This is a genomic window from Nonomuraea sp. B19D2 (assembly GCF_040137845.1).
Classification (GTDB): domain Bacteria; phylum Actinomycetota; class Actinomycetes; order Streptosporangiales; family Streptosporangiaceae; genus Nonomuraea.
Genome location: NZ_JBEFAK010000008.1, coordinates 1 through 56057 on the forward strand (window position 1 = coordinate 1; position 56057 = coordinate 56057).

Here is a 56057-nt window from a genome sequence, read left to right on the forward strand (position 1 = left end):
TCCGAACCCGGAAGTTAAGCTTCCCTGCGCCGATGGTACTGCACTCGGGAGGGTGTGGGAGAGTAGGTCATCGCCGCACAATTCTTATGGAAGAGGGCCACCCTTCGGGGTGGCCCTCTTTTTTTGTTTGTCGTGCGGCGTCGACGTACCGCATGGCGGGCATTACGGCGGCCAGAACGGTGTGAACGGCGTAGCTGGCCGGCCGGGACCGGACCGCACGCCTCACTGCACAACGCTCCGCTCACCCTCCCTCGGAGGGCGAGCGAAGCGTTGGCGCATCAGCAGATGCTGGCCCCGTCGAAGGTTCGGACGCCTCGGGCTACTTTGCTGGAGATGGTCTCTCCGGGGTTGACGGTGAAGCACTGGCCGTCGGCGCCGTGCGCCCACACGATCTTCAAGTGCAGAGTTTCGCCGCAGTCGTTGCGCGCGTATCCGGTTTTGGTGACGGTGCCGGTGGTTTGCCAGACGGTCACGCACGAAGGTGCGTTGCCCGCCGGGGCGGCGGCCTGCGCTGGGAGGCTAGAGGCGAGAGCGCTGCAGGTGATGGTGAGGACGGTGAGGGCTGCTCTGGCGGACTGGCGCACGTGGCGTTTTCCTTTCTGCGGCGAACACTCCATGGCGATTAGTAGTCGAGCAACTACCCAAAGTCAACATGAGGGCGAAGATCCGCCGTAGCGTCTGCAATTCGGGTGGCCGTCAGGGGTCGCCCGCGCCCGTGCGCCACGTCCCCGAGCCGCCGCCCCGCGCCGAGCCGCCGCGCCGTCGCCAGTGCTGTGCCTCCGCCCCGTGCCTCCGCCCCGTGCCGTCGCCCGCGCTCTGCCCCCACGTGCGCCCCGCGTCGCACCTCCGTGGCGGGTTCTTCGGGCTGCCGGGGGTGGCGCAGCTGGGCTGTCGCCGCGCGATGAAGGCCGTTGAACCGGACTTGGGGGCTGCCACGGGCGCCCGAGCCCCACAGCAGCCATGCGACGGCCGTGTGCGTCCGAGGAGTGCCTCGCCCGGGCCGAGGCGGCGGTGGGGCCGCGGTCCCGGGCGAGGCGCGTATGGGTGGTGCTACTGCGGCAGGACCAGGAGGGCGTCGCCCACGCCGCGCTCCACGCCGTCCGAGGGACGGTTGACCAGCTTGTTGCCGACCACCATCGCCGTCGAGCCGCCCCCGTCCAGGTTGACGGCCTGCTTCGCGCCCAGCCACCGCATGAACTGGGCCGCCTCGTGGAAGTTCGCCCCGACGCTCACGCCAGGGTTGCGGCCGTCGAGGGTGGCCAGGATGAGGCTGCCGTTGCTGGTGACGCCGAGGAGGGTGCGCGGGTGACGGCGGAGGATCATGTTCACGGAGTCGTGGCCGTCACGCTTGGCGGTGATCTTCACCTGGCCGTTGCGCACGAGGCCGACGTTGCCCGCGATCACGTACAGGTCCGGGGTCAGCTTGAGCGCCTTCTTGGTACGCAGGTCCACGACCTTGGTGTCGACCTTGACCGTCCAGTCCTGGAAGGCGTGCTCGTTGAGCCAGTCGCCGGCCAGGCCGTTGCCGTGCAGCACCCGCGTGCCCGCGGCCACCGCCGCGCCCGAGGCTCGCATGCCGACGACCTTGCCGTTGGCGTCGAGCACGGCGTCGGTCCCGCCGGCGGGCGTCTTGGCGCCGTACTCCTCCGTGTACAGCACCAGCTCGTCCGTCGCGGCGGCCCGGTTCACTCCGTTGACCTTGGTCTTCTGGCCGTCCTGCGAGGTCGCGGTGACGGTGGTGTCCAGCTCTGTGATCTTGGCGGTGCGGCCCTTGAGGAGCACGGCGGAGCGGCCGGGGACGGCCTCGCTGAGCAGTTTGCCGCCGACCACCGAGGCGCCGACGGGCTCGCCGCGCAGCGCCTTGTCGGTGTGGATGTTGAAGAAGCCGCCGTTGATCCCGACGAGCGCGTGCCGGGCCTTGGCCATCGACGAGACGGTCTCCCGCTTGGCCACGCTGGTGCCGAGGGTGGCCGCGTACGAGCCGCGGAACGCGTTGGCGTCGATCATCACGACCTTGGCGTCCCAGGGGCCGGTGGTCTTGAGGCCGTCGTCGCCGAGGTAGTCGACCTTGACCTTCAGCCCCGCGTCCTTGAGTTTCTTGGCCGTCTCCTCGGCCTTCTTCTTGTCCTCGAAGGACCAGAGGCCGACCCTGACCATGTACACGGTCTGGATGGGGGCGTCGGCTACGCTCGGCCGGATCACCTTCTGCACGCTGGGGGTCTCCCCGGCGGCCTCCACCTCGGCGGCCTTGGCCTCGGCGGTCGACTGCATCCCGTAGTCGCGGCCGCTCGGCATCAGCACGGTCACCGTGTAGCCGTCGGTGGACGTGCCGGCCTTCACGTCGTACAGGTCGATGCCCTGAGCGACGGAGGTCGCTGTCTTCGTCGGCACGGGCCTGTTGCCCAGCGGGAACTTGGCCGACGGGAACCTCACCGACACCTGTCCCGCGGCAGCGGGCAGGGTGGTGAGGGTGAGGGTGGCGGCTATGGCCAGGCCGCCGGCGAAGGTGCGTCGTGACATGGATTCTCCAGAGGGCGGAACAGGGACCGCACCATAGTGACGAGATCATGGTCTCCGAGGCAGCCGAACGCGCTAATCGGCCGAAGAGGTTACAAGATTGACATCGCGTGTGGCTTTGGTCAGATACAATTCGTGCATGACACGCATCAGCATGTGGTGGCGGCCGACAGACGGCCGCTGATTCCCCATGCCTGGGCCGTCCTTGAGACGGCCCCCTGAGCGTGCGGGTCCTCTCCGGGACGGCATGATCTGAAGGAGAGAGATCCGGAATGAACGACGTCGTGCTCACCGGTGACCGCCCGACCGGGCCCCTGCATCTGGGCCACTACTTCGGCTCGCTGGCCAACCGGGTCCGCCTGCAGGACGCGTACCCGATGTACGTGCTGATCGCCGACTACCAGGTGATCACGGACCGCGACCTGCCCGGCGAGATCCAGCGCAACATCACCGAACTGCTGCTCGACTACCTCGCGGTCGGGATCGACCCGGCCAAGGCCACGATCTTCCAGCACAGCGCGATCCCCGAGCTGAACCAGCTGCTGCTGCCGTTCCTGAGCCTGGTGTCGGTGGCCGAGCTGGGCCGCAACCCCACGGTGAAGGACGAGATCGCGCACAGCTCGCAGCGGGCGGTGAGCGGCCTGATGTTCACCTATCCGGTGCACCAGGCGGCCGACATCCTGTTCTGCAAGGGCACGCTGGTGCCGGTCGGCAGGGACCAGCTCCCGCACGTGGAGGTGACTCGGCTGGTGGCGCGCCGCTTCAACGAGCGCTACGGCGAGGTGTTTCCGCTGCCCGAGGCCATGATGGGCGAGGAGCCGCTGCTCAAGGGGCTCGACGGCGGCAAGATGAGCAAGAGCCGCGGCAACTCGATCGCCCTGTCGGCCACCGAGGACGAGACGGCCGCCCTCATCCGCAAGGCCCGCACGGACTCCGACCGGCTGATCATGTTCGACGAGGCGCACCGCCCCGAGGTGGCGAACCTCCTCACGCTGGCGGGCCTCTGTCTCGGCCGCCCGCCGCAGGACATCGCCGAGGAGATCGGGTACGGGGGCGCCGCCGCGCTCAAGGGACTGGTCACCGAGGCGGTCAACGAGTTCCTGCGGCCGATCAGGAAACGCCGCGCCGAGCTCACCGAGGCCGATGCGCGGAGCATCCTGGCCGCCGGCAATGAGCAGGCCCGGGAGCGGGCGGTCACGACGCTTGAGGAGGTACGGGCCGCGATGGGGTTCTGAAGGGGATTCGGGCGACGGCCAGTTCGGCGGGCACGGCGCGCAGCGGGCGGCGGTGCCGGGGCCTGCGGCAGGTCCAGCACCGTGGCGTGGAGCCGGGGGTGCCGCCGCAGCAGCCCCATGCTGAACTGGCCGTGACCGCCGCCCATGTCCAGCACCCGCCTGGCGCCGCGCGGCACCGGGATGGCGCGACCGACAGCCGGGGCGCCGCCGCCTCGAGGGCGTTGAAGAAGAGGGGCACAAAAGCGACGTTCAGTCACTCCGCCCGGCGGCCCGCGTCGCGTACTTCGGCAGGGGTCCGCACGAGTCTGCTAGCGGGTTTCGCGGCGGAAGGACTCCAGGGCCAGCAGGGCCACGTGCAGCGACATGCACGACTCGACGTCGTCGAGGTCGGTGTCCAGGATGCGTTCGAGGCGGCGCAGCCGGTCGTAGAAGGCGGGCCTGGACAGGTGGGCCTTCTGCGCGGCGACCGCCTTGTTGCGCCCCGCGTCGAGGTAGATGCGCAGGATCCGGGTGAGGTCGCCGCCCCGCTGCGCGTCGTGCGCCAGCAGCGGCCCCAGCTCCCGTTCCGCGAACGTCTGCAGCCGGGCGTCATCGCGCAGCAGGTGCAGCAGCCCGCGCAGGCGCAGGTCCGGCAGCCGGTAGAAGGCCCGGCCGTCGGGCTGGCGGACGGCCACGTCGGCCACCTGCTCCGCCTCGAGGAAGCTGCGTCGTACGTCCCTGATCGACTCCACCACGGAGCCGGCCGCCAGCACGAAGGACGAGCCCGGCCGCCACAGCACGCGCAGCCGCTCGGAGAGCGCGGTCAGCGCGGGCTCGGCCTGGCTGCGCGGCGGGAGGGGCAGCAGCACCCCCACTCGCTCCTGGTCGAGCGCGCCGACCAGGGCGGGCAGGCGGGCGTCGCGGCAGGCGGCGGCGGTGGCCTCGGCCAGCTCGCCGAGCTGCGCCTGGCCGTCGAGCGCCTGGTCGGCCGGCTCGGTGGGCCTGATGACCACGCTGATCAGCTTGCGGCCTGTGAGCGGCACGCCGACGGCGCGGGCGCGGGCGGCGGCCTCGTCGGGGTCGGCGTAGGCGTGGGTCAGGATGCCGGTGATGATCGTGCCGTGCGCCTGGCGTTCGAGCGACTCCTGGTGGCGCTCCAGCAGGCGGCCCAGGGCGAGGGTCGTGGCGGCGCGCTCGGCCAGCACCATGTCGCGCGGTGTCGGCGGCGAGTCGCAGATCAGGATCAGCCGCCCCCAGTCCTGCCCCCGCGCCCCGACCGTGGTGACCAGCCATCCGGAGGCGGCGTCGTACGCGGTGCGTTCGGCCGGGGCCACCGCACGCGACCTCGTCTCCCAGCCGGCCAGCAGCGTGCCGGCGTCACGACCGGCGGACTCGCAGGCCAGCACCTGGTGCGCGAGGTTCTCCAGCAGCACCGGCCGGTTGGACAGCCTGGACACCTGGGCCAGCACCTCGGCGGGCGACGCGCCCTCGACCGACAGCTCGGTGAAGACCTCGTGGAGCTGCTCGGAGGCCCGCAGCTCCTCCAGCTGGATGTCGATGATCCGGGCGTGCACGGACTCGGTGATCTGCACGAACGGCGTCTCACGGGTCAGCACGATGACCGGCAGACCGTGCGCCTCGGCGGACTTGACCACGGCGCTCGGCAGCTCGCGGACGAACCTGCGGCCCAGCTCCACGATCAGCCCGGAGGCGCCGACCGAGGAGAGCTCACCGACGTAGTCCGCGAGCTTCTCCGGGTCCTCGGGAAGCGCGACGCCCGTGGTGAGCACCAGCTCCCCGCCGCGCAGGAGGTGGGCGATGTCGGCGATCTCGCCGACGTGCACCCACCGCACCTTGGTGTCGAGCCGGTCGGCGCCCGCGACCACGCGCGGGCTGCCCCGGCGTACGGTCTCCAGGGCGAGGACGTCGGCGATGGTGGGCAACACGGGGCAGAGCCTAGCCGATCAGAATGTAAGAACGGCCATACGCCCATTTACGCTTTGTCACTGGTTGAGGTCCTCCTCCCGGTATTCCTTCCGAGGTTCGCGCACCCGTAGCTCGACCCGGCGAATCTTGCCGGAGATCGTCTTGGGCAACTCGCCGAACTCCAGCCGCCGCACCCGCTTGTAGGGGGCCAGCTCCCTGCGGCAGTGCTCGAAGATCGACCGTGCGGTCGCCTCGTCCGGCTCGAACCCGGGCGCGAGCGTCACATAGGCCTTCGGTACGGCCAGCCGTACCGGATCGGGGGCGGGCACCACCGCCGCCTCGGCCACGGCCGCATGCTCCAGCAGCACGCTCTCCAGCTCGAACGGCGAGATGCGGTAGTCGGATGCCTTGAAGACGTCGTCGGTCCTGCCCACGTAGGTGATGTAGCCGTCCTCGTCCCGGGTGGCGACGTCGCCCGTGTGGTAGAAGCCGGCGCGCATCGCATCACTCAATCCACCGACATATCCGGACATGAGGCCCAGGGGGCGGCGGTCGTCCAGCGGCAGGCAGATCTCGCCGTCGTTCCCGGGCTCGCCGGTGACCGGGTCGATCAGCACGACGTCGTAGCCGGGCAGCGGGCGCCCCATCGAGCCGGGCCTGACCGGCTCGTCCGGCGCGTTGCCGATCTGCGCGGTGGTCTCGGTCTGGCCGTAGCCGTCCCTGATCGTGATGCCCCACGCCTTGGCCACCTGGTCGATGATCTCGGGGTTGAGCGGCTCGCCGGCGGCGACCGCCGTACGCAGGGGCAGCTGCCAGGCCGCCAGGTCCTCCTGGATGAGCATCCGCCAGACGGTCGGCGGCGCGCAGAACGTGGTGACCTGCTCGTCCCGCAGCACCTCGAGCAGCGCCGGGGCGGAGAAGCGCTGGTAGTCGTGGATCAGCACGGTGGCGCCCGCGTTCCAGGGGGCGAAGACGTTGCTCCACGCGTGCTTGGCCCACCCCGGCGAGGACACGTTGAGATGCACGTCGCCGGGCTTGAGCCCGATCCAGAACATCGTCGACAGGTGCCCGGCAGGGTAGGAGGCGTGGGTGTGCTCGACCAGCTTGGGCTGCGAGGTCGTGCCCGAGGTGAAGTAGAGCAGCAACGTGTCGCCGGCCCACGTCGGCGCGTCGGGGGAGAAGTGCTCGCCCGCCTCGTACGCCTCGTGGTACGGCAGCCAGTTGTAGGCGTCACCCACGGCGATCTTCGTGTATTCGCCGGCACTGAACTTCCCGGCGTCGGCGGCGTTGGCGATCACATGGGAGACGCCGCCCCGATCGATGCGTTCCGCGATGTCCTTGGCCGTCAGCAGCGTCGTGGCCGGGATGATGACCGCGCCCAGCTTCATCGCGGCCAGCAGCGTCTCCCACAGCTCGGCCTGGTTGCCCAGCATGAGCAGGATCCGGTCGCCCCGGCGCACGCCCTGCTGGTGCAGCCAGTTCGCGACCTGGTTGGAGCGGGCCGACAGCTCGGCGAACGTGTAGCGGGCGCTGCTCGCCCCCACGATCTTGAGCGCGACGGCGCCGGGCGTCTCGGCGGCCAGCACCCCGTCGAACCAGTCGAGCGCCCAGTTGAACTCCGCGAGCTCCGGCCAGCGGAAGTCGCGGCGGGCGGTGGCGGCGTCGGCGCGGAGGAGGAAATCGCGTGCGGCACGGAAATCACTCATGCCCGGATCCTGCTACGTCGCCAGCCGCCGCTCAAGGCCGTCGAGCACCGACACCAGCCCGAAGTCGAAGCAGAGCTCGCGAACGGTCTGCGGATCCTCGTAAGTGCTCATGTCGATGCGCTCCAGCAGGTCGGGGAAGTCGGCGGCGGCCCTGGCCACCGAGGCGCGCATCTCGTCGGGGTCGTAGGCGTGGCCGGACATCGCCGTGTTCCAGGCGATCTCCGGGATCGTCATGCCGTACACGAAGGCGGTGAGCGTGGCGCCGGCGTAGTCGACGTCCAGCCCGCCGAACCCCGCGTGCTTGAACGTCACCCGCATCCGGTCGGCCACGTGGAGGGCGTTGGGGCCGAGCGCGGGCACCCGGCCGAGGAGATCGGCCGACCACGGATGGCGCAGCATGACCTGGCGCATGCTGTAGGCCAGGGCCGAGGCGGCGTCGCGCCAGCCGACCTCCTCGGCGTCGGGCACGCTCATCTCGCCCCACATTTCGTCATAGGCCAGCTCGAGCAGCTCGTCCTTGTTGGCGACGTACCAGTAGAGGCTGGTGGCGCCCGCGCTGAGCTTCGCGCCCAGCTTGCGCATGCTGAGCCCGCCGAGGCCCTCGGCGTCGAGCAGCTCGATGGAGGCCTTGACGATCTCCTCGCGGCTGCGCCCCGGGCTGGTGGCTTTACGCGGCTCGCGGAGCCAGACGGAGGAGAACTGCTTGCCGCTCATTCTCCAAGGATAAATCCACTCGCACAGTGTACGAGGATTATCGTACGCTGTGCGAGTGAACTCGAACACTGTGCGAGATCCGCGCCGCTGGTGGATCCTCGTCGTACTCTGCTTGGCACTTCTGGTGCTTGTCGTGGACAACACCATCCTCAACCTCGCCATCCCCTCGCTGAACGAGGAGATGGGCGCGAGCCCGTCGGACATCCAGTGGATCATCGACGCGTACGTGCTGGCCTACGCCGGACTGCTGCTCACCTCGGGCAGCCTGTCCGACAAGTACGGCCGCAGGCTGTTCCTGATCACCGGCCTGGTGTTCTTCGGCGGCGCGTCCCTGGTGGCCGTGCTCGTCACCGAGCCCTGGCAGCTCATCGCCGCCCGTGCGCTGATGGGCATCGGCGGCTCGCTCGTCATGCCCTCGACGCTGTCGATCCTGATGACCGTCTTCGACGAGGAGGAGCGGCGCAAGGCGATGGCCGCCTGGAGCGCGGTGGCACTGGTCGGCATGGTGTCGGGCCCGACGCTGGGCGGCCTCATGCTGCAGCACTACTGGTGGGGCTCGGTCTTCCTGCTGAACATCCCGATCGCGGCCGTCGCCATCGTGGCCGCCGTCGTGCTCATGCCCGAGAGCCGCAGCAGCGGGCGGAAGATCGACCCGGTGGGCGTGGTGCTGTCGAGTGTGGGGCTGACGGCGGCCGTGTACGTCATCATCGAGCGCGAATGGAACGTGATCGGCATCGCGATCGCGGTCATCGCCCTGGGTGCGTTCGTGATCTGGGAGCGCAGGCAGGAGCAGCCGATGCTGCCGCTGCACCTGTTCGCCAACCGCAACTTCAGCGGCTCGTCGTTCTCGATCCTGCTGATGGCGTTCGGCGCGGGCGCCGTGATGCTGATGCTGACCCAGTACCTGCAGTTCGTGCTGGGCTACGGGGAGATGCAGGCGGGCCTCGCCATGCTGCCCTACGGCGTGGCCGCCGCGATCTTCAACGGCGTGGGCGCCGGCCTGGGCAAGAAGGCCAGCAACCGGGCGCTGGTCGGGGCGGGCCTGCTGGTGATGGCCTGCGGGTTCGTCGTCATGGCCTCGACCACCGGATACCTCCCGCTGCTCACGGCGCTGGTGATCATGGGTGTGGGCGGCGGGCTGGCCGGGCCGTCCGCGTACTCCTCGCTCATGAATGCCATCCCCGTGGAGCACGCCGGCGTCGGCTCGGCGCTCAACGACACCGTCCAGCAGGTCGGCATGGCGCTGAGCATCGCGATCCTGGGCAGCGTGCTGGCCGGGCAGTACACCTCGCAGATGCCGGCCGACCTGCCCGCCGCCGCCAGGGAGTCGATCGGCGGCGCGCATCTGGCGGGCTTCGCCGAGGCCGGCAACCAGGCGTTCACCTCGGCCATGCACCTGGGCTCGTGGGTCGGGGCCGCGTTCTGCGTGGCCGCCGCGCTGCTCGCGGTGGCCGTGCTGCGCCCGGCCGCGGCGACTCCAGTGCCGGTGCCAGAAAACAGCGGGGTTTAGCAGACACGGGGCTCCCGCATGCTCTCCAGGCTGTCGAGCTTGTGGGTGCGCTCGTCGTGGCCGATCTGCCGGAGCAGGTCGGCCACCGAGCGGTAGCGGCCGTACTCGGCGGCGTACGTGCCGGGGTCGGGCACGAAGTCCAGCTCCGGGTTCTCGGCCACGAAGGTCATGTACTCGTGCTCGGCGTGGTCCTCGAACTCCGCGTTCAGCCGGTAGCTCCACTCCGGCCTGACCAGGAACAGCATCCAGGAGACGTGGTAGTAGAAGAACGCGATCAGCCACGGGGCGGCCCGGTGCAGCAGCCAGCTCTGCTTCTGCCCGGTGCGCTGCACGAGGTCCTGCAGGATCAGCAGGTGCCACTGCTCGTTGTCCTGGTCGGCCCGGGCCTCCACGATGCGCTCGAAGACCCTCCTCGCCAGCGCCGATCGTCCCCGGTAGCGGTGCACGGCCCAGTAGCCCATCCGCTCCCACGCCTGGTACGGCACCCGGGCGATGATCTCCAGCATGGCGAACTTCGTGTACGAGCCCTTCTTGCCGTACATGATGTCCACCGGCTTGAACATCATTTTGGCGAGCAGGCTGTACTGCATGCGCGGGGTGTCCAGCGTGTCCTGCTGGGCCCGGCGGAGCTGGTCGCGGTCGAGCTTGGGCGGGCCGGACAGCGCTTCGGGGCGGCGGTCGATGGTGACGGTCATCGCAATCTCTCCTTCGCGTTTCGGGATGATCCGATGGTGGCCGACCGGCATGGCCCCGGTCGTCGGCCGCCAGTGGTCATTCGCGGTGCCTCCCGCGGCGTACCGGCCCGGCGCGACGTACGCCTCCAGGCGGACGGGAAATCCCCTAGGGGGCGGGTCAGGGGTCCCGCTTACCTGGCCTTTTGGGTAGTCCATGTAGTTTGCAGGATGTAAGGGATTTTTCCCCTACGCCGACAGGTTGCGGGTGGGAGTGCACGGATGGAAAAAGGGATACTCGGTAACATGTCGGAGCTTCTCGCGCGCCACCGGGCAGTGATGCCCAACTGGTTGGCACTCAACTACAACGACCCCATCGAGATCGTCAGCGGCAAGGGCAACCGCGTCATCGACGCCGACGGCAAGAGCTATCTGGACTTCTTCGCCGGCATCCTGACCAACATGATCGGGTATGACGTGCCCGAGGTGCGTGAGGCCGTCGAGCGCCAGATCGCCACCGGGGTGGTCCACACCAGCACCGTCTACCTGCTGCGCGGCCAGATCGAGCTGGCCGAGAAGATCGCGCGGGTCTCCGGCATCCCCGACGCCAAGGTCTTCTTCACCAACTCCGGCACCGAGGCCAACGAGACCGCCCTGCTGCTGGCCACGTACGCGCGAAAGACCGACCAGGTGCTCGCCATGCGGCAGAGCTACCACGGGCGCAGCTTCGGCACGATCGGCGTCACCTCCAACCGCTCCTGGAAGAACAACTCGCTCTCCCCGTTCAACGTGCACTTCCTGCACGGCGCCGACCGGCATCTCACCCAGTTCACCGGCATGTCGGACGCCGAGTACATCCAGGCGTGCGTGGACGACCTGCGCCACGTGCTGGCCACGGCCGTCTCCAACGACGTGGCCGCACTGATCGCCGAGCCGATCCAGGGCGTGGGCGGGTTCACGATGGCCCCCGACGGGCTGTTCGCCGCGTACAAGGAGGTCCTGGACGAGCAGGGCATCCTGTTCATCTCCGACGAGGTGCAGACCGGGTGGGGCCGCACCGGCAGCGCGTTCTTCGGCATCCAGAACCACGGCGTGACCCCCGACATGATGACGTTCGCCAAGGGGCTGGGCAACGGCTTCGCGGTCGGCGGCGTCGTGGCGCGCGGCGACCTCATGGACGCACCGCACGCCGTGGGCCTGGCCACGTTCGGCGGCAACCCCATTTCCATGGCCGCCGCCAACGCCACCCTCGACTACGTGCTCGACCACGACCTGCAGGCCAACGCCGCGCGTACCGGTGAGATCATCATCAACGGCCTCAAGGACGCCGCCACGCGGCTGCCCGTGGTCAAGGACGTGCGCGGCAAGGGCCTGATGTTCGCCGTCCAGCTGGAGAGCCCCGCCCAGGCCGCCCGCTTCATGGAGGAGACCAAGAAGGCCGGGCTGCTGGCGGGCAAGGGCGGCCTGTACGGCACCGCCATCCGCATGGCCCCGCCTCTCACCCTTACGGTGGACGAGGCCGTCGAAGGCCTCGGCATCATCGTGACCGCACTCGAAACCATCAACGCAGAGGCAGCAGCCCAGTGAAGTCCGTCAAGCATTGGATCAACGGAGCTCTCGCGGACGGCGACCCCCGCGCCGCCGAGCTCTACAACCCCGCGACCGGCGAGGTCAGCGGCCACGTGGCCCTCGCCTCCGTGGCCGACGTGGACGCGGCCGTGGCCGCCGCCGTCGCGGCGTTCCCCGCCTGGCGGGACGCGTCGCTGGTCAAGCGGTCGCAGGTGCTGTTCCGCTTCCGCGAGCTCATGTACGCGCACCGCGACGAGCTGGCCGCGCTGATCTCCGCCGAGCACGGCAAGGTCCACTCCGACGCGCTCGGCGAGGTGGCCCGCGGCCTCGAGGTCGTGGAGTTCGCCTGCGGGATCCCCCACCTGCTCAAGGGCGGCTTCTCCGAGGGCGTCTCGACCAGGGTCGACTCCTACTCCATCCGCCAGCCGCTGGGCGTCGTGGCCGGGATCACGCCGTTCAACTTCCCGGCCATGGTGCCGATGTGGATGTTCCCGATCGCGATCGCCTGCGGGAACGCGTTCGTGCTCAAGCCGTCCGAGAAGGACCCGTCGGCATCGTTGCTCATGGCGCGGCTCTGGAAGGAGGCCGGGCTGCCCGACGGCGTGTTCAACGTCGTGCAGGGCGACAAGGTCGCCGTGGACCGGCTGCTCGAGCACCCCGACGTGCGCGGCGTGTCCTTCGTCGGCTCCACCCCGATCGCCAGGTACGTCTACGAGACCGGCACCGCGCACGGCAAGCGCGTGCAGGCCCTCGGCGGCGCCAAGAACCACATGCTCGTCCTCCCCGACGCAGACCTCGACCTGGTGGCCGACTCGGCCGTGTCGGCGGGCTTCGGCTCGGCGGGCGAGCGGTGCATGGCGATCTCCGTCGTGCTGGCCGTGGACCCGATCGGCGACGAGCTCGTACAGAAGATCGTCAAGCGGGTGGACGAGCTGGTGATCGGCCCAGGCGACGACCCGAAGTCCCAGATGGGGCCGCTCGTCACCGAGGTGCACCGCGACAAGGTCGCCTCCTACCTCGACCTCGGCGTCGAGGAGGGCGCCAAGCTGGTCGTGGACGGCCGCGAGACGGCCGTGCTCGGCGGCGGCAAGGCCGCGGAGACGCCCGGCTTCTGGCTCGGCCCGACCGTGCTCGACCATGTGCCGGCGGGCTCGCAGACGCACACGGACGAGATCTTCGGGCCGGTCCTGTCGATCGTGCGGGTGTCCTCCTACGAGGAGGGGCTGGAGATCATCAACGGCGGCCTGTACGGCAACGGCACCGCGATCTTCACCAACGACGGCGGCGCGGCCAGGCGCTTCCAGAACGAGGTCGAGGTCGGCATGGTCGGCATCAACGTGCCCATCCCGGTGCCGATGGCCTTCTACAGCTTCGGCGGCTGGAAGTCCTCGCTCTTCGGTGACACGCACGTGCACGGCACCGAGGGCGTGCACTTCTACACCCGCGGCAAGGTCGTCACCTCCCGCTGGCTCGACCCCTCGCACGGCGGCGTGAACCTGGGCTTCCCCACCAACAAGTGATGTTCATCGGCGGGTCGCCTGGAGTGCGAGCCACAGCTCGGCTCGCACTCCCGGGTCGTCGAGGTCGCGGCCCAGCAGCTCGGTGACGCGCTTCATGCGGTAGCGCAGGGTGTGGCGGTGCACGCCGAGCCGCTGCGCCGCCGCGTCCCAGTGGCCGTTGCTGTCCAGGTACGCGCGTAGCGACCCGACCAGGTCGGGCTTGGCGCCGTACGCGGTGAGCGGGGCCAGCAGCGCGGCGGCGAACGCCTGGACCGCGGCCGGGTCGAGCAGCCCGAGCAGCCCCTGCCCGGCCAGCTCCCCGAACCTCACGACCCGCCCTCGGCCGTTCGCCCTTGCGCTGTTCCGGCCGGTGGCCGCGCCGAGGGGGATCGCGGGCGCCCAGCCGCTCCTGGCCGCCTCCAGCGCGCGCCTGGCCTGGCCCAGCGCGCCGTGCAGGGACTCGGGGGCGTAACCGCACGGCAGGCTGACACCCACCGGCCCGTCCGCCTCCAGCGCGGCCTTCTCCGCCACCAAGGCGGCCACCAGCGTCACGGCCAGGGAGCCCGCCCCCTGGTGGGCGCCGTCGTCGCCGAGCAACGCCGCGAACGCGTGCGGCTCCAGGGTCTCGATCGCGTCGGCGTCCGCCGCCAGCACCGCCAGCGGTTCCTCAGGGAGCCGCCCGCCGAGCGGCCTCAGCACCGCGCGGGCCTGCTCCTTCGCACCGCCCAGCAGCAGCTCCAGTACGGCGGAGCGGGTCCGCCGCACGGCCTCCAGCTGGGTCCTGCCCTGCTCCATGGCCAGGGTGAGCAGGGACCCCGCGGCGTTGATCACCGTGTGGGTGACCGGCGAGAAGGGCTCCTCGGCCCCGACGGCGAAGAACCCGCGCGGTCGCGCCCCGCCGGCCAGCGGCTGCACCACGATGTGCTCCCCGGGGCCCGACAACGCCAGGCTGGCAGGCAACGGCCCCGCACGCCCGGCACCCCACCCCGCGGGCGTCGTGTCTCCGGTCGCGTGCGCGGTGCCTTCGCCTTCGCGCGTCGCGCCTTCGGGCGCGCGCAGGCGGGTGAGCTCGGCCACGACGGCGTCCGTGTTGGCGCCGCGGGTGGCGTGGCGGACCTCGCCCGACTCCTCCAACAGCGCCGCCCAGCCGCCGACCTCCTTGGCGAGCCGGTCGATGACCGCATGCATGCCCTCCGGCCGGAGCGCCGCCCGCGTCAGGCGGCCCTGGGCGGCGAAGGCGCGGGTGATCTCCTCGTACTGCTCGGCCGCCAGCAGCTCGCTGACGGCCTTGCCGATCGCGATGAACGGGGTCTCGCGCGGCACCTCCAGCAGCGGCAGCCCGGCCTCGTCGGCGGCGGAGACCAGGGCGGCCGGCACCTCCTCGTGCGAGACGCCGACGCCGAACCCGAGTCCCGCGACGCCCCGGGCCACGAGCCGGGCGACATACTGGGTCTGGTCGCCTTCCATCCGCATGCCCGTGGTGAGGAGGAGCTCCCCGCCCTCCAGGTATGGTGTCGGGTCCGCGAGCTCGCTGACCGCCACCCAGCGCACCACCGCGTCCAGCACACCGCCACGGCCGGGCGTCGCGGAGCCCGGGATGCCGGCCACCGGCCGCAGGGCCATGCGGCGTATGACGGTGTGGAGCGAAGGCGGCATGCAGATTTTGTCCATTCTGGCAAAGACGACCAATTCAGTGTTACATATCGACGTATCGGCGCAGGTGGGAGCCCGCCGTAGCGTCGAGCCATGAGCATTCCCCAGGAGCGGCGCGTCGTGACCGCGATTCCAGGCCCCAAGTCGCAGGAGTTGCTGGCCCGCAAGCAGGCCGCCGTCCCTCCCGGCATCGGAACCACGCTGCCGGTCTTCGTCACCCGCGCCGGCGGCGGCGTGGTGCAGGACGCCGACGGGAACTCGCTGATCGACTTCGGCTCCGGCATCGCCGTGACGAACGTCGGCAACGCCGCCCCCAAGGTCGTCGAACGTGTGCAGAAGCAGGTCGCCGACTTCACCCACACGTGTTTCATGGTCACCCCGTACGAGTCGTACGTCCGGGTGTGCGAGAAGCTGAACGAGCTGACCCCGGGCGACCACGAGAAGCGCACATTCCTGGTGAACTCGGGCGCCGAGGCCGTGGAGAACGCCGTCAAGATCGCCAGGCACGCCACCGGCAGGCAGGGCGTCGTCGTGTTCGACCACGGCTACCACGGCCGCACGCTGCTCACGATGACGCTGACGGCCAAGAACATGCCGTACAAGCATGGTTTCGGCCCCTTCGCGCCAGAGGTGTACCGGGTGCCGCTGGCGTACCCGTACCGCTGGCCGACCGGGCCGGAGAACTGCGCCGAGGAGGCCGCGGAGCAGGCCATCGACCTGATCAACAAGCAGATCGGCGCGGGCAACGTGGCCGCCGTGGTGATCGAGCCGATCGCGGGCGAGGGCGGGTTCATCGTGCCGGCCAGGGGCTTCCTGCCGCAGATCGCGGAGTTCTGCAAGGCCAACGGCATCGTGTTCGTGGCCGACGAGGTGCAGACCGGCTTCGCCAGGACGGGCGACCTGTTCGCCTGCGAGGACGAGGGCGTCGTGCCCGACATCATCACCACCGCCAAGGGCATCGCGGGCGGCCTGCCGCTGGCCGCCGTGACCGGGCGCGCGGAGATCATGGACAAGGTGCACGTCGGCGGCCTGGGCGGCACGTACGGCGGCAACCCCCTGGCCTGCGAGGCCGCGCTCGGCGTGCTCGAGACCATCGAGGAGGAGGACCTGGTCTCGAAGGCCCGCCGCATCGGCGAGATCATGCTGCCCCGGCTCAAGGCGCTCCAGGAGCGCTTCGACGTGATCGGCGACGTCCGCGGGCGGGGCGCGATGATCGCGATCGAGCTGGTCGAGCCGGGCACCAAGGAGCTGAACCCCACCGCCGTGCAGGAGGTCGTCAAGCGCTGCCACGCCGAGGGCCTGCTGGTGCTGACGGCGGGCACGTACGGCAACGTGCTGCGCTTCCTGCCCCCGCTGGTCATGCCCGAGCACCTGCTCGAGGAGGGCCTCGGCATCCTGGAGAAGGCGATCGCCGAACTCTAGAGGAAACCCCCACCAATCGGGCATCCGGCTTGCGGCTGGATGCCCGATTTTGTGGTGTAAGTGGCGTCAGTCGGGTAGAGAATTCACCCTGACTTGACGCTCAGCTGGACGCTCACGGCCTCGGTCAGGGTTATAACGGTTCCGACATGCGGATGGGCGACGGCCGCAGGGAGCGTGATGAACTGGAGTCCGACCAGAACGGCGCGGAGTATGTTGACGTTCGACCCTGAAGGCCTCACCTGGGCCCAGCGCGACGGCGACGCCTGCGTCGTCTGCCACAAGAGATGGCCGCGCCCGCGCGTGCGCGTGGGCGTGCTGCCCGACAACTCGGCGGTTCTGGCCTGCGGCGACTGCGCCGAGGCGCTCGTTCCAGCTCCTACGGCCACCGTCGTGGCGTTCCCGTCCCGCTGACCACGGCGAAGCGAGACGCCCCGGGACGAGGGGGAAGGCCCGGGGCGTCCCTACAGGCCGCGCCCTGCGGGGGGAAGCGGGCGCGCCCGCGTCACCGTCATTTGGCGAGCTTCTGCCACCTGTCGGTCCAGGTCGTGTATTCAGTGCATTCCCCGTCATCCGCCCGGCAACCCCCGGGTGGCCGTACGGCGAAGGCCACGCGGTCCAGGTCCTTGCCCCGCCCGTACGTCTCGCACATCAGCTTGGCCCGCCCCTTGCACGCCTTGGCGTTGGCCGGCGCCAGCCCCACCCAGGCGGCGGCGTCGCGTTGCGCGTCCGGCTCGGTCACCCAGTTGAGCCACCGGTAGGCGCACGTGCTGTCGGAGACGCTCGCGCCGAGCATCCAGGAATCCACCCATCCGGTGGTCTTGTCCGTCTTGAGGGTCTTGACCGGCATTCCGGCCTTCTGCAGGAGCAGGCGGTAGTACGGGGTGGCCTGGGCGTAGTCGAGTGCGCCGGTGGCGAACCCCTGGACCAGGTCGAGCGGGTTCTTCCAATAGGTGCGGCCCTTGCTCCCCTCGAGCAGGGCCGTCGCCCGATCGAGCTGGTCCTTGGTCAGCTCGAACGGCTCCTTCACCGATCCGTCGGCCAGAGCGGCATCGGCGATCGTGAGCGGGGTGTCCCTGAGCGCGACCCGGTCAGACGCGAACGCCTGCTCGAGGTCGCCCTTGACCTTGGCCGAGTCGTAGATGAACTCGTGATAGCCCCACAGGTACGGCACCCCGTACACCTTGCCCGACACGGTGGACATGTCGCGGAAGCGCTCGTCGATGTCGTCGTACCCGGTCACCTTGGCCGGGTCGATGGGCTGCACCTGCTTGCGCTCGATCAGGCCGGCGGCGAGCACGGGGCCGGCGGAGATCACGTCGTAGGGCCGCGCGGCGGCCGTCTCCATGTCCTGCGCGGTCTGCACGGTGTCGAGCTTGGCGATCCGGCAGCCGGTCTCCTTCTCGAACGTGCCCACCCAGTTGGCCTTGGGGCTGATGCCGCCGTACTCGGCGTAGCCGCGGTAGGTGAGGATCTGCAGCGTGCCGTCGCTCTGCGTCGCGCTTGGGGTGGGCGTGGGCGTGGGCGTGGGAGTCGGGGTCGGCGTCGGCCGTGCCGAGCCCATGCCGGCGACCAGCGCCGATGCGGCGAGCGCCAGGGCGTAAGCACGACGACGATTCACGATGTCCCCCCTTGTCCGTGTGCTGGAGCTTACCGGGGACAGGGGTGTCACTCCTGCTTCTCCACCAGGTAGCAGCAGATGATCGCCGTCGTGACCGCCTCGTACGTGCTCCCGTCGCGCAGGTGACCGGCGCGTTCCAAACTGATCGCTCCCTGGGCTGCCGCCCACAGCGCGTCCGCGATCTTGCGGGGCTGGGTCGGGATCAGGTACCCGGCCGAGATGCAGTCGGCGATCACGCGGTCGAGGATGTTCAGGGCCGCGCGGGCCAGGGTCCTGGCGCGTTCGCTCGGCTCGAAGCCGGGGATCGCCCGTTCGAACATCAGGCTGTAGTAGCCGGGCTCGGCCAGGCACGCCTCCCGGTACGCGGGCCCGAGCGCGGTCAGGTGCTCGAACGGGTTGCGCCGCGCCGGCACCGCCTCGAGGAAGCGGCGGAAGCGCTCGAACCCCTCCAGATAGAGCGCCTCCGCCAGCCCCTCCCTGTTGCCGAACATCGTGTAGATGACGGTCGTCGTGCAGCCCGCCTCCGCGGCGATCCTGCGCATGGTCAGGCTGTCGGGGCCGTCCGTCTCAAGGAGGTTCACCGCCACGTCGAGGAGGCGGGAGCGGAGTTCGTCGTGGCTGGCGCGCTCACCCAGGAGGTAGGCGCCTTGCAGGCCCAGTGGCGCCGAGGTCATGAGACCTCCCTTGTGCCCAAGGAACAAAGCGTCCTTGTGACCTCACGTTGTTCGGTCACGGGGCCCACGCCTTTCTGGTCGGGGGCCCGCCGCGCTGGAGACCCGCACACGATGACTTAGCCATGGCGGAGATCGCTCAAACCACTCCGCATGGTAAACATCCTGAATTGGGTCTACTTCTGTTACATCATGGGTATACCACGGGGCTTGTACTTAACGGTGAGCCCTCATGGGAGTCTTGTGCACCGTGGTGTAAATCCCCCATCGCCGGCTTGGCATAACGTCAGGTGTATGGACGTGCGTACCTTCTGGCTGGCCGGCCGCGCCGCGACCGGGGACTCCGAGCTCACTGTGACCAACCCCCACGACGGCCGCGCGGTCGGGCGGCACTCGGTGCCGACCGACGCCCAGGTCGAGGAGGCCATCGCGGCCGCCCACGCGGTGGCCCGCGAGGCCGCCGCGCTGCCCGTGCACGTGCGGGCCGAGGCGCTGGCCCACGTGTCGCGCCGCCTCGCGGAGCGGGCCGACGAGATCGCCCACCTCATCACGGCCGAGAACGGCAAGCCGATCCTGTGGGCGCGCGGCGAGGTCGGCCGCGCCGTCGCCACGTTCCGCTTCGCCGCGGAGGAGGCCCGGCGCTGGTCGGGCGGGGTGCAGCGGCTCGACACCGAGCCTGCCGCGGCCGGGCGGCTGGCGTACGTCTCCCGCGTCCCGCACGGGCCCGTGCTGGCGATCACCCCGTTCAACTTCCCCCTGAACCTGGTCGCCCACAAGGTCGCCCCCGCCATCGCCGTCGGCGCCCCCGTCATCGTCAAGCCCGCCCCCGCCACGCCGCTCTCCTCGCTCCTGCTCGGCGAGATCCTGGCGGAGACCGACCTGCCCGAGGGGATGTTCTCGGTCCTGCCGATCGAGAACGAGCGTGCTTCGGCACTGGTCCAGGACCCTCGTCTTCCCGTGGTGTCGTTCACGGGCTCCGCGCCCGTCGGCTACGCCATCGCCGACCAGGTGCCGCGCAAGCACGTGACGCTGGAGCTGGGCGGCAACGCGGCGGCCGTCGTGCTGGCCGACGCCGACCTCGACTGGGCGGCCCAGCGCATCGCCCTCTACTCCAACTACCAGGCCGGCCAGAGCTGCATCGCCGTGCAGCGGGTGATCGTCGAGCAGCCCGTCTACGACGCCTTCGTCGAACGCCTCCTCCCGGCCGTCTCCGGTCTCGTCACCGGCGACCCGGCGGACGAGAAGACGCAGGTGGGCCCGCTGGTCTCGGAAGCCGCGGCGGAGCGGGTGGAGCAGTGGGTCGAGGAGGCGGTCGCCGCGGGCGCCCGCGTGCTGGCGGGCGGCACCCGCGAGGGGGCGGCGATCGCCCCGACCGTGCTGGCCGACGTCCCGCACGACGCCAAGGTGGCCTGCGAGGAGGTCTTCGGGCCCGTCATGATCCTCCAGCCCGCCGCCTCGATCGACGAGGCGTACGCGATGGTCAACGACTCGAAGTACGGGCTACAGGCCGGGGTGTTCACCCGCTCCCTGGACGCCGCCTTCCGCGCGAACCGGGAGCTGGAGGTGGGCGGCGTCATCATCGGCGACGTGCCTTCGTACCGGGCGGACCAGATGCCTTACGGCGGGGTCAAGGACTCGGGGATCGGACGTGAGGGACTGCACTCGGCGATGGAGGACCTCACCTACGAGAAGGTCATGGTTTTGACCGGTCTCACGCTCTGACCGAGATCACGCGTGTTCCACCGTGTCGAAGAGGGTCTTGACGGTGTCGCCGAAGTACGGGCCGTACATGGTGCGGTGGTCGTCGCTGTACTTGAAGCTGCTCAGCGACGTGATCGTGCCCCTGCCCGAGGCCGGGTCGAACGTGGTCATCCACGGTCCGCCGCTCGAGCCCGCCGTCATGTCGCAGGCCAGGCCCTGGTCGCGGCTCTCCCCGTACGGGTCCGCCTTCATCCGCCCCGCGCAGTAGACCAGGTGGCTCCCGTCGTACGGCGGGTCGGCGGGGTAGCCGAAGCCGAACGCCTGGCCCCCGCGCGCGGTGTTGAAGGCGATCTCCTGCGTGCCCACCACGTCGGCCACGTGCCGGCCGCCCGACGTGGCCAGCGCGACCATGCCCACGTCGTAGTTGTCGTCGCCGCTGCGTGACCACGGCCCGGCGACGAACATGCGGCGCGCCGCGTACTGCCCGTACGGCCGCAGGCCGCCCGTGCCGTACCCGGGGACGAACGTCCAGTTTGCCGCCCACTCGCCCGCGCCGTCCTTGACGCAGTGGCCGGCGGTGATCACGACGTCCCTGTTGGCGCTCCTGACCGTGCTCGCCGAGCAGACGAAGTCGGCCCCGGACACCGTCAGGAAGACGCGGCCCGTGGTCCTGGCCACGGCGCCGCCGGTCATCCAGCGCGAGCCGGCCGTGTTGGTCTGCGGTCGCGCGGCCGCCTGGTGGCGCCGCGGGCCGGAAGGGCCCAGGTTCAAGGCCTCACGTGACGCATGGGGGGACACGCGGCCGCCCGACAGGTCCGGGGCGGCGCGTACGCCCGTGCGGCCCGTCAGGTCGCTCAGCAGGCCCGCGCCGTCCGTCACGATGTCCAGCAGGCTGATCGGGAGTGCCTTGGCCATGCGCTCCGGCGTCCAGTAGTCGAGCACGCGCCGCTGCTCGTCGGCGGTGCGGGCGGCCACGTGCTCGACTATCTCGGTACGCACTGCCCTGGGGGCGGGTTGGTCGGCCTGCTGCCGGCCGGGGGCCCCGCCGAGGAGGGCGGGGCCGATCAGTCCCGCCAGGAGCGGGGCGGCCGCAAGCAGGGGGGTGCTCAAGGTCATGCCCCCGGAGTCTGCACCACGTGATGTGTTCTTGTGACTACTTTCGGTAAATCACTCAGAGTGTGTTGGTGTTTTGTGCTGATTGGTAGACGGCCTGAGCCTCGTTCCCGAAATATGGGCCGAACATCCAGTTGGGGGCGAAGTTGTATTTGAAGCTGTTGACCGAATTCTGGGTGCCGAGCCCGGTCGACTCGTTGAAATTCAGCATCCAGGGGCCACCGCTCGAACCGCCGGTCATGTTGCAGGTCAGGCCATGGTCGTTGCTCATGAGGAAGTCGTCGAAGGTCCGGCCGCTGCAGTAGATCAGCTTCGAGCCGTCGTACGGCGCCGCCGCCGGGTAGCCGAACGCGTACATCTGCTGCCGTCTCTGCTGGTTGAACGCGACGCCCTGGCCGCCCACGACGTCCACCAGCGTCTTGCTCTCCAGCGGCGCGACCACCGCGGCGGCGACGTCGAAGTTGATGTCCTCATTGGCGTTCCACTGCGGCGTGGTCAGCAGCTTCGTGGCCGCCCAGGTGCCGAACGGCCGCTGACCGTTGTTGTAGGCGGGCACGAAGACCCAGTTCGTGTGGAACGTGCCATTCAGCTTCACGCAGTGGCCGGCGGTCAGCACGACGCTCTTGTTCGCGCTGGTAACCGCCGAGCCCGAGCACGACGCGTTCCGGCCCTGCGTGGTGAAGAAGACCCGGCCGGTGGTTTTCACGGCCGTGCCGCCGCCGGTCCACGGCTCGCCGGACGATCTGGCCGCCTGCAACTCCACGCCGCCGCGGGTCGCGCCGGTGGGCGGTGCCGTCCACGGGGTGCCCTCGGAGGGCTCGTCCATGGTCAGCTTCGCCCCCTTCTTGGGGCTCGGCGCGTCCAGCGGCTGGGCCGCCTCCATCCGCTGCTCGGTCCAGTACGTCAGGACCTGCCGCTGTTCGGGGGCCGAGTCCGCCGCGGCGTGCTGGGCGGGCTTCGGCCGCAGCTGGACGCCGGCCTGTGCCGTGCTCGCCGGGAGCAGGGCGGCGCTGCCCGCGGTGAGGGTGAGGATGGAGAGTAGAACGACTCTGCGGTGCATTACGTACCTCCCGAAAACCGGACCTGGGGTTCGGAAGGTAGTCGTAGCAATATCCAGATTTCTCGAGATTTGCGCATACCGATATAGCGGCATTCCGGCATTAATTAACTGCGTTATCTCGGGTCACATAAGTGACGGAATTTTGGTACGGTCGGTGCCGCGTGCCTGAGTACGTCCCGCAGCGGGGACAATGGACAGGTGCACGAAGAGACCCTCCGCACCGTCGTCGTCCTCGGCTCCACCGGCTCCATAGGCACTCAGGCCCTCGATGTCGTGGCCGCCAACCCGGGCGGCTTCCGGGTCGCCGGGCTCGCGGCGGGGGGTGGCAAGGTCGAGTTGCTGGCCAGGCAGGCGGCCGAGTTCGGCGTCGAGGTGGTGGCGGTGGCCGATGCGGCGGCCGTGCCCGCGCTGAAGGACGCGCTGGCCGCGCACGGCGTGCGGCCCACGGTGCTCGGCGGGCCAGAAGGGGTCGCGGAGGTGGCGGCGTGGCCGTGCGACACGGTGCTCAACGGCATCACCGGCGCGCTCGGGCTGACCTCCACGCTGGTCGCGCTGGAGGCGGGCAGGACCCTCGCGCTGGCCAACAAGGAGTCCCTGATCATCGGCGGGCCGCTGGTCAAGCGGCTGGCCAAGCCCGGCCAGATCCTGCCGGTCGACTCCGAGCACTCGGCGTTGCAGCAGTGCCTGTGGGCCTCGGGGCCCGGCGGCTACGACCCCGACAGCGTCAAGCAGCTCGTGGTCACCGCGAGCGGCGGGCCGTTCAGGGGGATGAAGCGCGAGGAGATGGCCGACGTCACGCCCGAGATGGCGCTGGCCCACCCCACCTGGTCGATGGGCCCCATGATCACGATCAACTCCGCCACCCTGGTCAACAAGGGGCTCGAGGTGATCGAGGCGCACCTGCTGTTCGACCTCGGTTTCGACCGTATTGAGGTCGTGGTCCACCCGCAGTCGATCATCCACTCCATGGTGGAATACGTCGACGGCTCGACCATGGCCCAGGCCAGCCCGCCCGACATGCGGCTGCCGATCGCCCTGGCGCTCGGCCACCCCCACCGCATCCCCGGCGCGGCGCGGGCCATCGACTGGACCAAGGCGCACACGTGGACGTTCGAGCCGCTCGACGACGTCGCGTTCCCCTCGGTCGCGCTGGCCAGGCACGTCGGCAGCGAGGGCGGCACCGCGCCCGCCGTCTACAACGCGGCCAACGAGGCGTGCCTCGACGCGTTCATCCGCGGCGAGCTGCCGTTCCTCGCGATCGTCGACACCGTGGCCAAGGTCGTCGAAGAGCATCAGGTGACCCCGGCCGACTCCGTCGAAGAGGTGCTCGCCGCCGACGCCTGGGCCCGGGCCCGCGCGGTCGAGCTCACTACCTAAACTGAAAACGTCGTCACAGTAAGGGTTGAAATGTCATCTGTAGCTCTCGGCATACCGTCGGTCCGTCCCAAGCCGCTCGCCGAACGCCGGCACTCTCGCCAGATCATGGTCGGCAGCGTGCCCGTGGGCGGCGACGCGCCCGTCTCCGTGCAGTCGATGACGACCACGGTGACCGCCGACGTCAATGCCACGTTGCAGCAGATCGCGGAGCTGACGGCGTCGGGCTGCCAGATCGTACGCGTGGCCGTGCCGTCCCAGGACGATGCCGACGCGCTGCCGATCATCGCCAGGAAGTCGCAGATCCCGGTCATCGCCGACATCCACTTCCAGCCCAAGTACGTGTTCGCGGCCATCGAGGCCGGGTGCGCGGCGGTCCGGGTCAACCCCGGAAACATCAAGAAATTTGACGACAAGGTGGGCGAAATCGCCCGGGCGGCCTCCGACCACGGGGTGCCGATCCGGATCGGCGTCAACGCCGGCTCGCTCGACCCGCGCCTGCTGCAGAAGTACGGCAAGGCCACGCCCGAGGCGCTCGTGGAGTCGGCGCTGTGGGAGTGCTCGCTGTTCGAGGAGCACGGCTTCCGCGACATCAAGATCTCGGTCAAGCACAACGACCCGGTCGTGATGATCAACGCGTACCGGCTGCTCGCCGCGAAGTGCGACTACCCCCTGCACCTGGGCGTCACCGAGGCCGGCCCGGCCTTCCAGGGCACCATCAAGTCGGCGGTCGCCTTCGGCGCCCTGCTGGCGGAGGGCATCGGCGACACCATCCGGGTCTCGCTCTCCGCGCCTCCGGTTGAGGAGGTCAAGGTCGGAGCCCAGATCCTGGAGTCGCTCGGGCTGCGGGAGCGAGGGCTGGAGATCGTCTCCTGCCCCTCGTGCGGGCGGGCCCAGGTGGACGTGTACACGCTCGCGGACCAGGTGCAGGCTGGGCTCGAAGGGCTCAAGGTGCCGCTGCGGGTGGCCGTCATGGGGTGCGTGGTGAACGGGCCGGGCGAGGCTCGGGAGGCCGACCTGGGTGTGGCGTCCGGCAACGGCAAGGGGCAGATCTTTGTCAAGGGCGAGGTCATCAAGACGGTGCCGGAGTCGCAGATCGTGGAGACGCTGATCGAGGAGGCGCTCCGGCTGGCCGAGGAGATGGGCGTCGAGGTCGACCTCGACGACGACTCCGGCCCGCAGGTCGTCGTCGGCTGACCTCTGCCCCGGGCCGCGGGGGTTGCGCCGGCGTTCGGGTCCTTGGGCGTGCGGGCCGTGCAGGTTGTGGTGGCGCTCGGGCGTGCGGGCCGCACGGGCGCCGGGTGACCTACCGGTAGTACCCCTCGACCGGGACGCGCGCCTCGTCATAGAGGGCGGGGCCCTCGTGCGGCACCTGCGGCCAGCCGCCGCCCGGTTTGAGGCCGGTGAGCTGCTCCTCGGAGAGGGCGAACACGACGCGGCCGAGCCCGGACCGCTGGATCGCCCCCGTGCACATGGTGCAGGGCTGGCAGCTCGTGTACATGGTCGTGGTGGCCGCGGTGGCGGGATCGAGTTCGCGGGCCGCCCAGCGGGCCAGTTTCAGCTCGGGGTGCGCGCTGATGTCGGCGTCGGTGAGCGTGGTGTTCTGCTCCTCGGCGAGCACGCGGCCGTCCGGATCCGCCAGCAGCGACCCGAACGGCGGGTTGCCGCCCGCCCGTGCCTTGGCGGCGAGTTCGATCGCGCGGCGCAGAAGTCGTTCTTCGTCCTGTGTCACGGTTGCTCCATTCGCGGGTGAAGGTTCCAATGGGCGGCGACGGCTGCGAGCATCTGCCATTTCGCCTCGGGGTGGAGGGTCTCGTCCGGGTCGCCGTCGAACGGGTCGAGCACGACCGTCTCGGCACCGAGCAGCCGTAGCTGTTCGAGGTCCTCGACGACCTGGTCGATGGTGCCCTCGCCGACGAGGCGGTCGGGACCGGTGACCTCCGAGCCGGTGATCCGCAGGATGACGCGCGGGACGAAAGCAGGCACCGGCCGGTCGCCGGCGATGGCCTTCATCCGGTCAACCGCGTCGCGCAGCCAGGGGAGGGTGTTCCGGAGCGGGTGCCAGGCGTCGCCGAGGCGGACCGCCCGGCGGATGCCGACGTCGCTGTTGCCGCCGATCCAGAGCGGTATCGGTCCGGCGCGGTAGTCCTCGGTGTCGTCCTGGGCGGCCCGTAGCGCCAGCAGGGTGTCGTCGGTGAGCTGCCCGCGCCGGTCGAACGGCACGCCGAGCGCCGCGAACTCCTGCCGGGCCCAGCCGGAGGCCACGCCGAGGACCAGCCGGCCGCCGCTGAGCTGGTTGAGGTTGGCGGCCATGCGAGCGGTCAGGAGCGGATGCCGGTACGGCGCTATGAGCACCGTGGTCCCGAGCCGGACCCGGCTGGTGATGCCGGCGAGCCAGGCGAGGGTGGTGAACGGCTCATAGAACGGCGCGGGATACTGCTCGGCGACATCGGGCGTCACCACGACATGGTCGGAGACCATCAGCAAGTCGAAGCCCAGCCCCTCCACCGTCTGCGCCCAGCTGCGCAGGACGCCGGGGTCGGTGCCGGGCCCGAAGTTCGGAATGTTCACACCTATTCGCACCGGTTCAGGCTATCCAGGCGATCACCCCAGGACTAAGAGAATCCTTCCGGCATAAACGGCATTTGCCCGCGATTCTGCCGGTATGTTTGCCGGATGGCCGAGAACCTTGACGCCACCGACTGGGCGATCCTCGTGGAGGTCCAGCGGGACGGCCGCGTCCCGTTCACCGAGCTGGGACGTCGGGTGAACCTCAGCTCCTCGGCGACGACCGAGCGGGTGAGACGCCTCGAGTCGATGGGCGTCATCACCGGCTACCGCGCCGACGTCGACCTGGAGAAGGCCGGGTTCGCGGTGCTCGCCGTCGTACGCCTCAAGTATCCGGGGAACCGGCACGAGCCGCTGCACCGGCTGCTCTCCGAGCGGACGGAGATCCTGGAGTGCCTCCGGACCACAGGCGACGACTGCTACACGCTGAAGGTCGCCGCGGCGTCCATGCGCCATCTGGAACGGCTGGTCGGCGAGCTCGCCGAGTTCGGAAGCACGACGACCAGCATCGTTTACCGCCAGACCTTGCCGTACCGCGGTCCACAGCGAGCCCCGGAGGCCTGACGGCCATCCGCGTGGGGCGATTACGTGATGCAATCAGGCCATTACAAAATGGCAAGCATTTCCCCATACCCAGCGTCATGACACCGTCGCGCACGGAAGCATCGCAGGCCTATGAACGCGGGGGAAGGGGGCCGGGTGAAGCGGGTCGTGGGGGTTGTCGCCGGGGTTGCGGTGCTCGTCGGCGGGATCGTGAGCGCGGATGGGATGGCGCTGGCGAGCGGCGCGAAGGGGGAGCCGGGCACCGTGGTCTGGGGACCGTGCCCGAGCGAGGCCGGGAAGGCCGTGTCGGCCGAGCTGGAGTGCGCCACCGTACGCGTACCGCTCGACCACCGCGAGCCGTGGGGGCAGACGATCGCGCTGGCCATCAACCGGATCAAGGCCAAGGTGTCCAGGGACGCCAACCATCTCGGCACGCTCCTGGTGAACCCCGGCGGGCCGGGGGCGTCCGGGCGGGCGCTGACCGAGTTCGTGGCCGCGTCGCTGCCACGGGACGTGAGCGAGCGGTACGACATCGTCGGGTTCGACCCGCGCGGCGTCGGCGGGAGCGAGCCGGCCGTGCACTGCGTGAACCCGGAGACGTACTTCAAGGCGCCCAGGCCGGACGCGGTGCCGCACGGGGAGGCCGAGGAGCGGGTGCTGCTCTCGAGGGCCGCCGACTTCGCGAACCGGTGCGGCAATTTCTGGGCCTGGCTGCTGCCGTATCTCACCACCGAGAGCTCCGCCAGAGACATCGACTCCATCCGGGCCGCGCTCGGCGAGGAGAGGATCAGCTACCTCGGCTACTCGTACGGCACCTACCTGGGCGCCGTCTACGCCACACTCTTCCCGACCAGGGTCAAGCGGCTCGTCATGGACAGCACGGTCGACCCCACGGAGGTCTGGTACGAGTCGAACCTCAAGCAGAACAGCGCCTTCGAGCACCGCCACCGCCAGCTCCTCGACTGGATCGCCAGGCACAACTCGGTCTACAAGCTGGGCGCCACCAGCAAGCAGACGTCGTTCGCCTACTACGCGATGCGCGAACGGCTGCGCGTCCGCCCCGCGGGCGGGGTCGTGGGGCCGAGCGAACTGGACGACATCTTCACGATCGCCGGGTACAGCGACCGGGTGTGGCCCCAGTTCGCTCAGGCCTGGTCCTCGTACGTACGGCAGGGCGACGTCAACGGCCTGCTCGCCCTCTACGAGAAGCACGGCAAGGACGACGCCGAAGACGAGAACGGCTACGCCATCTACCTGGGCGTCCAGTGCACCGACGCCAAGTGGCCGCGCGAGTGGGCGACGTGGCGGACCGACATGACCCGGATGCATCGCCAGGCGCCCTTCCTGACCTGGCCGAACGCCTGGTTCAACGCTCCCTGCGCCTTCTGGCCGGTTCCGGGCGGCACGCCGGTCCAGGTGAAGGGGTCGGCGAAGCTGCCGCCGATCCTCATGATCCAGTCCCGCAACGACGCCGCGACGCCGTACAAGGGGGCCCTGGAGATGCGCAGGCACTTCGCCCACGCGACCATGGTGATCGAGGGCGGCGGCAACCACGGCGTCTCGCTGTCCGGCAACAAGTGCGTGGACGACCGCCTCGCGGCGTACCTGAGGGACGGCACGCTGCCGTCGCGCGACGTGGAGTGCGCCGCGCTGCCCGGGCCGAAAGCGTCCGAGCGCATGGCCGCCGGGCGCCACGCGGACGGCCTGATCGGGGTCCTCGGGCTGCTACGGGAGAAATGACGTCAAGAAAGGATTACCGTCGGCATCGCCCGATGAGCCAATCGGTAACCCTTCGCGTAGTCTGACCGTGTGATGCTGCGTACATCGGCGTCGCGCGTGCTCGACGACAGCGACCGGGACGAGGTCCTTGCCCTGCTGGACACCGACCCGGTCGCGAACGTCTTCGTCTCCTCCCGGGTGCGGGCCGTCGGACTCAATCCGGCGAGGCTGGGCGGGCAGATGTGGGGATTCGGGCCGCGCGGTGGACTTGTGGCACTCTGTTACGCCGGTGCCAACATGGTGCCGGTCAGCGCCGGTCCGGAGGCCGTGCACGCGTTCGCCGACCGCGCCCGCAAGCAGGGGCGCCGCTGCTCCTCCATAGTGGGCCCGGCCGACGCCGTCTCCCTGCTGTGGGAGCGCCTCGAGCCGCACTGGGGCCGGGCCCGGGCGATCCGGTGGGCGCAGCCGGTCATGGCCACCTCGCGCAAGCCGCCGGTGCCCGCCGATCCTCTGGTACGCCGGGTGCGGCCGGAGGAGTTCGACATCCTGCTGCCCGCCTGCGTGGCCATGTTCACCGAGGAAGTCGGCGTCTCGCCCAACCTCGGCGACGGCGGCGCGCTCTACCGCACCCGCGTGGCCGAGCTGATCAGGATCGGCCGCTCTTACGCTCGCATCGACGACGGCCGGGTGGTGTTCAAGGCGGAGATCGGGGCCGTCACGCCGCAGGCCTGCCAGATCCAGGGGGTCTGGGTCGCGCCGGAGCTGCGGGGGAGAGGCCACGCCGTCGCGGGCATGGCCGCCGTCGTGGAGGCCGCGCTGAGCCTCTTCGCCCCCGTGGTCACGCTGTACGTCAACGACTTCAACCATTCGGCCAGGGCCGTCTACCGCAAGGTGGGCTTCCAGGAGGTCGACACGTTCATGTCGGTCCTCTTCTAAACCCGTACGAGCTTGTCGAACAGCCTGGCCAGCTCGGTGTCCGGGTCGGTGGTGAGGCCGGCGTGCACGGGGCCGGTCTGGACGATCGTGCTGCGGGGGGCGGTCAGCCAGCGGAACCTGCCGCCGAGCGACTCCTCGGCCAGCGGTCCCGGCTGCTTGCCGCAGGCCAGCTCGTACGCGCTGAGCGCGCGGCGTACCGCGTCGATGTCGGCGGTCGGATCGAGGGCGCGCAGGCGGGCGGGGTCGAGCTCGACCCGGGCGCACAGATAGCCGCGCGGCTGGCAGTAGAGCAGCACGCCGGCGTTGATCAGCTCGCCGCGCTCCACCTTGGGCATCACGCGGATCACCGCGTACTCGTAGACGTCCCTGGTCACCGGCCGCCTCCCCGCCAGAACTCGCCCACGGATCCCGGCCCGGTCCTCGCAGCCTTCGCTTCGGAACGCACGAGCCACTCGTGCGGGCCGTGCGCCCGCCGCAGCAGATGGTCGACGTACGCCGCGCGCACCGCCTCCGGCCCGTCGAACCCCGGCTCGCCGTCCAGCCACTCGCCGGGCACCAGCGCCGTCACGGTCTCCAGCAGCTCGCGGTCGATCTTACCGGCCAGCTCGGCGCCCGCCGCCTGCACGTCACCGGCGTACGGCGCGAGCACGTGGTCACCCGCGTCGAACTTCCGCCGGGGGTCGGCGGTCTTCCAGTTGTGGTGGAACCAGAGCGCCGCCCCGTGGTCGATCAGCCAGGTGTCGCGGTGCCAGACCAGCAGGTTGGGGTTGCGCCAGCTGCGGTCGATGTTGTGGATGAGACCGTCGAACCACACCACCCTCGCCGCGAACACCGGGTCCGCCACCCAGGCCAACGGCTCGAACCCCAGCGCGCCGGGCAGGAAGTCGACTGCGAGGTTGAGTCCGGTGCTGGCTTTGAGCAGGTCCTGCACCTCCTCGTCCGGCTCCCTGATGCCCAGCTGCGGGTCCAGATCGATGAGCTTGAGGTCGGGGATCTTGAACCCCAGCCGGCGTCCCAGCTCGGCGGCGATGATCTCGGCGACCAGCACCCGCCGGCCCTGCCCCGCCTCACGAAATTTCACCACGTACGTGCCCAGGTCGTCGGCCTCGACCACGCCCGGCAACGACCCGCCCTCCCGCAACGGGGTCACATAACGGGTGGCTGCGATCTTTTCCAGCACAGGATGAGGCTATCGCCCCTCTCCACCCCTCCCGTCCCTAACCCTCAGCCGGCAGCGGTGCGGGTCGAAGGACGGAAGGGCGCGAATGGGTGGTCACGGGAGGAGTCGACTGCGGTGAAGGCGTAGTCGAGCATGCGGCGCTCGTACTCGGCCTTGGCGGCGGCGAGTGGTTGCCCCTTGGATGCGGCCGCCCCGAGCAGTTCGCTCAGCAGCCGGGCGTCCTGGAGCCCCACGTTGGCGCCCTCGCCCCGCCCCGGGCTCATGCTGTGGACGGCGTCTCCCACCAGCGTGACGACCGGCTCCTCCCACGGTTCCACGCGCTGCGCGGAATGAGTCTGCAGGGCGAACGTCGCCGAGGGATCCGCCTCGCGCACGATGCGCCCCACGCCCTCGTGCCAGCCCCGCACGGTGTCCATGGCCAGCCGGTGCAGTGCGGCGGGTGGCACGCCGTCGGGCCGGGGGCCGGGCGCGCTCAGTGTCCACGAGAAGTAGCCGGGGATGTCCGTCAGCCGCGTGCCGGGGGCGTGGCGGGCCACGGCTTCGGGGACGGGGGTGAGTGGACGGCAGGTGGCGATGGCGACGGTCGTGCCGTCCGGGGCGGTGACCCGGTTGAACGAGTCCACCAGCTCCGATGGTGTGGCGGCCAGCAGCTCGGGGGTGATCCACGTCCTGCCGTACAGGGCCCAGGTGAGCCCGTCCACCACGGCGTCGGGCAGGAGCTGCGCCCGCACTCGCGAGCCGACGCCCTCCGCCCCCACGAGCAGATCGCCGTCCACGCTCTGGCCGCCCGCGAAGTGAGCGCGTACGCGGCCGTCGTCGAGCCGCGCGTACCGCTGGTAGTCCATGCCGAAACGCACGCAGTCCGACAGTCCCGAGACGAGGATCTCGCGGAGCGTGAGCCGGTTGACGCCGAGGCCGTCCATGCCGGGCTGTTTCTCCGGGATGTCCTTGGCGAACTTGGGCCGCAGATCGGTCTCCATGAAGATCATGCGGGTGGCCGGGCGGATGGAGGTCGCCACGGCCAGCTCGAACAGGTGGTCCGGCAGGCAGGCCCGCAGCGCCCGCACGCCGGTCTCCTTGAGGCTGATGCGGTAACCCTGCGGGCGGTGGGCCGCCGAGGGGTCGCGTTCGAAGAGGGTGACGCCGAGGCCCGCCCGCCGCAGGCCCTGGGCAAGGCACAATCCAGCGATTCCGCCTCCCACGATCAAGACGTGTGTGTTATTCATGTCACGACTGTAGCTGTCGCGACAGCAAATGTCTACGCAGGATATTCTGCGGAGATGAACGAGAACCGCGCGCCGCAGTCGACGTTCGAGCTGGTCCTGGGGGGAGGGTCGCTGCTCGTGCAGGTGGGCAGGGAGCTGAACACCGAGACCGAGCGGCGCCTCGCCCCCCTCGGCCTCACGGCGCAGCAGGCCGCGCTGCTGTTGCACGCCTCGCGCGGTGGCAGCACGCCCAGCCTGTTGAAGAGCCAGCTCGGCACGGACACGGCCGGGATGACCAGGCTGCTCGACCGGCTGGAGGCCAAGGGGCTGCTGCGGCGGGCCCGGCATCCCGAGGATCGGCGCTCGATCGTCATCGAGCTGACGGACGAGGGGCGGTCCCTGGTGCCCAGCCTGCCGCCGATCTTCGGGAGGATCAGCCACGAGGTCTTCGCGGGGTTCTCGCCGGAGGAGGTCGCGCAGGTCACGGACATGCTGCGGCGCATACTGAAGAACCTCGCCGAAGGGACGGGCGCCGAACGGGGGGAGCTGGGCCTCCCGCCCCGCTGACGTCAGAGCTTGGCGATGACCTCCTCGGCGAAGCGTTCCATGGTGGCGATCTTGAGCTCCAGTGTTCCCTCGCCGTACCGGGCCTTCTCCTCAGGGGTGGCCAGCCACCACGGCGCCGCCATGGTCGCGGTCACGCCCTTGGCGGCGAAGCGGCGGTACGTGTCGGCGTCCGGCAGCACCGCGAGCGGCGCGACGATGTCGAAGGGCTCGCTCCTGCCGTTCTCGGAAAGATGCCGCCGCAGCGTGTCCAGCACGGCGTCGAGCTGCTCCTCCGTGTAGATCCGGTTCCCGATCCAGCCGTCACCCAGCCGGGCCGCGCGCCGCAGGGCGGCGTCGCTGTCGCCGCCCACGTGAACGGGGATCGGCCGGGCCGGGGTGGGGGAGATCGACAGCTCGGGGAGGCCGTCCAGCGCGACCGTTTCGCCGGCCCAGAGCGAGCGGAGGACGGGGAGCATCGCGTCCAGGCGCCGCCCCCGGGTGTGGAAGTCCTGACCCGTTCCGACGAACTCCTCCTTGCACCACCCCACCCCCACCCCGAACGTCACCCGGTCCCGCGACAGCACCGCCGCCGTGGACACCTGCTTGGCCACGGTGAACAGGTCGCGGGCGGGCGCGATGTAGACGTTCGGGGAGAAGCGGAGCGAGGTGGTGACCGCGGCCATGGCGCCGATCGTCACCCACACGTCCGGCCAGTGCGTACGCGCGTCCCAGCGCGGCCGGCCCGACCGTGAGTACGGGTAAGGAGAGGCGAAATCGGCGTAGAACAGATGGTCGGACAGGGTCAGCGTGTCGAACCCGCACCGCTCGGCTGCCCGCGCCAGCTCCACGAACTGGTCGGTGTCGACGAACGAGGCCCCCAGCCAGAACCTCATTGGAACTCCGGGATGACCTTGGTGGCGAACAGCTCCAGGTTCCGCTTGACCGTGTCCAGCGGCAGCACGCCCTGCTGCCCCTGCATGTAGAGCCCGAACCACTCCAGGTCGGGCATGCGGTCGAGCATCCGCTGGATCCCGCGCTTGACGTCGTCCGGGGTGCCGAACAGCGCCATCTCCACGTCGTTCATCCGCTTGGCGTCGCCCTTCTCCGGGGAGATGGGCTTGTGCTTCTCGTCCTCCTTCTTCCGCAGCACCTCCAGGTAGCCGAACGGGCCGAAGAAGGCGGCGAAGTCCTTGGGGATGCTCCGGCCGAAGGTGTTGATGGCCTCCTCGGTGGTGTCGGCGATGCCGACGATCTTGAGGATGCCGGTGTGCTCGCCCAGCCTGTAGTGGCGGCCCTGCTTGGCCGACTCCTCCTGGTACAGCTTGGCCTTGGCCGCGTGATCGTCCGGGTTGGGGGTGAACATCCACGGCAGGATGTCCTCCTGGGCGGCCCTGATGACCGACCGGTCCGAGATCGTGAACGGTTGCCACAGCTCCGGATGGGGGTTCTGGTACGGCCTGGGGCAGACGGAGACGGCCTGCACCTTCCCGTCCTCGGAAAGCTCGCCCGGCGCGCCGAACGTCCGGGTCCATTCCAGCGCCGGCCATCCCTCGATGCCCTCATACGGATAAGGCACCTGATAGTCGAGCACGTCCGACTTGTAGCGCAGCGTCTCCTGCGTCCACGCCATCTTCATGATCTTCAGCACCTCGCCGAAGACGTCGAAGTTCCGCGTGTCGGAGGCCGACCCGTCCGAACGCGCGGCGGCCGCGTGCCAGCGCTGACCCAGCACGTTCATCCACCGGTTCTGGTAGCCGCGCGCCACCCCCAGCCGCAGCCGTCCCTTGCAGAACTGGTCGAGCAGCGCCACGTCCTCCGCGGCCCTGATCGGGTCCCAGGCGGGCAGCACCAGGCCGAGCGGCGCGAGCAGGATCCGCTCGGTCCTGGCGGCGAGGTCGGTGAGGAACATCAGCGGGTTGACCGAGAACTCCATGCCCTCCGAGTGGAAATGGTGCTCGGTCATCATGAGCGCGTCGAAGCCGATCTGGTCGGCGTGCACGGCTATCTCCCGCACCTCGTGCAGCAGCTTCTGGTACGACTCCGTGTCACGCCCGATCGGCCGCCTGGCCTTGGCGTTCTCCTCGGCCGCGTACCCGGAGCCGGGAATCTGCGGATTCAGGAAGATAGAAAACTTCACCGGGAACCTCTTTCCGCGGGACGGTCTTCTGCAAGGTACTCTGGAAATCTTAACCGAGCAATCGCTTGGTTAACGAGGAGGGGATCGCATGAGGCTCGGGGTCACGATGTTCGTCACTGATCTGGCCATGCCGGTCCAGGACCTCGCCAGGGCGGCTGAGGAGCGCGGCTTCGACTCGCTCTACGTGCCGGAGCACACCCACATCCCGGTCTCGCGCCGTACCCCTCCCGCGGCGGGCCAGGACGAACTGCCGGAGGAGTACAAGCACACGCTCGACCCGCTCGTGGCCCTCTCCTTCGCCGCCGCCGCGACGCGGCGGCTGCGCGTCGGGACCGGCGTCCTGCTCGCCGCCCAGCGCGACCCCATCGTGACCGCCAAGGCCATCGCCACGCTCGACCACCTGTCGGGCGGGCGCGTCGTGGTCGGGGTCGGCTTCGGCTGGAACGTCGAGGAGATCGAGAACCACGGCGTCCCGTACGGCCGCCGCCGCGCGGTGGCCAGACGGAACGTGCTCGCCATGCAGGCGTTGTGGCGGGACGAGGTGGCCTCGTTCGACGGGTTCGAGCCGTCCTGGTCCTGGCCCAAGCCGCTCGACGGGCCACCGCTGTACGTGGGCGGCGCCGCGGGGCCGAAGCTGTTCGCCCAGGTCGCCGAGTACGCCGAGGGCTGGATGCCGATCGGCGGCAAGGGGATCAGGGCGGCGTTGCCGATGTTGCGCGAGGCGTGCGAGAAGGCGGGCCGGCCGATGGCCAAGGTGATCCCGTTCGGGACGCTGCCGACCAGGGAGAAGCTCGACTACTTCGCCGGGCTCGGCATCGAGGAGGCGGTGGCCACGCTGCCCGGCGGGCCCGCGGACACGGTCCTGCCGATCCTCGACCGGTACGCGTCGTTGATCGAAACCCCGGCATAATCGGGAAATATGTCCGTACTCCGAGCCGATGACCCGCGACAGCTTGGGTCGTACCGGTTGTCGCGCAGGCTCGGCCAGGGCGGTCAGGGCGTCGTCTACCTCGGCCACTCCGAGCAGGGGGCACAGGTCGCGGTCAAGCTGCTGCACGCGAGCCTGTCCGGCGTTCCGGACGTGCGGCACAGGTTCCTGGGCGAGGTGGAGGCGGTCCGCAGGGTGGCCGCGTTCTGCACGGCGCAGCTGCTCGACGCCGACCTCGAAGGCGACCGCCCCTATCTGGTCAGCGAGTACGTCGAGGGGCCCTCGCTCCTGGAGCACGTCGTCGCCAAGGGGCCGCGCCTGGGCGGCTCGCTGGAGCGCCTGGCCATCGGCACCGCCACCGCGCTCGGGGCCATCCACCGGGCCGGCGTCGTGCACCGCGACTTCAAGCCGGGCAATGTGCTGCTCGGGATCGACGGGCCGCGAGTGATCGACTTCGGCGTGGCCCGGCTCATGGACACCGCGGCCACGACCAGCGTGATGCCCGTCGGCACCCCGGCGTACCTGGCGCCCGAGCGCATCAACGGCGAGCCCGCCGGGCCGCCCGCCGACCTGTGGGCCTGGGGGCTGACCGTCGTCTACACCGCCACGGGGCGGCACGCGTACAAGGCGGAGACCTACCAGGAGGTCCTCGCCAGGATCCTGTACGGCAAGCCGGACCTCGGGGCGTTGACCGGGCGGCTGCGGGAGATCGTGGAGGCCTGCCTGGCGCGGGAGCCGGGGGACCGGCCCGACGCGGAGGAGGTGCTGCGGCGGCTGCTGGGCCAGGAGGCGGGTGGCGACGTGCTGTCGTCGGGCGCGCAGGCCGCCGTCGGCCGCCCCCGCCCCGCGCCCGCCGGTGACCCCGCCACGGCCGGGATAAGGCTGGTCATGGAGGCCGCGCCGCCCGGCGCCGACCCTGGCCGGATCATGGATCCCGACCCCACCACGAGTTTCCCCGCCGTCACACGCGACACCTTCCCGAAGGTTCCGGCCCGCAGGCGGGTGCGGCCCTGGCAGCTGGGCGTGGCGGCGATCGGGGTGGCCATGGCGGTGGCCGGGTTCGTGTTCTGGCTGCGCGGCGCTGAAGGGCCCGGGCTGGAGGGCACGTGGACGGGCTCCGCCGAGCACTTCACCGCACACCGGGTCTTCCCCATCGAGGTGCGCATAGGCGCCGACGGCGGGGCGATGCGGTGGGGAGCGGACCTGCACTGCTCCGGACGGCTCGCGCGCAGCGGGAGCGGCACGGTCTTCACCCTCGATCAGGTCACCGGCAGCGAGTGCTATCCGGGCACGGTGCGGATGTTCCCGATGGCCGACTCGAACCGGATGGCCATCAAGGTAACGCGCCAAGGTAAGGACGAAGTGACGTATTCCGGCACGGTCGCCCGGGCTTCTTGACCAGCTGTGTCACGGTCAGGCAGCGATTGCCCTGTGCACCGTTGACTGAACGCGGCCCGTTGCTTTCAGTAGAAAGCAGTAAGGGGTGGCGGCGAGGGGAGGCGCCCCGTGCCAACGGCGCAGCCGCTCAGGACGGGGGACCCGCAGCGACTCGGGGAGTACGAGCTTTCCGGGCGGCTGGGTGAGGGCGGACAGGGCACGGTGTTCCTCGGTTCGCGGGGCGGGGAGGCATACGCGGTCAAGCTGCTGCATGGGCCCGTGGGCGACGAGCGGGCGGCGTTCCTGCGGGAAGTCGAGCTGGCCAAGCACGTGGCGAGGTTCTGCACGGCGCAGGTGATCGACGCCGGGTTCGACGAGGGCCGGGCGTACATCGTGAGCGAGTACGTCGACGGGCCCTCGTTGCACAGGGAGGTCGCGCTCACCGGGCCGCGCCGGGGCGGCGCGCTGGAGCGGCTCGCGGTCAGCACGGCCACCGCGCTCGCGGCGATCCACCGGGCGGGGATCGTCCACCGGGACTTCAAGCCGCAGAACGTGCTGCTCGGGTCCGACGGGCCGCGGGTGATCGACTTCGGCCTGGCCAGGGCACTGGACGCGGCGGCCACGGTGAGCGGGCGGGGAGTGGGCACGCCCGCGTACATGGCGCCCGAGCAGATCACGGCATCAGCCGTCGCGGGGGCGGCGGACGTGTTCTCGTGGGGCGCCACCATGTGCTTCGCGGCCAACGCGACGGCGCCGTTCGGGCAGGACTCGGTGGCGCCGGTGCTGCACCGCATCCTGACCGCGCCGCCCGAGCTGGGTCGCCTGGACGGGCGGCTGCGGACGCTGGTCGAAGCGTGCCTGGACAAGGACGCGCGGAACCGGCCCACCAGCAGAGACCTGCTGTTCGAGTTATTGGGCGAATCAGCCGCGTTGCCGGCCGAGGTGCTGGACTCGCCTCCCGCCCACATCCTGCGGGCCACGCCGCCGCTGGTGCCCGAGCAGCGCTCGACCTCCCCCGAGCCGCGGGCGCCGATCGCCCAGCCCGAGGCCACGGGGACACCCGGCGGCTACCGGTTATCCGGCACTCGGGAAGGCGGCCCGCCCTCCGGCCCGAGCCCCGTGGGGCCGTCAACCTACGGGAACGCTCCATTGACGTCGAGACGCGGCTGGCCGAGGGCGGTCATCGCGGTCTGCGCGGCCCTGATCGTCACGGCCGCCGTACTGCTCACAGCCCTCATCCCCGCGATGAACCAGAGCCAGGAGGTCCAGCCGTCCCGGGCGGCCGGCCCGACGGTTCCCCCGCAGTCGGATCCGGGGAAATCCCGCCCCTCGGCGGACAGGTCATCCCCGCCCAGATCCGAGAGAACGCAGGAACGCAAGCCCACCTCCGACCCCCCGGTCGCACACCCGGTCACGGTCCCGGTCCCGCCCTTGACGGGACTGGACCGGAGCGCGGCGGCGAAGGCGCTGAAACAGGCCGGGCTGGTCCTGGGCACCGTCACCCAGCTCGACTCGCCCCAGAAGATCGGCCAGGTCCTGGGCGCGGAGCCCGCCCCGGGCACGGCGGTGGCCAGGGGCAGCAGAGTCTCGCTCCAGGTGTCGGCGGGGCTGCCCGTGCCCGCGGTCACGGGCCTGCAGCTCAAGGCCGCCGAGGCCCGGCTGACCGGGGCGGGGCTGGCGGTCGGCACCGTCACCCGCTCCTGCTCCGACCAGCCGGACGGCCAGGTGCTCGCCACGCAGCCCAAGGCGGGCAGCCGCGCCGCGGGCGGCACCCCGGTGGCGCTCACGGTGGCCCGCAACGGCGTCACAGTGCCCTCGGTCGTCGGCCGGTCCCAGGAGGACGGGCGGGCGGCGTTGGCCGCGGCGGGCTTCACGGTACGGTCGAAGGGCCAGGTGGTGGACGACGAGTCCCGGGTGGGCACGATCCTCAGCCAGACCGTCCAGCCGGGCACGTGCGCCGAGCCGGGGAGCGCAGTCGTGATCGTGGTCGGCCTGGCGGCCCAGTCGGGCCCCGACCCCAACGAGCCCTCCGAAACCCCGACCGGCCAGATCCCCGGCGAGTGACCATCACCCGCCGTCCCGGGCCCACTCCGCCCTCTGCGCCATCCACCGCCGTACGCCTTCCTCCCGCCGGTCCGCTCCGCCCCTCCACCCATGCGCCATCGCGTCCGCGCACGATGCGGCCGCCCCTGGAACTGCGGCCAAGCGGCGCTGGACGCGCGTGGCTCGTGGCCGAGGCCGGTGGGGGGAGCGGCGCCGCGACATCCGGTGCCTGGGCGGTGCGCAGGGTTACTTGAGGGCGCCCGCCGTGAGACCGGCGACGATGCGGCGCTGGAAGAAGAGCACCAGCAGCACCAGCGGGATCGTGACCAGTACGCCGGCGGCCATCTGCGTGCCGAACGGCGTGTCAAACTTGGCGGCCCCCGTGAACTGGGCGATGCGTACGGTGGCCGTCTGGCGAGCCTGGTCGTTGACCATGGTGACGGCGATGATGAACTCGTTCCAGGTCGCGATGAAGGCCAGGATCGCCGTCGTGAAGATGCCCGGCGCGGCCAGCGGGAGCATGACGCGGCGGAAGGCCGTGAACGCGGTGCAGCCGTCGATCATGGCCGCCTGCTCCAGCTCGTACGGCAGCTGCCGGAAGAACGTCGTCAGGTTCCAGATCGTCAGCGGCAGGGCGAAGGACATCGAAGGGACGATCATCGCCTGGTACGAGTTGATCCACCCGATCGTCGTGAACAGCTTGAGCAGCGGCACGATCAGCAGCGCCCCAGGGAACATGGAGACGGCGATCACGAGGGCCAGGATGACGTTCTTGCCCCGGAACGTGAGGCGGGCCAGGGCGTACGCCGCCAGCGTGCCCACCAGCAACGTGATCGCCGTCGTGGTGCCCGCGACGATGAGGCTGTTGAGCAGCGCCTGGCCGAAGCCCGTGCCCTCGTCGAAGACCGCCTGGTAGCTCTCCAAGGACCACGGGGCAGGAAATGGTGATTTGTCGTAAATATCGGCGGTGCGGCGGAAGCTCGACACCACCATCCAGTAGAACGGCACCAGGCAGTACAGCGCGATGCCGATCGTCCCCGCCCTACGCCACATCCCGGGCCTCCTTCCTGCGCGACCGCACGTCACTCAGCAGGTCGGCCCCCAGCAGCTTGACGAACACGAACGCGATCAACGCGATGTACACGAACAGCGCCGTCCCGTACGCCGCGGCGGGCCCGTAGTGCACCCGGGTCGCCTCGTCCCAGATCAGCCCGGACAACGTCTCCACCGACTGCTTGCGCGGCCCGACGAGCACGTACGGCAGGTCGAACACGCGCAGCGCGTCCATCAGCCGGAACAGCACCGCCACCAGCAGGGCGGGCTTGACCAGCGGCAGCGTGATCCGCCAGAACGTCTGCCTGGCCGTCGAGCCGTCCACCTTCGCGGCCTCGTACACCTCGGCGGGGATGACCTGCAGCCCCGCCAGCACGAGCAGGCCGACGAACGGAGCGGTCTTCCAGACGTCGGCGATGACCACGGCCAGCTTCGCCCAGGCGCCGTCCGCGGTCCAGAGAATGTCGGTGCCGAGGAGCGCGTTCGCCACCCCGTCCGCCTGGAAGATCCACTTCCACATCAGGCCGGAGACCGCCGTCGGCACCGCCCACGGGACGAGGATGCTGGCCCGCAGGACCGCCCGCCCCCTGAACGCCCGCTGCATGACCAGCGCCATCGCCACCCCGAGCACGACCTCCAGCGCCACCGTCACCACGGTGAACAAGGTCGTGTTGACGGCCGCGTTCAGGAAGCGCTGCTCCACCACGCCCGCGTAGTTGGCGAGCCCGGCGAACCACTCGCCCGCCACCACGAACCCGTCCGCGTCGAGCCGCTGCCCGCTCTCGTAGAACGACTCGCGCAGGGCGGACAGCAGCGGATAGAACACCACGAGGGCCAGCACGATCATGGTGGGGGACAACATGAGCGCGGCCGGCCACCGCGAATTGCGCGTGCTCACTTCAGCAGTGCTCACTTCAGCAGGGGCCCGAGGGCCGACTGCAGCTCGGACAGCGCCAGGTCGGCCGGCTTGGCGCCGGTGACGATGGCGTACGCGGACTCCTGGATGGCGGCGGTCACGTCGCCGTACCTGACGGCCTTGGGACGCGGCTTGGCGGCCAGGATGCCGTCCTTGAGCGCGGGCAGGTACGGGTACTTCTTGATCAGCTCAGGGTCGTCGTAAATCGCAGTCCGCGGCACCGGCATCGAGCTGGTCTGCGCGAACGCCTTGATCTGCGCCGCGCTGGTCATGAACGCGATGAAGTCCTGCGCGCTCTGCTTGTGCTTGGAGAAGGCGGAGACGGCCAGGTTGTTGCCGCCGAGCGTGCCCGCGCCGGGGCCGGTCAGCCCGGGGATGGGCGCCACGTCGAACTTGCCGACGACCTTGCTGGAGCCGTCCGTCTTCTGCGCGGCCTCGTACCCGTAGGCCCAGTTGCGGTAGAAGAGCAGCTTGCCCTCCTGGAAGGCGACCCGCCCCTCTTCCTCCTTGTACGTGATCGCCTCCTTCGGGATCATCCCGCTCTTGAAGCCGTCCGCGAGGAACTGGGCGGCCTGCTTGGCTGCCTCGCTCGTGACCTGCGGCTGGCCGGAGGCGTCGAGGAGCTGGCCGCCCGCGGAGGCCACGGCCTCGGAGAAGTTCACGGTCAGGCCCTCGTACTTGTCGAACTGGCCGCCGTAACAGCTCATGCCCTTCTGCTTGGGCAGCACCTCGGCGCAGATCTTCTTCATCTCGTCCCAGGTCTTGGGCGGCTCCTTGACCAGGTCCTTGCGGTAGTAGAGCAGGCCGGTGCCGGTGAACAGCGGTGCCGCATAGAGCTTGTCGCGATATTTCGCTGTTTCGACGGTGGTGGGGAGGAAGCCGGTCGTGTCCAGCTTCAGCTCGTCCACCCAGCGGTTCGCGGCGAACTCGCTGGTCCACACCGCGTCGATGAGGATCACGTCGCCGGCGTCCGACTTGGTCTGCGCGTTCTGGATGAGCTTGCGGCGCTGTTCGTCGGCGCTCTCCGGGAGCAGGACGACGGTGGCCTTCTCGTTCGGGTGCGCGGCGTTCCACGCGTCCACGATCTTCTGCACCGACTCGGCCTCGAACTTGCCGCTGATGAACGTGATCGGCCCACGACCGCCGTCCTGCTGGGCGGCCGGTTGGCTCGCCGGAGTGGACGAGCCGCAGGCCACGAGGCCCGCGCCCAGGGCCACAATGCCGATCAATGGGGCGGTGATGTGCGTTGCCTTCATCGGGGGGTTCCTTCCAGGGTGACGGTCTCGCCGTGCAGCCGCGACCTCTCGGCGGCCCAGGCGATGAGATGGCTGTGCAGGCTCTCCCCCGGCGAGGAGAGGATCGAGGAGCGGTCCCTGGTGGCGACCGCGGCCAGGAACGCGTCCACCAGCCCTTCGTCACCGCCCCCGTGGCCGCCTCCGGCCGTCGCGTGCTTATGGTCGCGGCCGCTTCGGGGCTCGTTGGCTCGTCCCTCGCTCTCTCCCCCCGAGCTCCTCCGCTCCGGACCCGTGGGACGGGTGTCGACGGTCTCGGCGCGGCCGGTGACGAAGTCGTGCACGGTCAGCCGCTCGCCGTCCCCGTCGATCGAGCCGCGCGTGCCGAAGATCCGGGTCTGCCGGTGGAGCGCCGGGGTGAAGGCGGTCATGGTGAACGACGCGGTCGTGCCGCCCTCGAACTCCATGTTCACGACCTGGTGGTCGACCACGTCGTTGTCGCAGGCGTACACGCACCTGCCGTACGGGCCCGTCCTGAGCGCCTCCAGCACGCCTGCCTCGGAGACGTCGTCGGTGAGCACCGACAGCGGCCACACCTCGCGCCCGGCCAGCGGGAGATAGATGCGCTTGGCCGAGTACGGGCACGCCGCCTCGACCGGGCAGTCCAGGCAGCGGTCGGCCGCGCCCTCCGGGCGGTTCTCCGGGCGGAAGTGCTTGAGCCCGCCGAACGACGACACGCGCGTGACCGGCTTGCCGGTGAGGTGCACCAGCCAGTCGAGGTCGTGGCACGACTTGGCGAGCAGCATGAACGTGGACTCGTCGGCCCGCCGCCAGTTGCCCCGCACGTACGAGTGCGCCTGGTGCCACCACCCGACCGGCTCCAGGTGCTGGATGCTGACGATCTCCCCGATCCGGCCCTCGTCCAGCAGCCGCTTCAGCACCCGCGTGTACGGGGTGTACCGCAGCACGTGGCAGACGGCGAAGACGGCGTCGGAGCGTTCGGCCGCCGCCACGATCCGCCGGCAGTCCTCCTCGGAGACCGCCATCGGCTTCTCCAGCAGGATGTCGTAGCCCAGCTCGGCGAAGCGCACCGCGGGCTCGACGTGCTCCCTGTCCATGGTGGCGATGATCACCGCGTCCGCCTGGCGGGGCTGCGCGGCCAGCTCGCGCCAGTCCGCGTACTGCTCCGCCCCGGGGAACCTGTCGCGGCGGGCATCCAGCGGATCGGCCACCGCGACCACCCGCGCCTGGCCGGTCTCGACGGCGTGGCGGGCGTACCCGGCCCCCCGCGAACCCGCGCCCACGACGGCGAGAGTGACCATTACGCCTCCACATATGTAACCAGTTCACGTATGTCGGCTGATGCTAGGATCCTGGCTGTCAGCCGTCAATGGGGAGTTATAGGGCAGTTATGAGAAAGGGTCGCATAAGTTGACCGAGCTCCGCCCGGGTGACGCGTCGCTGCTGCGCAAGGTGAACACCCAGGCCACACTCAGGGCCCTGCGCCGCGAGGGCGTGGCCACGCTGACCCAGCTCGGCCGCATCACCGGCCTGTCCAGGCAGACGGTGGAGGCGGTGCTCGACGAGCTGGGGGAGCGCGGCTACGTCAGGGAGGTGCCGCCCGACGAGGGTGTGATGGGACGGCCCGCGCGGCGGTTCGGGTTCCGCGCGGACGCCGGTTACGTGGTCGGCGTGGAGGTCGGGGGCGACGCGATCGTGGCCGCGCTGGCCGACCTCAACGGCGAGGTGATCGCCTGGGAGCGGGCCGACGTCTCCGGAGACGCCGCGGCCCACGAACGGCTGGAGGCGGCCCGGCGTACGTCGCTGGCCTGTGTGGACGGCGCGGGCGTCGCGCGCAAGCGGGTGTGGGCCGTGGCCGCGGGCACCTCGGGCATCGTGGACCGCACCGGGCGGGTGTCCCTGTCGATCACGTTGCCCGGCTGGACGGGCGTGGACCTGGCGGGCCTGGCCGGGCGCTGGTTCGGCTGCACCGCGCTGGCCGCCAACGACGCCAACCTCGCCGCGCTCGCCGAGCACTGGCGCGGCAGCGCGCAGCACGCCTCCGACGTGGTGTACGTGCTCATCGGCCACCGGGCGGGCGCGGGCATCCTGATCGGCGGCCGGCTGCATCCGGGCCGCAACGGGGCCGCGGGCGAGATCGGCACGCTGCGCCAGGTCGGCTGGGAGGACGCCGCCCGCGAGCTGGTCAAGGACGCCTCGGCGGCGGAGGTGTTCGAGGCGGCGCTGGCGGGCGATCGCGACGCCGTGCGGCGGGTCGACCGCTACGCCGAGAACCTCGCGATCGGCGCCTCGGCGCTCGCGCTGGCCATCGATCCCGACCTGCTGGTGCTCGGCGGCGGCTACGCGCGGGCCGGTGACGTGCTGCTCGAACCGCTCCGCCGCCACCTCGCCGAGCTCTGCGTGAGCGTGCCGGAGGTGGTGGCGTCCACGTTCGGGGACGAGGGGGTGGCGCTGGGCGCCGTACGCCTCGCGCTCGATCATGTCGAACGCGAGTTCCTGGGACTCTAGAAGGTGCGGCAGGCTTCCAGCAGCACGTCGCGGACCTGCTCCTCAGGCATGTCCATCGTGTTGACCGCGCCCCACTGCAGCGCGCCGAGCAGGGCCCAGCTCTTCAGCCTGGTCTCCGGATCGGGATCGTCGCCCACCAGCCTGGCGAAGATCTCGTCCCTGAACGTCCGGACCGTGGCGCGCTCCGAATCCGGCGCGCCGGGGTCGTCGGCGGCCAGGTCCTCCATGAACAGGCGGATCACCGAGCGGTAGCGCACCGCGAACGTCACCAGCGCGTCGACGAACGCCTCCCTGCTCGGGAAGTCGGCCCCGAGCAGCTCCAGCATCTCGTCGGCCGCCGGGGCGAGCAGCTCGGAGGCCAGGCGGTCCTTGGGATGGAAGTGGTAGGCGACGGCGGTCTTGGTCAGCCCCACGGCCGCGGCGATGTCGGCCAGGGACGTGCCCGCGTAACCGCGCTGCGCGAACAGCTCCCTGGCCGCCGCCAGGATCCGGGACCGGGTGTCGTCGGGTGTGGTCATCGTCTCATTTCCGTGTGATCCATCCCCTCCGGATGTTCCCTGCTTTATCGTAGTCCTGTACGAGCGTACAGGACGGCCGTCGAGAGGGCCTTGGGCGATGACGCGGTTTCTTGGGCGGCTGGGCGGCTGGTGCGCGCGGCACGGGTGGCTGGTGCTGACGTCATGGGTGGTCGTGGCGGCGGCGCTGATGGGCGGGAGCCTCGTGCTCGGCAGCCCGGTCAGCAACGACGTGACGATTCCCGGCACCGACGCGCAGCGGGCGCACGACCTCATGAAGACCGGCTTCGGGCCGGGCTACGACAACGGCGGCACGGTGCAGCTCGTCCTCTACTCCGCCGACGGGCCGCTCATCGAGGAGCGGCGCAAGCGGGCCGTGGAGGACGCCCTGGCGCGGCTGCGCACCATGCCGCACGTGGTGCAGGCAGACACGCCGTTCCGGCGCGGCGGCATCTCCTCCAGCCTGCAGATCGGGCTCATCACCATCCGCATGCAGGGCCACGACAGCACCAAGCTCGCCGAGAACACCCAGGCCCTGTCGAAGGCGGCGGACCCGGCGCGGGCCGCCGGGATCGAGGTGGTGGCGGCCGACAGCTCCACGCCCGCCGACAAGGAGATCAGGACCGGGCCCAGCGAGATCATCGGCGTGGTGTGCGCGCTGCTGGTGCTGGTGTTCGCGTTCGGGACGCTGGTGGCGGCGCTGGTGCCGATCTTCACGGCCCTGGTCAGCGTCGCCTCGGGGCTCGGCGTGATCGGGCTGCTCGGGCACGTGCTGGACGTGCCCAAGCAGGCGGGCATCATGGCCACGATGATCGGCCTGGGCGTGGGCATCGACTACGCGCTGTTCCTGCTGTCCAGGCACCGGCGGCTGCTGGCGGACGGGGTGCCGGTCGTGGAGTCCGTACGGCGTACCGTGGCGAGCTCCGGCGGGGCCGTGGTGTTCGCGGGCGGCACGGTGATGATCGCGCTGACCGCGCTCATGCTGGGCGGGTTCCCGCTGCTGGCGACGCTCGGCTGGATCACCGGCATCTCCGTCATCGCCGCCGTGCTGACCTCGGTCACGCTCGTCCCCGCCCTGCTCGGGCTGCTCGGCCACCGGATCAACGCGCTCAAGGTGCCTCTCCTGCGCGGCGGCGGCTCGTCGGGCTCCGGATGGGCGGGCCTGGGGTCGTGGGTGGCACGCCGGCCGTGGCGGGTGCTGCTCGGCAGCGTGGTGGTGCTGGGCGTGCTGACGGCCCCGGCGCTCGCGCTGCAGCTCGGGCCGCTCGACGACGGGTACGGCACGCAGGGCTCCGAGCCCAGGCGTGCCTACGAGCTGATGGCCACCGGCTTCGGCCCCGGCGCCAACGGCCCGCTGATCGTGGTCGCCGAGCTGCCCTCCCAGGTGGCCGACCCGAAGGATCCCATCGTGGACCTGGTCGCCCGCGAGGTGAAGGACGTCGACGGCGTCGTGCACGTGGCCGACCCCAAGGTGAACTCCTCGGGCCGCTCGGTCCTGCTCCAGGTCGTCACCGACTACGCCCCCAGCGACGCGCGGGCGTCCGAGGCGGTCGAGGACATCAGGGCCATCTCGCTGCCCGGGGTGAGCGTGCACGTGGGCGGCAAGGTGGCGGGGATGACGGACGCGGGCACCCGGATGTCCGAGCGCACCCCGCTGGTCATCGGCGTGGTGGTGCTGCTGAGCGCCCTGCTCCTGCTGCTCGCCTTCCGCGCCCCGGTGGTCGCGGTGAAGGCCGCGGTCATGAACCTGATCTCGCTCGGCGCCGCCTTCGGCGCGCTGGCCCTGGTGTTCTCGATCGGCCTCGGCAGCCGCCTGGTGGGCATGGACGCCCCCGCCGGCGCCTCGTCCCTGCAGGCCGTCTTCTTCTCGGTGCCGATCGAGAGCTACGTGCCGCTGATGCTGTTCGCGGTGCTGTTCGGGCTGTCGATGGACTACGAGGTGTTCCTGCTGACGGCGGTGCGGCAGGCGTACCTGCGACATGGGGACAACGCGCGGGCGGTGGCGGAGGGGCTCGGCTCGACGGGCCGGGTCATCACGTCGGCCGCCCTGATCATGGTGGCCGTGTTCGTGGCCTTCATCGCGTACCCGGACCCGATGGTGAAGACGTTCGGGGTGGGGCTGGCGGTGGCCATCGCGGTGGACGCCACGATCATCAGGGGGTTCCTGGTGCCGGCGACGATGGTGCTGCTGGGGCGGCTCAACTGGTGGTGCCCGCGCTGGCTGGACCGCCTGCTGCCGAACCTCTCGGTGGAGGGCCACGAGGAGGATGGCCCCGCGCCTCGGCATCAGGAGCCCGTCAAGCTGGGGGTTTAGCGGACCTGTCAGTCGGTGTCGACGAGGTCGCAGGCGGCGACCCCGCCGGATCCGCACCTCGCGTCTCCTCTCTGAGATCGTTCGCTACTCAGCGAAGTGGCGCGCTCAGAAGGTGATGACCGTACGGGCGACCGAGCCCTCCCGAACGTGGGCGACCGCCTCGTTGATCTGGTCGAGCGGCAGGCGTTCCGAGATGAGGCCGTCGAGGTCGAGGCGGCCGCACAGGTACTGGCCGGCCAGCATGGGCAGGTCGCGATGGGGTGCGGCGTCGCCGCCCTGGGTGCCCATGAGGCGGCGCGAGGCGAACAGCAGGCCGGGGTCCAGCTCGACGGGCTTGCCCTGGGGCGGGCTGCCCACCATGACCGTGGTGCCGCCGGACTGGGTCGCGGCGAAGGCCCCGGACAGGACGCCGGGCGCGCCCGTCGCGTCGAAGGCGTAGTCGACGCCGCCCTTCACCACCTCGTCCACCTGGCGAGGCAGGTCGCCGGCGAGGATCGTGTGGGTGGCGCCGAAGCGCTCGGCCAGCTTGAGCTTCTGCTCCGCCACGTCCGCGGCGACGATCGTGGTGGCGCCCGCGAGCACCGCGCCCTGGATGACGTTGAGTCCCACGCCGCCGCAGCCCACGACGAGCACGCTGGCGCCGGGCGGGACCCTGGCGACGTTCATGACCGCGCCGACGCCGGTGACGACGCCACAGGCCAGCAGGCACATGGCGGCCAAGTTCGCGCTCTTTGCGACCTTCACGCACATGGTCTCGGCGACGACCGCGTACTCGGCGAACGAGCCGATGCCGATGAACCGGCGCGTCTCCTCCCCGTCCAGGGTGATCCTGGGGGTTCCTCCCATGATCGCCTGCAGCCTGGCGGGACCCGAGCACAGGTGGAACCGGCCGGCGCCGCAGTGGCGGCACCGCCCGCAGGGGCCGTTCATCGAGATGATGACGTGGTCGCCGGGCCGGACGCCGGTGACGCCCGCGCCGACGCTCTCCACCACCCCCGCGCTCTCGTGCCCCAGGATGAACGGCAGCCTGCTCACCACCGGGCTCTTGCCGTCGATGGCCTTGAGGTCGGAGCCGCACACGCCGGACGCCTTGATCTGCACGCGGACCTCGCCGGGGCCGGGGTCGGCGATCTCGACCTCGCGGATCTCCATCGGGGCGTGGAACCCGGTCAGCACGGCCGCGCGCATCAGCATGCGCCACACGGTAACCCGGCCTCATGATTGCGAGCAAGCGGTTGCTCGGGCATGCCCGTTGACACCCCGACGAGCCGAATTTACGCTCGGCACAAAACCAAGCGAGCGCTAGGCCAAATCGCAGGAGGCCAGGATGGTACGGCGGGTCGCGGTGCCACTCACAGTAACGTTGCTCGTCTGCGGGTGCGCGGCCCAGCAGAAGAGCGCGGTCGGTCCGGCGGCGCCCGGCGTGACCGACACGACGATCAAGGTCGGCGGCGTGCTGACCAAGACCAGCGCCAGCGGCTACTCCACCAAGGACGCCGAGATCGGGGCGAAGGCCAGGTTCGAGCGGGCCAACGCCGAGGGCGGCGTGCACGGTCGCAAGATCGAGTTCGTCGGGGCCGAGGACGACGGCCAGGACGCGGCCAAGGGCGACGCGGCGGCCAAGAAGCTCGTGCAGAAGGACCAGGTGTTCGCCCTCGTACCCGTGCACGCCCCGAACTTCGGCGGCGCCGCCTTCCTCGAGCAGCAGGGCGTGCCGTGGTTCGGCTGGGCGACGGGCCCGCAGTGGTGCGGCACCAGGACCGGCTTCGGCTACAACGGCTGCCTCGCGCCCAAGCAGGGGGCGGGCTCCCAGACGTGGTGGGGCAGCCAGATGGCCGACCTGCTCGGCGGCGCCGCGGGCAAGACCGTCTACGTGCAGACCTCCGACTCCAGCGGCAGCAAGTACGGCGGCACCACGATCTCCCAGTCGTTCACCGCCGCCGGGTTCAAGCTGGTCGGCGTGAACTCCGGCCTCCCGGCCGCCGCACCGCCCCCCGACTGGCTCCCGTACGTCAACAAGATCATGACCTCGAACGGCGGCCAGGCCCCCGACATCGTGGTCTCCGTGATCGCCGGCACCAAGTTCAACGTCGGCCTGTACTCGGCGCTCAAGCGGGCCGGATACCAGGGCGTGCTGACGGACGCCACCAGCTACGACGCCGCCATACTCAAGGACCAGGCCAGCGCTCAGGCGCTGGAGGGCGTGATCGCGGCGCCGATGTTCGAGCCGTTCGAGTCCACCGCCCCCGAGATCGCCCGGCTCAAGCAGGACGTCGAGCAGGTCTCGCCGGGCGCCGTGCTGACCCAGCACCTGGCGATCGGCTACTGGTCCGCCGACATCTTCCTCGACATGCTGAACAAGACCGGCAAGGACCTCACCCGCGAGAAGTTCCTGGCCACCGGCAACGGCGACTACCTCTATGAGAACGCCGGGTTCGGCAGGATCCAGTACCCCAAGGACCACAGCGAGCCGAACGGCTGCGGCGCCCTGGTCAAGCTGGAGAACGGCGCCTTCCAGGTGGCCAAGAGCATGAAGTGCTTCGACAACGTGCCGCTGAAATGATCGTCGGCTACGTGCTCAGCGGCCTGGTCACCGGGGCGATCTTCGCGGTCATGGGATCGGGCCTGACGCTCTCGTACGCGGCGACCGGGGTGTTCAACTTCGCCCACGGCGCCATCGGCTTCCTGGCCGCCCTGCTGTTCTACGAGCTGAACATGGCGGCCGGGCTGCCCGCGTGGCTGTCCGCCCTGGTGTCAGTCGTGCTGTTCGCCCCCGCGCTCGGCTTCGTCCTGCACAAGACCATGTTCGGCGGGCTCGCACAGGCGGGCGAGACCGCGCAGATCGTCGCCACGATCGGCCTGACGATCGCGCTGCCCGCGCTGGGCCTGCTGGTCGTGGACCTGGCCGGGCTGCCGAGCGCGGACGCGACCTCGCTGCCGCGCGGCATCGGGCCGCACCCGGCGCTCTCCTTCGACGTGCTGGGCGTCCGGCTGGACACCGACCAGCTCATCACGTTCGGCTTCTCGGCGGTGGCGGCGGCCGGGCTGTGGGCGTTCATGCGGCATTCCCCGTACGGGTTGCGCATGCGGGCCGCCGTGGACCGGCGCCGCCTGGCCACGCTCCGGGGCATCGACGCGGACGCCACCTCGGCGCTGGCCTGGATGCTCGGCTCGGGACTGGCCGGGCTCGCCGGGGTGCTGGCCGTGTCCGTGCTGGGGCTGGACGCGACGGCGTACACGGTGCTGCTGTTCGCCTCGGCCACGGCGGCGGTGTTCGGGCGGCTGCGGTCGATCCCGTGGACGTTCGCCGCCGGGCTCGCGCTCGGCATGATCCAGAACCTCGTCGCCGGATACACCGACTTCCTCGAGGAGGTCACGGGGCTGCGCACGGCGGTGCCGGTCATCCTGTTGTTCGCGGGGCTGGTCCTGCTGAACAGGTCGCGCGAGCGGGTCGCGGGCAGCGCGGCCGAGGACGCGCCGCCGCCCGACCACCTGGCGGGGCTGCCGCCCTGGCGCCGGCGGCTGCCGTGGGCGCTGGGCCTGGCCGGGCTGCTGGTGTTCACCTTCCTCGCGTCCGAGTACTACGTGGGCGTGGCCGCGCAGGGGCTGGTGCTGGCGCTGATCTTCTGCTCGTTCGTGGTGGTGACCGGGATCGGCGGCATGGTGAACCTGGCCCAGGCCGCCTTCGCCTCGATGGCGGCGCTGACCTGCGGATGGGCGTTCTCCTCCGGGCTGCCGTTCTTCGCGGCGATCCTGCTGGGCGTGGCTGCGGCGGCCGCCGTGGGGATGCTGGTGGCGCTGCCCGCGCTGCGGCTGGGCGGGCGGGTGCTGACGCTCGCCACGCTGGCCATGGCGCTGCTGGCCGACCAGGTGCTGTTCCAGGTGGACGCGTTCAGCAACGGGACCATCGGCTGGCCGCTGCCCGCGCTCGGGCTCGGCTTCGCGGACACGTCTGACGCCCGGGTGCGGGTGGTGGTGCTGCTCGTGCTGATCGCCGCGGTCGCGGTGCTCGTACGGAATCTTGAAAAATCCGCTTCCGGGCGGGCGATCCTGGCGGTCCGCTCGGCCCCTGCCGCCGCCACGACGTCCGGGCTGTCGGCGCCCCGTACCAAGATCATGCTGTTCGCGCTGGCGTCGGCGATCGCCGGGCTGGGCGGGGTGCTGTTCGCCGTCTCCAAGGGGTCGATCACCGCGACCGACCTGCCGGCGTTCTCCGGGTTCGTGTGGCTGGCCGTGGTCGTGCTCCAGGGTGTGCGGCGCATCGGCGGCGCGGTGCTCGGCGGCCTGATCGCGGTGGTCGTGCCCGAGCTGCTCGCTGCCTGGGGCGTGTCCGCGCACGTCGGGGCCATCCTGTTCGGGGCCGGCGGGATGATCCTGGCCAGGCATCCCGACGGGGTGCTCACCCAGCTCGCCGAGCTCCGCCAGCGCCGCCGTGCCCCTGCGGAGCCTGGGCCGTCGCTCACTCGCGCCCAGGCTGAGGGACCGCTGTTCAGGCTGGAGGGCGTCGTCGCCGGTTACGCGGACTGCACCGTGCTGCGCGGCGTGGACCTGGCCGTCAACCCCGGCGAGGTGGTCGCGCTGCTCGGCGCGAACGGCGCGGGCAAGTCCACGACCTGTGCGGCGGCTGCCGGAGACCTGCCCGTCACCAGCGGCAGGATCCTGCTCGGCGGCGAGGACGTCACGGCCTGGACCGCCCACCGCAGGGCACGGGCGGGCATCCTGCTCGCGCCCGAGGGCAGGGGCGTGTTCCCCGGCCTCACGGTGGCGGAGAACCTGCGGACCTGGCTGGCCGACCCCGATCCCGTCTACGAACGCCTGCCCCAGCTCGCCGAGCGCCGTAACGTGCTCGCCGGCGCCCTGTCCGGGGGCGAGCAGCAACTGCTCACGCTGGCCCCGGCGCTGGTGCGGCCGCCACGGGTGCTGATCGCGGACGAGCCGTCGCTGGGGCTGGCGCCGATGGTGGTGCGGCAGGTGTTCGACGTCTTCGCCGAGCTGCGTTCCCGCGGCGTGGCGCTGCTGCTGGTCGAGGAGAAGGCCACCGAGGCGCTGGCCATCGCCGACCGGGTGGCGTTCATGCGGCTGGGCCGCGTCACCTGGGCGGGGCCGCGTTCGGACGTGGACAGCGAGCGGCTGACCGCCGCCTACCTGGGGGTGCGGTGACATGCTTGCCGTGGAGGGCGTGTCGGTGGCGTTCGGCGGGGTCAAGGCGCTGGACCAGGCGTCGTTCGAGGTCGCGGAGGGTCAGGTCTGCGGCGTGATCGGGCCGAACGGCGCGGGCAAGACGACGCTGTTCGACGTCGTGTCCGGGCTGCGCAGGCCGAGCGAGGGGCGGGTCAGCGTGGCGGGCCGGGACCTGACCGGCGTGTCCCCGGTCAGGCGGGCCAGGGCCGGGGTGCGGCGCACGTTCCAGCGGACCCAGGTGTTCGGGCGGCTCACCGTCGCGGACAACGTGCTGGCCGCGCTCGACTGGCACGGCGGCGGTGGCGGGCTCGCCGCCGACCTGGTCGGCCGGCCCGCCCGGCGGCGGCTCGAGCGGGAGCGAGGTGAGCGCGTGGCCGAGGTGCTGGAGCTGTGCGGGCTCACCCCGCTGCGCGACGCGTACGCCGCCGCGCTCCCCGTCGGGCAGCGCCGGCTCGTCGAGCTGGCCAGGGCCCTCGCCGACCGGCCCCGGCTGCTGTTGCTGGACGAGCCCACCTCGGGCCTGGACGCCTCCCAGACGGCCCGCCTGGGAGAGGTAGTCAAGGCGCTGGACACGACCGTGCTGCTGGTCGAGCACGACATGAGCTTCGTCATGGACACCTGCGACCGGATCGTCGTGCTGGATCTCGGCAAGGTGATCGCCGCCGGCACGCCGGGCGAGATCAGGGAGGATCCGGTCGTCAGGGCCGCCTACCTAGGATGAGTGGCGTTCGGTGAACGACAGGATGCGGCGCCAGGCGTCCTGGCAGGCATCCGACCACTCGGCGTACGTGCGGTCGAAGAACGAGTGGGGCGCCCCGTCGTAGATGACCTTCTCGTGCTCCGTGCCGACCCGGTCGAGCGCGGCCTCGAACGCCGCGAAGTCCGCGGGCGTGGAGACCGTGTCCGCGCCGGCCAGCAGCATCAGGAGGGGCGCGCCCGGCCCGGTCTTCGGCTCCTCGATGGCGCGCAGCGCGCCGTAGAAGCCGATGCCGCCCGCCAGGCCGTTCCCCTCGTACGCCTGCCGCCACGACTGGGCGCCGCCCATGCAGAAGCCGACCGAGAAGACCGGGCCGTCCAGGGCCTCGGTGGCGGCCTTCGCGTCGGCCCGCACGTGGTCGCTCTTGAGCTGCTTGACGTGCGTCATGTAGTCGAAGTCGTCGCCCCGGTCGCCGAGGCCCGCCGTGCGGCCGAAATAGTCGATCGCGATCGTCCGGAACCCCGCCTCGGCGAAGCGCACGGCGAGGTCGCGGTAGTACGGGTGCAGCCCGCGCACGTCAGGCAGGATCACCACGCTGCGGCCGTTCGGCTCGGCGGGCTCGGCCCGGTAGGCGAGGAACCGGTTGCCGTCGGCGGCGGTCAGCTCCAGCTGCTCATGAGAGGCCACCTCGCCCTGGATCGGCGGGGCGGGCGGTCTGCTGTCGGTGGAATGGCACATGAGGGCAGTATGCCCACGGTGATGGGGTCTATCGAAGGCCAGTGCTCCCGCCTTCAGGCGGGATGGTGAAGGCCCGCGTGTGAGTGCCCTCTGGGGCGCGAGCGTGCAGTGACCGCAACTCCTTGCGACTTAGCGGCCACGTACGGTACGGTGCTTGCGGTCGAACAGGTAAGCGATAGCCAAGCTGACTGAGAGATCACTTCCTTGATTCATTGGTATAACGATGCCGCCGGACGGGCGGTGACAGGACGTGGAGACTCGCCGTTGGGCGGGTCGGTGAAGCGTCAAGCATCCCGTTCCATAGGTTGTGCCGTGTAGGCGGCATGAACTGCTGTGTGAGCAGCACGGGAATCTCTGCCGTTCACGGCGGAGAGCACGTCAACCAGGTACTCGGAGTGGCAGGCTCGTCGTGTTCCGGCCGGGCAGACTTATGCCTATGAACCGGGAACTCGGGGCGTTTCTCCAGGCCCGCAGGAACGAGGTCACGCCCGAGGACGTCGGGCTGCGGCGGATCGGGGCAGCGGCTCATGCTGCTCCATCCCGAACCGGGCGGCGCCAACGAGGAGTCGCTGCGGCTCCTCGCCTCCTGGTCGGCCTAGTACGTGGGAGCGGTGCGGAACGCCTCGATGAGGTGCGCCCGTACCCGTGCCACCGCGGGCCTGGCCAGCGCGCCTGAGCGGACGGCCAGGTAGCCGGTGTTGATCGGCGCCTCGTCGGGCTCGGCCAGCGTGACCAGCGTGCCCGCCGCCAGGTCGCGGCGGCACAGATAGGCGGGCAGGACGGAGACGCCCATCCCGGCCCTGACGGCGCTGAGCACGCCGCGCAGGTCGGGGATGACGACCTGGGCCGCCATCGAGGGCCGCCGGCCGAACACGGTCCGCCAGTAGCGGCGCACGATGGGCAGATCCTCGGCATAGGCCACCAGAGGCACCCCCGCCAGCTCCCTCGGCCCGGTGCCGGGAAGCGCCAGGAAGGGGGCGGCGACCAGCAGGAACTCCTCGTCGTAGACCGGGTCCGCCTGCACGCCGCGCACCCGGGGGCGGATCGTGGACAGCACCAGGTCCAGCCGCCCGGCCGCGAGGTCGGCCAGGAGGTCGTCCGACAGCCCGAGCGTGGTCCGCAGCCGGAGCCCGGAGCGCACCAGCGGCGCGAGCATCGGCATCACCACCTCGCACAGGAACTCGGCGGGCCCGCCCAGGTGCACGGCCACGTCCGAGGGCAGCTCCGACTCCACCACCTCGTCCAGCGCGTCGAGCGAGGGCGCCACCCGGCGGGCCAGCTCGTCGGCGGCGGGCGTGGGCGCGACCCCGCGCGCCAGCCGGTCGAACAGCGGCCGGTCCAGCACCGACTCCAGCATCTTGACCTGCGCGGTCACGGCCGGCTGCGACAGGCCGAGCGTCTGCGCGGCGGCCGTGATGGACCCGGTCCTGTGCACCGCGAGGAACGTTCGCAGCAGGTCGAGCGAGAGGGGCGACATATCACTATTCTGATGCCTCAGGCGATATTTCGTTATTTGTGGTGATGGCTCTCCGGAGCGATGCTGTGAGACATGAGCAAGCGCATCCTGATAGTTCTGACCAGCCATGACGACCTCGGCGGCGTCGAGCGGACCGGCTACTACGTGCCGGAGGCCGCCCACCCCTGGGAGATCTTCCGCAAGGGCGGATACGAGGTGGACGTCGCCAGCGTGCGGGGCGGGCAGCCGCCCCAGGACGGGTTCGACCCGGATGACGAGGCCCAGGCGGCCTTCGTCGCCGCCGTC

Annotated in this window: 48 protein-coding genes and 1 rRNA gene (1 of these 49 running past the window's edge); 23 read left to right on the plus strand and 26 right to left on the minus strand. The window is 70.7% G+C overall.

Annotation, left to right across the window (positions count from 1 at the left end):
* Positions 1-79, plus strand: a 5S ribosomal RNA gene (rrf, locus tag ABN273_RS16910); the annotation flags it as partial.
* Between the two features lie 199 nt (positions 80-278).
* Here rrf and ABN273_RS59490 read toward each other — a convergent pair.
* The gene (locus ABN273_RS59490; protein ID WP_502911048.1) at positions 279-617 is read right to left on the minus strand and encodes an alpha-amylase inhibitor; all 339 of its coding nucleotides are present in this window, start codon (positions 615-617) and stop codon (positions 279-281) included.
* A gap of 433 nt (positions 618-1050) precedes the next feature.
* On the minus strand, positions 1051-2520 hold the full coding sequence (locus tag ABN273_RS16920) for a phosphodiester glycosidase family protein (protein WP_349449811.1): 1470 nt from the start codon (positions 2518-2520) through the stop codon (positions 1051-1053).
* A 269-nt stretch (positions 2521-2789) separates the two neighbouring features.
* Here ABN273_RS16920 and trpS point away from each other — a divergent pair, with 269 nt between their 5' ends.
* Positions 2790-3752: a tryptophan--tRNA ligase gene (gene trpS / locus ABN273_RS16925; protein ID WP_349449813.1), complete on the plus strand. Its 963-nt coding sequence runs from the start codon at positions 2790-2792 to the stop codon at positions 3750-3752.
* 308 nt (positions 3753-4060) lie between these two features.
* Here the strand turns inward: trpS and ABN273_RS16930 are convergent, their stop codons facing one another.
* Genes ABN273_RS16930 through ABN273_RS16940 form a run of 3 tightly spaced genes read right to left on the minus strand, consistent with a single transcriptional unit; the run spans position 4061 to position 8077 of the window.
* A complete protein-coding gene (locus tag ABN273_RS16930; RefSeq protein ID WP_349449814.1) occupies positions 4061-5677 on the minus strand; it encodes a PucR family transcriptional regulator in 1617 nt (538 codons plus the stop codon).
* A 57-nt stretch (positions 5678-5734) separates the two neighbouring features.
* The gene (locus tag ABN273_RS16935; RefSeq protein ID WP_349449815.1) at positions 5735-7363 is read right to left on the minus strand and encodes an AMP-binding protein; all 1629 of its coding nucleotides are present in this window, start codon (positions 7361-7363) and stop codon (positions 5735-5737) included.
* Positions 7364-7375: 12 nt separating this feature from the next.
* Positions 7376-8077, minus strand: a complete 702-nt coding sequence (locus ABN273_RS16940; RefSeq protein ID WP_349449816.1) for a TetR/AcrR family transcriptional regulator — start codon at positions 8075-8077, stop codon at positions 7376-7378.
* Positions 8078-8132: 55 nt separating this feature from the next.
* Between ABN273_RS16940 and ABN273_RS16945 the strand changes: the two genes are divergently transcribed.
* Complete coding sequence (locus tag ABN273_RS16945; RefSeq protein ID WP_349449817.1) at positions 8133-9587, plus strand: MFS transporter; 1455 nt, start codon at positions 8133-8135, stop codon at positions 9585-9587.
* Here ABN273_RS16945 and ABN273_RS16950 read toward each other — a convergent pair.
* Complete coding sequence (locus ABN273_RS16950) at positions 9584-10282, minus strand: alternative oxidase (protein ID WP_349449818.1); 699 nt, start codon at positions 10280-10282, stop codon at positions 9584-9586. The genes ABN273_RS16945 and ABN273_RS16950 overlap by 4 nt on opposite strands.
* 282 nt (positions 10283-10564) lie before the next feature.
* On the opposite strand from ABN273_RS16950, the gene ABN273_RS16955 reads away from it, so the two are divergent.
* Together ABN273_RS16955 and ABN273_RS16960 are read left to right on the plus strand one after the other, a co-directional pair.
* The gene (locus tag ABN273_RS16955; protein ID WP_349449819.1) at positions 10565-11845 is read left to right on the plus strand and encodes an aspartate aminotransferase family protein; all 1281 of its coding nucleotides are present in this window, start codon (positions 10565-10567) and stop codon (positions 11843-11845) included.
* The gene (locus ABN273_RS16960; protein WP_349449820.1) at positions 11842-13347 is read left to right on the plus strand and encodes a CoA-acylating methylmalonate-semialdehyde dehydrogenase; all 1506 of its coding nucleotides are present in this window, start codon (positions 11842-11844) and stop codon (positions 13345-13347) included. Before ABN273_RS16955 ends, ABN273_RS16960 begins: the two co-directional genes overlap by 4 nt.
* A 3-nt stretch (positions 13348-13350) precedes the next feature.
* Here the strand turns inward: ABN273_RS16960 and ABN273_RS16965 are convergent, their stop codons facing one another.
* Positions 13351-14982, minus strand: a complete 1632-nt coding sequence (locus tag ABN273_RS16965; protein ID WP_502911049.1) for a PucR family transcriptional regulator — start codon at positions 14980-14982, stop codon at positions 13351-13353.
* Between the two features lie 90 nt (positions 14983-15072).
* Here ABN273_RS16965 and gabT point away from each other — a divergent pair, with 90 nt between their 5' ends.
* Together gabT and ABN273_RS16975 are read left to right on the plus strand one after the other, a co-directional pair.
* Complete coding sequence (gene gabT / locus ABN273_RS16970) at positions 15073-16401, plus strand: 4-aminobutyrate--2-oxoglutarate transaminase (RefSeq protein ID WP_349449822.1); 1329 nt, start codon at positions 15073-15075, stop codon at positions 16399-16401.
* A 210-nt stretch (positions 16402-16611) separates the two neighbouring features.
* The gene (locus ABN273_RS16975) at positions 16612-16812 is read left to right on the plus strand and encodes a hypothetical protein (protein ID WP_349449823.1); all 201 of its coding nucleotides are present in this window, start codon (positions 16612-16614) and stop codon (positions 16810-16812) included.
* Positions 16813-16909: 97 nt separating this feature from the next.
* On the opposite strand, the gene ABN273_RS16980 is transcribed toward ABN273_RS16975, so the two are convergent.
* Together ABN273_RS16980 and ABN273_RS16985 are read right to left on the minus strand one after the other, a co-directional pair.
* Positions 16910-18019: an extracellular solute-binding protein gene (locus ABN273_RS16980; protein ID WP_349449824.1), complete on the minus strand. Its 1110-nt coding sequence runs from the start codon at positions 18017-18019 to the stop codon at positions 16910-16912.
* Positions 18020-18066: 47 nt separating this feature from the next.
* Entirely contained in the window at positions 18067-18693 is a 627-nt protein-coding gene (locus ABN273_RS16985) for a TetR/AcrR family transcriptional regulator (protein WP_349449825.1), read from the minus strand.
* A 291-nt stretch (positions 18694-18984) separates the two neighbouring features.
* Here ABN273_RS16985 and ABN273_RS16990 point away from each other — a divergent pair, with 291 nt between their 5' ends.
* On the plus strand, positions 18985-20412 hold the full coding sequence (locus ABN273_RS16990; RefSeq protein ID WP_349449826.1) for an aldehyde dehydrogenase family protein: 1428 nt from the start codon (positions 18985-18987) through the stop codon (positions 20410-20412).
* Positions 20413-20418: 6 nt separating this feature from the next.
* Here the strand turns inward: ABN273_RS16990 and ABN273_RS16995 are convergent, their stop codons facing one another.
* Positions 20419-21507: a trypsin-like serine peptidase gene (locus ABN273_RS16995; protein ID WP_349449827.1), complete on the minus strand. Its 1089-nt coding sequence runs from the start codon at positions 21505-21507 to the stop codon at positions 20419-20421.
* Positions 21508-21562: 55 nt separating this feature from the next.
* Complete coding sequence (locus ABN273_RS17000; protein ID WP_349449828.1) at positions 21563-22564, minus strand: trypsin-like serine peptidase; 1002 nt, start codon at positions 22562-22564, stop codon at positions 21563-21565.
* A gap of 198 nt (positions 22565-22762) precedes the next feature.
* On the opposite strand from ABN273_RS17000, the gene dxr reads away from it, so the two are divergent.
* Together dxr and ispG are read left to right on the plus strand one after the other, a co-directional pair.
* Positions 22763-23941 carry a 1-deoxy-D-xylulose-5-phosphate reductoisomerase gene (gene dxr / locus ABN273_RS17005; protein WP_349449829.1) on the plus strand — a complete coding sequence of 393 codons (1179 nt, stop codon included), beginning with the start codon at positions 22763-22765 and terminating at the stop codon, positions 23939-23941.
* A gap of 30 nt (positions 23942-23971) precedes the next feature.
* Entirely contained in the window at positions 23972-25135 is a 1164-nt protein-coding gene (gene ispG / locus ABN273_RS17010; protein ID WP_349449831.1) for a flavodoxin-dependent (E)-4-hydroxy-3-methylbut-2-enyl-diphosphate synthase, read from the plus strand.
* Between the two features lie 109 nt (positions 25136-25244).
* Here the strand turns inward: ispG and ABN273_RS17015 are convergent, their stop codons facing one another.
* Together ABN273_RS17015 and ABN273_RS17020 are read right to left on the minus strand one after the other, a co-directional pair.
* Positions 25245-25670 (minus strand): nucleoside deaminase, encoded by a 426-nt coding sequence (locus ABN273_RS17015; protein ID WP_349449832.1) that lies wholly within the window; start codon positions 25668-25670, stop codon positions 25245-25247.
* Positions 25667-26521 carry an LLM class flavin-dependent oxidoreductase gene (locus tag ABN273_RS17020; protein ID WP_349449833.1) on the minus strand — a complete coding sequence of 285 codons (855 nt, stop codon included), beginning with the start codon at positions 26519-26521 and terminating at the stop codon, positions 25667-25669. Before ABN273_RS17020 ends, ABN273_RS17015 begins: the two co-directional genes overlap by 4 nt.
* 93 nt (positions 26522-26614) lie before the next feature.
* Here ABN273_RS17020 and ABN273_RS17025 point away from each other — a divergent pair, with 93 nt between their 5' ends.
* From ABN273_RS17025 to ABN273_RS17035, 3 genes are all read left to right on the plus strand, one after another.
* Positions 26615-27070 carry an Lrp/AsnC family transcriptional regulator gene (locus ABN273_RS17025; RefSeq protein ID WP_349449834.1) on the plus strand — a complete coding sequence of 152 codons (456 nt, stop codon included), beginning with the start codon at positions 26615-26617 and terminating at the stop codon, positions 27068-27070.
* A gap of 135 nt (positions 27071-27205) precedes the next feature.
* Positions 27206-28789 (plus strand): alpha/beta hydrolase, encoded by a 1584-nt coding sequence (locus ABN273_RS17030; protein ID WP_349449835.1) that lies wholly within the window; start codon positions 27206-27208, stop codon positions 28787-28789.
* A gap of 72 nt (positions 28790-28861) precedes the next feature.
* Positions 28862-29704, plus strand: a complete 843-nt coding sequence (locus ABN273_RS17035; protein ID WP_349450110.1) for a GNAT family N-acetyltransferase — start codon at positions 28862-28864, stop codon at positions 29702-29704.
* Here the strand turns inward: ABN273_RS17035 and ABN273_RS17040 are convergent.
* Genes ABN273_RS17040 through ABN273_RS17050 form a run of 3 tightly spaced genes read right to left on the minus strand, consistent with a single transcriptional unit; the run spans position 29701 to position 32110 of the window.
* On the minus strand, positions 29701-30078 hold the full coding sequence (locus ABN273_RS17040) for a DUF3037 domain-containing protein (protein WP_349449836.1): 378 nt from the start codon (positions 30076-30078) through the stop codon (positions 29701-29703). The genes ABN273_RS17035 and ABN273_RS17040 overlap by 4 nt on opposite strands.
* Complete coding sequence (locus tag ABN273_RS17045) at positions 30075-30884, minus strand: HipA family kinase (protein ID WP_349449837.1); 810 nt, start codon at positions 30882-30884, stop codon at positions 30075-30077. The genes ABN273_RS17040 and ABN273_RS17045 overlap by 4 nt, the downstream gene beginning before the upstream one ends.
* A 44-nt stretch (positions 30885-30928) precedes the next feature.
* Positions 30929-32110 (minus strand): FAD-dependent oxidoreductase, encoded by a 1182-nt coding sequence (locus ABN273_RS17050; RefSeq protein WP_349449839.1) that lies wholly within the window; start codon positions 32108-32110, stop codon positions 30929-30931.
* A 54-nt stretch (positions 32111-32164) separates the two neighbouring features.
* Between ABN273_RS17050 and ABN273_RS17055 the strand changes: the two genes are divergently transcribed.
* Entirely contained in the window at positions 32165-32656 is a 492-nt protein-coding gene (locus ABN273_RS17055) for a MarR family winged helix-turn-helix transcriptional regulator (protein ID WP_349449840.1), read from the plus strand.
* Between the two features lie 2 nt (positions 32657-32658).
* Here the strand turns inward: ABN273_RS17055 and ABN273_RS17060 are convergent, their stop codons facing one another.
* Together ABN273_RS17060 and ABN273_RS17065 are read right to left on the minus strand one after the other, a co-directional pair.
* Positions 32659-33528: a TIGR03619 family F420-dependent LLM class oxidoreductase gene (locus tag ABN273_RS17060; protein WP_349449842.1), complete on the minus strand. Its 870-nt coding sequence runs from the start codon at positions 33526-33528 to the stop codon at positions 32659-32661.
* Positions 33525-34772 (minus strand): LLM class flavin-dependent oxidoreductase, encoded by a 1248-nt coding sequence (locus ABN273_RS17065; RefSeq protein WP_349449844.1) that lies wholly within the window; start codon positions 34770-34772, stop codon positions 33525-33527. The genes ABN273_RS17060 and ABN273_RS17065 overlap by 4 nt, the downstream gene beginning before the upstream one ends.
* A gap of 88 nt (positions 34773-34860) precedes the next feature.
* On the opposite strand from ABN273_RS17065, the gene ABN273_RS17070 reads away from it, so the two are divergent.
* The 3 genes from ABN273_RS17070 (at position 34861) to ABN273_RS17080 (ending at position 39141) form a co-directional block, all read left to right on the plus strand.
* On the plus strand, positions 34861-35682 hold the full coding sequence (locus tag ABN273_RS17070) for a TIGR03619 family F420-dependent LLM class oxidoreductase (protein ID WP_349449846.1): 822 nt from the start codon (positions 34861-34863) through the stop codon (positions 35680-35682).
* Positions 35683-35691: 9 nt separating this feature from the next.
* Positions 35692-37098 (plus strand): serine/threonine protein kinase, encoded by a 1407-nt coding sequence (locus ABN273_RS17075; RefSeq protein WP_349449847.1) that lies wholly within the window; start codon positions 35692-35694, stop codon positions 37096-37098.
* 108 nt (positions 37099-37206) lie between these two features.
* Entirely contained in the window at positions 37207-39141 is a 1935-nt protein-coding gene (locus ABN273_RS17080) for a protein kinase domain-containing protein (protein ID WP_349449848.1), read from the plus strand.
* Between the two features lie 225 nt (positions 39142-39366).
* Here the strand turns inward: ABN273_RS17080 and ABN273_RS17085 are convergent, their stop codons facing one another.
* Genes ABN273_RS17085 through ABN273_RS17100 form a run of 4 tightly spaced genes read right to left on the minus strand, consistent with a single transcriptional unit; the run spans position 39367 to position 43643 of the window.
* Positions 39367-40173, minus strand: coding sequence for a carbohydrate ABC transporter permease (locus ABN273_RS17085; protein ID WP_349449849.1), 807 nt, complete (start codon positions 40171-40173; stop codon positions 39367-39369).
* Positions 40163-41071, minus strand: a complete 909-nt coding sequence (locus tag ABN273_RS17090; RefSeq protein WP_349449850.1) for a carbohydrate ABC transporter permease — start codon at positions 41069-41071, stop codon at positions 40163-40165. The genes ABN273_RS17085 and ABN273_RS17090 overlap by 11 nt, the downstream gene beginning before the upstream one ends.
* 11 nt (positions 41072-41082) lie before the next feature.
* A complete protein-coding gene (locus ABN273_RS17095; protein WP_349449851.1) occupies positions 41083-42345 on the minus strand; it encodes an ABC transporter substrate-binding protein in 1263 nt (420 codons plus the stop codon).
* Entirely contained in the window at positions 42342-43643 is a 1302-nt protein-coding gene (locus tag ABN273_RS17100) for a Gfo/Idh/MocA family protein (RefSeq protein WP_349449852.1), read from the minus strand. The genes ABN273_RS17095 and ABN273_RS17100 overlap by 4 nt, the downstream gene beginning before the upstream one ends.
* Before the next feature lie 109 nt (positions 43644-43752).
* Here ABN273_RS17100 and ABN273_RS17105 point away from each other — a divergent pair, with 109 nt between their 5' ends.
* On the plus strand, positions 43753-44850 hold the full coding sequence (locus ABN273_RS17105; RefSeq protein WP_349449853.1) for an ROK family transcriptional regulator: 1098 nt from the start codon (positions 43753-43755) through the stop codon (positions 44848-44850).
* Here ABN273_RS17105 and ABN273_RS17110 read toward each other — a convergent pair.
* On the minus strand, positions 44847-45368 hold the full coding sequence (locus ABN273_RS17110; protein ID WP_349449854.1) for a TetR/AcrR family transcriptional regulator: 522 nt from the start codon (positions 45366-45368) through the stop codon (positions 44847-44849). The genes ABN273_RS17105 and ABN273_RS17110 overlap by 4 nt on opposite strands.
* A gap of 97 nt (positions 45369-45465) precedes the next feature.
* Here ABN273_RS17110 and ABN273_RS17115 point away from each other — a divergent pair, with 97 nt between their 5' ends.
* A complete protein-coding gene (locus tag ABN273_RS17115; protein WP_349449855.1) occupies positions 45466-47679 on the plus strand; it encodes an MMPL family transporter in 2214 nt (737 codons plus the stop codon).
* Between the two features lie 105 nt (positions 47680-47784).
* Here the strand turns inward: ABN273_RS17115 and ABN273_RS17120 are convergent, their stop codons facing one another.
* Complete coding sequence (locus ABN273_RS17120) at positions 47785-48873, minus strand: alcohol dehydrogenase catalytic domain-containing protein (protein ID WP_349449857.1); 1089 nt, start codon at positions 48871-48873, stop codon at positions 47785-47787.
* A gap of 133 nt (positions 48874-49006) precedes the next feature.
* On the opposite strand from ABN273_RS17120, the gene ABN273_RS17125 reads away from it, so the two are divergent.
* Genes ABN273_RS17125 through ABN273_RS17135 form a run of 3 tightly spaced genes read left to right on the plus strand, consistent with a single transcriptional unit; the run spans position 49007 to position 53581 of the window.
* A complete protein-coding gene (locus tag ABN273_RS17125; protein WP_349449859.1) occupies positions 49007-50242 on the plus strand; it encodes an ABC transporter substrate-binding protein in 1236 nt (411 codons plus the stop codon).
* A complete protein-coding gene (locus ABN273_RS17130) occupies positions 50239-52839 on the plus strand; it encodes an ABC transporter permease subunit (RefSeq protein WP_349449860.1) in 2601 nt (866 codons plus the stop codon). Before ABN273_RS17125 ends, ABN273_RS17130 begins: the two co-directional genes overlap by 4 nt.
* A gap of 1 nt (position 52840) precedes the next feature.
* Positions 52841-53581 carry an ABC transporter ATP-binding protein gene (locus tag ABN273_RS17135; protein WP_349449861.1) on the plus strand — a complete coding sequence of 247 codons (741 nt, stop codon included), beginning with the start codon at positions 52841-52843 and terminating at the stop codon, positions 53579-53581.
* Here the strand turns inward: ABN273_RS17135 and ABN273_RS17140 are convergent.
* On the minus strand, positions 53573-54295 hold the full coding sequence (locus ABN273_RS17140) for a dienelactone hydrolase family protein (RefSeq protein WP_349449862.1): 723 nt from the start codon (positions 54293-54295) through the stop codon (positions 53573-53575). The genes ABN273_RS17135 and ABN273_RS17140 overlap by 9 nt on opposite strands.
* A gap of 595 nt (positions 54296-54890) precedes the next feature.
* Positions 54891-55772, minus strand: coding sequence for a LysR family transcriptional regulator (locus ABN273_RS17145; RefSeq protein WP_349449864.1), 882 nt, complete (start codon positions 55770-55772; stop codon positions 54891-54893).
* 72 nt (positions 55773-55844) lie between these two features.
* Here ABN273_RS17145 and ABN273_RS17150 point away from each other — a divergent pair, with 72 nt between their 5' ends.
* On the plus strand, positions 55845-56057 hold the 5' end (the start) of the coding sequence (locus ABN273_RS17150; protein ID WP_349449865.1) for a type 1 glutamine amidotransferase domain-containing protein. The gene runs 456 nt beyond the window's last position; 213 of the gene's 669 nt are visible here — the first part of the coding sequence; the start codon lies at positions 55845-55847; the stop codon falls past the right edge of the window.

What these genes read in the sequence shown, in the direction of transcription:
- ABN273_RS17060 (WP_349449842.1), bottom strand. Translation starts at nt 33,528, where the DNA reads ATGAGGTTCTGGCTGGGGGCCTCGTTCGTCGACACCGACCAGTTCGTG.
- ABN273_RS17110 (WP_349449854.1), bottom strand. Translation starts at nt 45,368, where the DNA reads ATGACCACACCCGACGACACCCGGTCCCGGATCCTGGCGGCGGCCAGG.
- ABN273_RS16995 (WP_349449827.1), bottom strand. Translation starts at nt 21,507, where the DNA reads ATGACCTTGAGCACCCCCCTGCTTGCGGCCGCCCCGCTCCTGGCGGGA.
- ABN273_RS17095 (WP_349449851.1), bottom strand. Translation starts at nt 42,345, where the DNA reads ATGAAGGCAACGCACATCACCGCCCCATTGATCGGCATTGTGGCCCTG.
- ABN273_RS17000 (WP_349449828.1), bottom strand. Translation starts at nt 22,564, where the DNA reads ATGCACCGCAGAGTCGTTCTACTCTCCATCCTCACCCTCACCGCGGGC.
- ABN273_RS17145 (WP_349449864.1), bottom strand. Translation starts at nt 55,772, where the DNA reads ATGTCGCCCCTCTCGCTCGACCTGCTGCGAACGTTCCTCGCGGTGCAC.
- ABN273_RS17140 (WP_349449862.1), bottom strand. Translation starts at nt 54,295, where the DNA reads ATGTGCCATTCCACCGACAGCAGACCGCCCGCCCCGCCGATCCAGGGC.
- ABN273_RS17125 (WP_349449859.1), top strand. Translation starts at nt 49,007, where the DNA reads ATGGTACGGCGGGTCGCGGTGCCACTCACAGTAACGTTGCTCGTCTGC.
- trpS (WP_349449813.1), top strand. Translation starts at nt 2,790, where the DNA reads ATGAACGACGTCGTGCTCACCGGTGACCGCCCGACCGGGCCCCTGCAT.
- ABN273_RS16920 (WP_349449811.1), bottom strand. Translation starts at nt 2,520, where the DNA reads ATGTCACGACGCACCTTCGCCGGCGGCCTGGCCATAGCCGCCACCCTC.
- ABN273_RS16965 (WP_502911049.1), bottom strand. Translation starts at nt 14,982, where the DNA reads ATGCCGCCTTCGCTCCACACCGTCATACGCCGCATGGCCCTGCGGCCG.
- ABN273_RS16950 (WP_349449818.1), bottom strand. Translation starts at nt 10,282, where the DNA reads ATGACCGTCACCATCGACCGCCGCCCCGAAGCGCTGTCCGGCCCGCCC.
- ABN273_RS17055 (WP_349449840.1), top strand. Translation starts at nt 32,165, where the DNA reads ATGAACGAGAACCGCGCGCCGCAGTCGACGTTCGAGCTGGTCCTGGGG.
- ispG (WP_349449831.1), top strand. Translation starts at nt 23,972, where the DNA reads ATGTCATCTGTAGCTCTCGGCATACCGTCGGTCCGTCCCAAGCCGCTC.
- ABN273_RS16940 (WP_349449816.1), bottom strand. Translation starts at nt 8,077, where the DNA reads ATGAGCGGCAAGCAGTTCTCCTCCGTCTGGCTCCGCGAGCCGCGTAAA.
- ABN273_RS17050 (WP_349449839.1), bottom strand. Translation starts at nt 32,110, where the DNA reads ATGAATAACACACACGTCTTGATCGTGGGAGGCGGAATCGCTGGATTG.
- ABN273_RS16975 (WP_349449823.1), top strand. Translation starts at nt 16,612, where the DNA reads ATGTTGACGTTCGACCCTGAAGGCCTCACCTGGGCCCAGCGCGACGGC.
- ABN273_RS16955 (WP_349449819.1), top strand. Translation starts at nt 10,565, where the DNA reads ATGTCGGAGCTTCTCGCGCGCCACCGGGCAGTGATGCCCAACTGGTTG.
- gabT (WP_349449822.1), top strand. Translation starts at nt 15,073, where the DNA reads ATGAGCATTCCCCAGGAGCGGCGCGTCGTGACCGCGATTCCAGGCCCC.
- ABN273_RS17135 (WP_349449861.1), top strand. Translation starts at nt 52,841, where the DNA reads ATGCTTGCCGTGGAGGGCGTGTCGGTGGCGTTCGGCGGGGTCAAGGCG.
- ABN273_RS59490 (WP_502911048.1), bottom strand. Translation starts at nt 617, where the DNA reads ATGGAGTGTTCGCCGCAGAAAGGAAAACGCCACGTGCGCCAGTCCGCC.
- ABN273_RS16985 (WP_349449825.1), bottom strand. Translation starts at nt 18,693, where the DNA reads ATGACCTCGGCGCCACTGGGCCTGCAAGGCGCCTACCTCCTGGGTGAG.
- ABN273_RS17120 (WP_349449857.1), bottom strand. Translation starts at nt 48,873, where the DNA reads ATGCTGATGCGCGCGGCCGTGCTGACCGGGTTCCACGCCCCGATGGAG.
- ABN273_RS17130 (WP_349449860.1), top strand. Translation starts at nt 50,239, where the DNA reads ATGATCGTCGGCTACGTGCTCAGCGGCCTGGTCACCGGGGCGATCTTC.
- ABN273_RS17035 (WP_349450110.1), top strand. Translation starts at nt 28,862, where the DNA reads ATGCTGCGTACATCGGCGTCGCGCGTGCTCGACGACAGCGACCGGGAC.
- ABN273_RS16990 (WP_349449826.1), top strand. Translation starts at nt 18,985, where the DNA reads ATGGACGTGCGTACCTTCTGGCTGGCCGGCCGCGCCGCGACCGGGGAC.
- ABN273_RS17115 (WP_349449855.1), top strand. Translation starts at nt 45,466, where the DNA reads ATGACGCGGTTTCTTGGGCGGCTGGGCGGCTGGTGCGCGCGGCACGGG.
- ABN273_RS17085 (WP_349449849.1), bottom strand. Translation starts at nt 40,173, where the DNA reads ATGTGGCGTAGGGCGGGGACGATCGGCATCGCGCTGTACTGCCTGGTG.
- ABN273_RS17075 (WP_349449847.1), top strand. Translation starts at nt 35,692, where the DNA reads ATGTCCGTACTCCGAGCCGATGACCCGCGACAGCTTGGGTCGTACCGG.
- ABN273_RS17025 (WP_349449834.1), top strand. Translation starts at nt 26,615, where the DNA reads ATGGCCGAGAACCTTGACGCCACCGACTGGGCGATCCTCGTGGAGGTC.
- ABN273_RS17070 (WP_349449846.1), top strand. Translation starts at nt 34,861, where the DNA reads ATGAGGCTCGGGGTCACGATGTTCGTCACTGATCTGGCCATGCCGGTC.
- ABN273_RS16935 (WP_349449815.1), bottom strand. Translation starts at nt 7,363, where the DNA reads ATGAGTGATTTCCGTGCCGCACGCGATTTCCTCCTCCGCGCCGACGCC.
- ABN273_RS17100 (WP_349449852.1), bottom strand. Translation starts at nt 43,643, where the DNA reads ATGGTCACTCTCGCCGTCGTGGGCGCGGGTTCGCGGGGGGCCGGGTAC.